Origin of the sequence: Ancylobacter polymorphus (assembly GCF_022836935.1) — a bacterium.
GTDB classification, from domain to species: domain Bacteria; phylum Pseudomonadota; class Alphaproteobacteria; order Rhizobiales; family Xanthobacteraceae; genus Ancylobacter; species Ancylobacter polymorphus_A.
In genome coordinates this window covers 840057-897727 of sequence record NZ_CP083239.1, presented here as the reverse complement: position 1 = coordinate 897727, position 57671 = coordinate 840057, and the positions used below count along the sequence as shown (strand labels likewise).

The 57671-nt window shown below is 68.5% G+C and carries 47 protein-coding genes (2 of these 47 cut by a window edge); 7 read left to right on the top strand and 40 right to left on the bottom strand.

Annotation, left to right across the window (positions count from 1 at the left end; all coding sequences use genetic code 11):
- The 13 genes from K9D25_RS04190 to K9D25_RS04125 form a co-directional block, all read right to left on the bottom strand.
- Positions 1-834, bottom strand: the 5' portion of a protein-coding gene (locus tag K9D25_RS04190; protein ID WP_244450792.1) for a substrate-binding protein. Its footprint begins 300 nt before the window's first position; 834 of the gene's 1134 nt are visible here — the first part of the coding sequence; its start codon is at positions 832-834; the stop codon falls past the left edge of the window.
- 75 nt (positions 835-909) lie between these two features.
- Positions 910-1740 (bottom strand): nitrilase family protein, encoded by an 831-nt coding sequence (locus K9D25_RS04185; protein WP_244450791.1) that lies wholly within the window; start codon positions 1738-1740, stop codon positions 910-912.
- A gap of 268 nt (positions 1741-2008) precedes the next feature.
- Positions 2009-2623, bottom strand: a complete 615-nt coding sequence (locus K9D25_RS04180; protein ID WP_244379531.1) for an ANTAR domain-containing response regulator — start codon at positions 2621-2623, stop codon at positions 2009-2011.
- Positions 2624-2653: 30 nt separating this feature from the next.
- A complete protein-coding gene (locus K9D25_RS04175) occupies positions 2654-3811 on the bottom strand; it encodes a transporter substrate-binding domain-containing protein (RefSeq protein ID WP_279613785.1) in 1158 nt (385 codons plus the stop codon).
- Between the two features lie 129 nt (positions 3812-3940).
- Positions 3941-5815 (bottom strand): response regulator, encoded by a 1875-nt coding sequence (locus K9D25_RS04170; protein ID WP_244379530.1) that lies wholly within the window; start codon positions 5813-5815, stop codon positions 3941-3943.
- Positions 5802-6668, bottom strand: a complete 867-nt coding sequence (locus K9D25_RS04165; RefSeq protein WP_244379529.1) for a CheR family methyltransferase — start codon at positions 6666-6668, stop codon at positions 5802-5804. Before K9D25_RS04165 ends, K9D25_RS04170 begins: the two co-directional genes overlap by 14 nt.
- Positions 6665-9790 carry a response regulator gene (locus tag K9D25_RS24895; protein ID WP_279613784.1) on the bottom strand — a complete coding sequence of 1042 codons (3126 nt, stop codon included), beginning with the start codon at positions 9788-9790 and terminating at the stop codon, positions 6665-6667. Before K9D25_RS24895 ends, K9D25_RS04165 begins: the two co-directional genes overlap by 4 nt.
- 141 nt (positions 9791-9931) lie before the next feature.
- Positions 9932-11671 (bottom strand): ABC transporter ATP-binding protein, encoded by a 1740-nt coding sequence (locus K9D25_RS04150; protein ID WP_244379526.1) that lies wholly within the window; start codon positions 11669-11671, stop codon positions 9932-9934.
- Positions 11672-11692: 21 nt separating this feature from the next.
- Positions 11693-12772, bottom strand: coding sequence for a siderophore-interacting protein (locus K9D25_RS04145; RefSeq protein WP_244379525.1), 1080 nt, complete (start codon positions 12770-12772; stop codon positions 11693-11695).
- The gene (gene fhuB, locus K9D25_RS04140; protein WP_244379524.1) at positions 12765-14747 is read right to left on the bottom strand and encodes a Fe(3+)-hydroxamate ABC transporter permease FhuB; all 1983 of its coding nucleotides are present in this window, start codon (positions 14745-14747) and stop codon (positions 12765-12767) included. The genes K9D25_RS04145 and fhuB overlap by 8 nt, the downstream gene beginning before the upstream one ends.
- Positions 14740-15651 carry an ABC transporter substrate-binding protein gene (locus K9D25_RS04135; protein WP_244379523.1) on the bottom strand — a complete coding sequence of 304 codons (912 nt, stop codon included), beginning with the start codon at positions 15649-15651 and terminating at the stop codon, positions 14740-14742. The genes fhuB and K9D25_RS04135 overlap by 8 nt, the downstream gene beginning before the upstream one ends.
- Positions 15648-16472 carry an ATP-binding cassette domain-containing protein gene (locus K9D25_RS04130; protein ID WP_244379522.1) on the bottom strand — a complete coding sequence of 275 codons (825 nt, stop codon included), beginning with the start codon at positions 16470-16472 and terminating at the stop codon, positions 15648-15650. The genes K9D25_RS04135 and K9D25_RS04130 overlap by 4 nt, the downstream gene beginning before the upstream one ends.
- Positions 16466-18601, bottom strand: coding sequence for a TonB-dependent siderophore receptor (locus K9D25_RS04125; RefSeq protein WP_244379521.1), 2136 nt, complete (start codon positions 18599-18601; stop codon positions 16466-16468). Before K9D25_RS04125 ends, K9D25_RS04130 begins: the two co-directional genes overlap by 7 nt.
- A 245-nt stretch (positions 18602-18846) precedes the next feature.
- On the opposite strand from K9D25_RS04125, the gene K9D25_RS04120 reads away from it, so the two are divergent.
- Positions 18847-19734 carry an AraC family transcriptional regulator gene (locus K9D25_RS04120; protein WP_244379520.1) on the top strand — a complete coding sequence of 296 codons (888 nt, stop codon included), beginning with the start codon at positions 18847-18849 and terminating at the stop codon, positions 19732-19734.
- Here K9D25_RS04120 and K9D25_RS04115 read toward each other — a convergent pair.
- From K9D25_RS04115 to K9D25_RS03985, 27 genes are all read right to left on the bottom strand, one after another.
- Entirely contained in the window at positions 19688-20488 is an 801-nt protein-coding gene (locus K9D25_RS04115) for a maleate cis-trans isomerase family protein (RefSeq protein ID WP_244379519.1), read from the bottom strand. The two genes, K9D25_RS04120 and K9D25_RS04115, sit on opposite strands and share 47 nt — an antisense overlap.
- 48 nt (positions 20489-20536) lie before the next feature.
- A complete protein-coding gene (locus K9D25_RS04110; RefSeq protein ID WP_244379518.1) occupies positions 20537-22141 on the bottom strand; it encodes a gamma-glutamyltransferase family protein in 1605 nt (534 codons plus the stop codon).
- Positions 22138-23022 carry an amidohydrolase family protein gene (locus K9D25_RS04105; protein ID WP_244379517.1) on the bottom strand — a complete coding sequence of 295 codons (885 nt, stop codon included), beginning with the start codon at positions 23020-23022 and terminating at the stop codon, positions 22138-22140. Before K9D25_RS04105 ends, K9D25_RS04110 begins: the two co-directional genes overlap by 4 nt.
- Positions 23019-24008, bottom strand: a complete 990-nt coding sequence (locus tag K9D25_RS04100; RefSeq protein WP_244379516.1) for an NAD(P)-dependent oxidoreductase — start codon at positions 24006-24008, stop codon at positions 23019-23021. Before K9D25_RS04100 ends, K9D25_RS04105 begins: the two co-directional genes overlap by 4 nt.
- Before the next feature lie 5 nt (positions 24009-24013).
- The gene (locus K9D25_RS04095) at positions 24014-25171 is read right to left on the bottom strand and encodes an aromatic ring-hydroxylating oxygenase subunit alpha (protein ID WP_244379515.1); all 1158 of its coding nucleotides are present in this window, start codon (positions 25169-25171) and stop codon (positions 24014-24016) included.
- Positions 25172-25187: 16 nt separating this feature from the next.
- Entirely contained in the window at positions 25188-26108 is a 921-nt protein-coding gene (locus tag K9D25_RS04090) for an arginase family protein (protein ID WP_244379507.1), read from the bottom strand.
- A gap of 23 nt (positions 26109-26131) precedes the next feature.
- Positions 26132-26791: an ABC transporter ATP-binding protein gene (locus K9D25_RS04085; RefSeq protein WP_347881472.1), complete on the bottom strand. Its 660-nt coding sequence runs from the start codon at positions 26789-26791 to the stop codon at positions 26132-26134.
- A 122-nt stretch (positions 26792-26913) separates the two neighbouring features.
- On the bottom strand, positions 26914-27708 hold the full coding sequence (locus K9D25_RS04080; RefSeq protein ID WP_244379498.1) for an ABC transporter ATP-binding protein: 795 nt from the start codon (positions 27706-27708) through the stop codon (positions 26914-26916).
- Positions 27705-29744 (bottom strand): ABC transporter permease, encoded by a 2040-nt coding sequence (locus tag K9D25_RS04075; protein WP_244379496.1) that lies wholly within the window; start codon positions 29742-29744, stop codon positions 27705-27707. The genes K9D25_RS04080 and K9D25_RS04075 overlap by 4 nt, the downstream gene beginning before the upstream one ends.
- A 278-nt stretch (positions 29745-30022) precedes the next feature.
- Positions 30023-31144: an ABC transporter substrate-binding protein gene (locus K9D25_RS04070; protein WP_244379494.1), complete on the bottom strand. Its 1122-nt coding sequence runs from the start codon at positions 31142-31144 to the stop codon at positions 30023-30025.
- Positions 31145-31235: 91 nt separating this feature from the next.
- Positions 31236-31745 carry a RidA family protein gene (locus K9D25_RS04065; RefSeq protein WP_244379492.1) on the bottom strand — a complete coding sequence of 170 codons (510 nt, stop codon included), beginning with the start codon at positions 31743-31745 and terminating at the stop codon, positions 31236-31238.
- 154 nt (positions 31746-31899) lie between these two features.
- A complete protein-coding gene (locus tag K9D25_RS04060; protein ID WP_244379490.1) occupies positions 31900-32796 on the bottom strand; it encodes a LysR family transcriptional regulator in 897 nt (298 codons plus the stop codon).
- Between the two features lie 32 nt (positions 32797-32828).
- Positions 32829-34013 (bottom strand): lytic transglycosylase domain-containing protein, encoded by a 1185-nt coding sequence (locus tag K9D25_RS25040; protein ID WP_244379488.1) that lies wholly within the window; start codon positions 34011-34013, stop codon positions 32829-32831.
- Positions 34014-34162: 149 nt separating this feature from the next.
- On the bottom strand, positions 34163-34801 hold the full coding sequence (locus K9D25_RS04050) for an aldolase (RefSeq protein WP_244379487.1): 639 nt from the start codon (positions 34799-34801) through the stop codon (positions 34163-34165).
- A 63-nt stretch (positions 34802-34864) separates the two neighbouring features.
- Positions 34865-36133, bottom strand: a complete 1269-nt coding sequence (locus tag K9D25_RS04045) for a TRAP transporter large permease (RefSeq protein ID WP_244379485.1) — start codon at positions 36131-36133, stop codon at positions 34865-34867.
- Positions 36130-36612: a TRAP transporter small permease gene (locus tag K9D25_RS04040; RefSeq protein WP_244379480.1), complete on the bottom strand. Its 483-nt coding sequence runs from the start codon at positions 36610-36612 to the stop codon at positions 36130-36132. The genes K9D25_RS04045 and K9D25_RS04040 overlap by 4 nt, the downstream gene beginning before the upstream one ends.
- 92 nt (positions 36613-36704) lie before the next feature.
- Complete coding sequence (locus K9D25_RS04035) at positions 36705-37709, bottom strand: TRAP transporter substrate-binding protein (protein WP_244379478.1); 1005 nt, start codon at positions 37707-37709, stop codon at positions 36705-36707.
- A gap of 62 nt (positions 37710-37771) precedes the next feature.
- The gene (gene otnK, locus K9D25_RS04030; protein ID WP_244379476.1) at positions 37772-39034 is read right to left on the bottom strand and encodes a 3-oxo-tetronate kinase; all 1263 of its coding nucleotides are present in this window, start codon (positions 39032-39034) and stop codon (positions 37772-37774) included.
- 43 nt (positions 39035-39077) lie between these two features.
- On the bottom strand, positions 39078-39812 hold the full coding sequence (locus tag K9D25_RS04025) for an FCD domain-containing protein (RefSeq protein WP_244379474.1): 735 nt from the start codon (positions 39810-39812) through the stop codon (positions 39078-39080).
- Positions 39809-40711: a 3-hydroxyacyl-CoA dehydrogenase gene (locus tag K9D25_RS04020; RefSeq protein WP_244379473.1), complete on the bottom strand. Its 903-nt coding sequence runs from the start codon at positions 40709-40711 to the stop codon at positions 39809-39811. The genes K9D25_RS04025 and K9D25_RS04020 overlap by 4 nt, the downstream gene beginning before the upstream one ends.
- A 282-nt stretch (positions 40712-40993) precedes the next feature.
- Positions 40994-42118: an ABC transporter ATP-binding protein gene (locus K9D25_RS04015; protein WP_244379464.1), complete on the bottom strand. Its 1125-nt coding sequence runs from the start codon at positions 42116-42118 to the stop codon at positions 40994-40996.
- Positions 42115-43833 (bottom strand): ABC transporter permease, encoded by a 1719-nt coding sequence (locus K9D25_RS04010; RefSeq protein WP_244379459.1) that lies wholly within the window; start codon positions 43831-43833, stop codon positions 42115-42117. Before K9D25_RS04010 ends, K9D25_RS04015 begins: the two co-directional genes overlap by 4 nt.
- 160 nt (positions 43834-43993) lie before the next feature.
- A complete protein-coding gene (locus K9D25_RS04005) occupies positions 43994-45319 on the bottom strand; it encodes an ABC transporter substrate-binding protein (protein WP_244379458.1) in 1326 nt (441 codons plus the stop codon).
- A 229-nt stretch (positions 45320-45548) separates the two neighbouring features.
- On the bottom strand, positions 45549-46925 hold the full coding sequence (locus tag K9D25_RS04000) for a sigma-54-dependent transcriptional regulator (protein ID WP_244379456.1): 1377 nt from the start codon (positions 46923-46925) through the stop codon (positions 45549-45551).
- Positions 46922-48847, bottom strand: a complete 1926-nt coding sequence (locus K9D25_RS03995; RefSeq protein ID WP_244379454.1) for an ATP-binding protein — start codon at positions 48845-48847, stop codon at positions 46922-46924. Before K9D25_RS03995 ends, K9D25_RS04000 begins: the two co-directional genes overlap by 4 nt.
- Positions 48844-50217, bottom strand: coding sequence for an ABC transporter substrate-binding protein (locus K9D25_RS03990; RefSeq protein ID WP_244379453.1), 1374 nt, complete (start codon positions 50215-50217; stop codon positions 48844-48846). Before K9D25_RS03990 ends, K9D25_RS03995 begins: the two co-directional genes overlap by 4 nt.
- 84 nt (positions 50218-50301) lie before the next feature.
- Positions 50302-50943 (bottom strand): LysE/ArgO family amino acid transporter, encoded by a 642-nt coding sequence (locus tag K9D25_RS03985; protein WP_244379451.1) that lies wholly within the window; start codon positions 50941-50943, stop codon positions 50302-50304.
- 73 nt (positions 50944-51016) lie between these two features.
- Here K9D25_RS03985 and K9D25_RS03980 point away from each other — a divergent pair, with 73 nt between their 5' ends.
- The 6 genes from K9D25_RS03980 to K9D25_RS03955 all read left to right on the top strand — a co-directional run.
- Entirely contained in the window at positions 51017-51907 is an 891-nt protein-coding gene (locus K9D25_RS03980) for a LysR family transcriptional regulator ArgP (RefSeq protein WP_244450788.1), read from the top strand.
- Between the two features lie 84 nt (positions 51908-51991).
- The gene (locus K9D25_RS03975) at positions 51992-53692 is read left to right on the top strand and encodes a methyl-accepting chemotaxis protein (protein WP_244379450.1); all 1701 of its coding nucleotides are present in this window, start codon (positions 51992-51994) and stop codon (positions 53690-53692) included.
- 190 nt (positions 53693-53882) lie between these two features.
- On the top strand, positions 53883-54317 hold the full coding sequence (locus tag K9D25_RS03970; RefSeq protein WP_244379448.1) for a hypothetical protein: 435 nt from the start codon (positions 53883-53885) through the stop codon (positions 54315-54317).
- Positions 54318-54816: 499 nt separating this feature from the next.
- Complete coding sequence (locus K9D25_RS03965) at positions 54817-56574, top strand: hypothetical protein (protein ID WP_244379446.1); 1758 nt, start codon at positions 54817-54819, stop codon at positions 56572-56574.
- 82 nt (positions 56575-56656) lie between these two features.
- Positions 56657-57088: a hypothetical protein gene (locus tag K9D25_RS03960; protein WP_244379444.1), complete on the top strand. Its 432-nt coding sequence runs from the start codon at positions 56657-56659 to the stop codon at positions 57086-57088.
- 509 nt (positions 57089-57597) lie between these two features.
- On the top strand, positions 57598-57671 hold the beginning of the coding sequence (locus K9D25_RS03955) for a site-specific DNA-methyltransferase (protein WP_244379443.1). Its footprint extends 1291 nt past the window's final position; the window shows 74 of its 1365 coding nt (coding positions 1-74); it begins with the start codon at positions 57598-57600; its stop codon lies beyond the right edge, outside the window.

Below are 57671 nucleotides of genomic sequence, written 5' to 3'. Positions count from 1 at the left end.
CGCGGCGAGGAACGCCTTGTTGGCAGGGGTGTCGATATTGGTGAAGTAGGAGCCGGCGATGTAGATGCCTTCGGCATCCGGGCCCATGGCCTTGGCGGTGCCCTCATCCACGGCGAGGTTGCCATAGAGCGACTTGATGCCCGCCGCGCGCAGCTGCTTGGTCAGCGTCACATTCGGCGCGCCGCCGGCGGTGGAGGTGATGATGGCGTCGGGATTCGCCGCCTTCACCTTGGAGAGGATGGCCGTCCAGTCGGTGGCGTCCATCGGGGCGTATTCGTCGCCCACCACCTTGCCGCCGGTCTTTTCAATATAGGCCTTGGTGAAGGCCAGCATGCCGCGGCCGAAGGCGTAGTCCGAACCGATGAGGAAATAGGTCTTGGCGCCTTCCTTGTTGAAGAAGTCGACAATCGGGGCGACCTGCTGGTCCGGCACCCAGGCGTTCACATACATATAGGGGCTGCAGGAGCGGCCCTCATAGAACGAGGTGTAGATGTAGGGCACCTTGCCGCGATTGACGATCGGCAGGCCGGCATTGCGCGCCGCCGAGGTCTCCATCGAGATCAGCACGTCGACCTTCTTCTGGAAAATCAGCGAATCGAAGGCCTTCTGCGCGCCGGCCGCGCCGGAGGCGTCGTCGGCGACCTCAAGCACCACCTTCTTGCCGAGGATGCCGCCCTTGGCGTTGATCTCCTCCACCGCCAGCTCGGCGGACTGGACGACGGAGGGCGCGACCACGGAATTGGCGCCGGACAGGCCGACGGGAATGCCGATGGTGATGGTGTCGGCGGCGAGCGCCGGCCCAGTGAGAAGGCCGGCGGCAAACACGCCGGCCATCAGCAGCGAGAGACGGGACATAGGCTTTCTCCGGAAGGTTATGGGTTTTTGGCAGCGGTGGAGAGAAGAGGGGCTCTAATACCAGCCCCGGGAAATCGGCGCGCCGAGCATCTCGGCATAGACATCGGTGCGGCGGTCGCGCAGCACCTGGTTGAAGTCGTTCCAGTTGCGGGCGCGGCGGGCGGCGCCGAGGTCGATCTCGGCGGAGACGATCTCCTCGCCGTCGCGGCTCGCCGGGCCGGCGGCGGGCCAGCCGGTGTAGCTGAGGATGAGGCTCTGGCCCTCGAAGGGCTGGCCGCGCTCGGTGCCGATGCGGTCGGCGCAGGCGATGTAGAGCGAGTTGGAATGGGCGGCGGCCATGGCGAGGATGTTGGCCATCGCCTCGCGCCCCTCGGCCTGGCCGGGGATCGGCACCCAGTTGGTGGGCACGCAGACGATGTCCGCGCCCTGCAGCGCCTGCAGCCGGTAGGTCTCCGGGAACCAGCCATCGTAGCAGATGGCGACGCCGATGCGGCCCAGCGCGGTGTGGAACACCGGGAAGCCGTTATTGCCGGGCTCGAAGAACAGGTTCTCGTTGCCCCACAAATGCATCTTGCGATAGGTGCCGATATGGCCCTCCGGCCCGATCACGACCGCGCTGTTGTAGAGCGCCGTGCCCTCGCGCTCGGTGATGCCGGCGACGATGTGCAGGCCGCGCTCCTTGGCGATTTTCGCCCAGGCCTGGCAGCTCGGCCCGTCGGGAATGGTTTCGGCGAGGCCGAAGGCTTCCTCGCGGGTCTCGAACACGTAGCCGGTATTGGCGAGTTCCGGCAGCACGATCAGCTTGGCGCCGCCGTCGGCCGCGCGGGCGATGAGGCCGAGCGAATGCGCGACATTGGCGCTGGTGTCGCCGAAGCGCGGCTCCATCTGGATGCAGGCGACGCGGACAAGGCTTGAGACCGGCATGAAGGCGCACCTCTGCGATCGCCGCGGGGCGCCGCGGCGTGAAAACAAAAAGCCCCCGGCAGTGCCTTCCGGCACCATCGAGGGCTGCATAGCCTGGATGTAGGGCGGCAACGCTGCCGCCACGCTCACGAAGCGATGGGGTTAGCAAAGCGCAGGCGGCGGGGCCTGTCAAGCGCAAATGCCGAGGATAGAGGCAAGGAGAACAATGCCTAGGAGTTAGGCAGTTGGCTTATTTCTCGCTGTCGCCCTCGCGGTCGAGCTCGGCCAGCATGGCATGGGCGTTGATGATCGAGCCGGCGATGGTGCCGATCGGCACGCGCTTGGCCGTCGCCTGCTTGCGCAGGAACTGGTAGGCGTCGTCCTCGGAGAGGTTGCGCAGGCTCATCAGGAGCCGCGTCGCCTTCTCCACGTCGCGGCGGGTGCGCAGCGTGTCTTCCAGCTTGGCTATCTTGGCCAGCAGCCGCCCCTCATAGCCGCGCTGCGACAGGGCGAGCACGAGGCTGGACAATACGCCGGAGGCACGGATGGGGCGCACCAGCACGCCATGGGCGCTGGAATCCAGCAGCGCCTTCAGCACGGTGGGATTTTCGTAATCGACGATGGCGATATGGGCGATGGCGAGGTCGGCCATCCGCCAGGGCATCGAGCTTTTCGTGTCGCGATCGAGCAGGAAGAACACCGCATCGAGCGGCAGCGGCAATTGCGCCGGCGGCGGCCACACCACCTGCACCTGGCAGCCGATGCGCTGCAGCTGGCGCACGAGGTCCTCGCCGTCCTGGTCGCGCGGATGCACCACGGCGACGCGCATGTTGCGCAGGTTCTGGATCAGCTGCGAGGCGCTCATGCGTTGCGCCTCTTCGCCTTCGACCCCGCCTCACGCATGGTCGTAAATATGGTCGACGAGATAGGGGTCGGGCTTCACCGGCGCCTTCGCCTCCCACACCACATCGAAATCGCCATGCTCGTTCACCATGCCGATGCGCGGCAGCAGATAGGTGTGGTTGTTGTCGGGGTCGATGCGGATGCGGCCCTGCGGCGCGTCGAACTCGGTGCCGAGGGCGGCATCGACCAGGCGCTGGGTGTCGAGCGACTTCGCCCGCCGGAGCGCGTCGGCGAAGAGGTGGATTTGGAAATAGGCGGCTTCCGCATACATCGTCACCGCCGCGTCGCGGCCGAAGCGGGCGCGGTAGGCGGCGACGAAGCGGCGATTGGCCGGGGTGTCGACCGTGGAGAAATAGGGCGCCGAGGTGATGTGGCCGATGCACAGCTCCGGCCCGATGGCGCGTATTTCGCCTTCCGACATGGTGAGGCTGGCGATGGGCATGCGGCGCGGATCGAGCCCCGCCTCGCGGAAGACGCGGTAGAGCAGATGCGCGCCTTCGCCGACCACGGTGGAGAACACCACCGAGGGCGCGCGGCGGCGGATATCTTCCACCACGCGGCGGATCTGGTCGGCGTGCGGCTGCTCCGCCACATAGGTTTCCGCCACCACCTCGCCGCCCTCGCGCGAGACGAGATCGCGCATGATGCGGTTGGATTCGTGCGGGTAGATGTAGTCCGAGCCGACGAGATAGAAGCGCGGCCCGAAGCGGGAGAGCAGATGGCGGGCGAGCTGCAGGCTGTTCTGGTTCGGCGCCGCGCCGGTATAGATGACGTTGGGCGAATATTCGAAGCCCTCATAGAGCGAGGGATACCAGAGCAGGGCGTTGCGCCGTTCCACCGTGGCGAGGATCGCCTTGCGGCAGGAGGAGGTGCAGCAGCCGAAAATGGTGCTGATGCCGTCCTCGGTCAGCAGCCGCTCGGCGTAGCGGCGGTAGAGTTCCGGGCTGGATTCGGGATCGTAGCATACCGGCTCGATCGGGCGGCCGAGCACGCCGCCCGCGAGGTTGATCTCCTCGATGGCGAGGGCCGTTCCCCGGAAATGCTCGGTTTCCGGCTCGCGCATGTGCCCCTTGCGGGAGAACAGCACGCCAACTCGCCAGACGGCCCCCGCCGTGCCCGAGCCCTGTTCCGCGCTGCCGAAATTCGCCACCGGCGCCTGCCTGTCTTACCTGTTGCCGCACCCGACGACCGCCGTGCGGCCGGGCCCCGTTGAGCCCGCCTGCCGTTTTGGCGCGCCCGCGCCCGGCTGGTCAAGTCGCGCCCGCCGCCCGCCGGGCGGTCAGCGCGCCGTGCCGGTCGCGGCGGGGAAGGGCAGGACATTGCCGTCGCGCCGCGCCAGCCGTCCCGCCACCTCGACCAGTTGCTGCGGGATGAAGGGCTTGCTCACGACAGGCGCCTGGGCGAAGGCGGCGGGCAGGTTCTCGCGGCCATAGCCGCTGACGAAGGCGAAGGGAATGCCGCGCCGGGTCAGCGCCGCGGCGACGGCATCCACCGGCTTGCCGTGCAGATTGCCGTCGAGCAGGGCGGCGTCGAACGCGCCGGTCTCAATGGCTTCCAGCGCCTCCTCCACGGTGCGCGCCGGGCCATGGACGCTGGCGCCGGCATCCTCCAGTACCGCGATGAGTTCGAGCGCCACCAGCGCCTCGTCCTCCACCACGAGCAGGTGGCGGCCGTCGAGCGCCGGCATCTCGCGCGCCGGCTCCGGCGGCGCCGGGGCGACGGGGCGGGCAGCGATGTCGGCCATCGGGTCGGGGGTGCGGTCGAGCTGCATCACCAGCTCCCACACCACGCCGTCATTGCGGTAGGAGACGGAGGCGGTGCCGCCATCCGACTTCATGCTGCTGTCGATGAGGGTGGAACCGAAGCCGCGCTTGACCGGCGTCTGCACCGGCGGGCCGCCGCTTTCCTGCCAGCGCAGCTGAAGCTGGTCGCCCTCCACCGACCATTCCAGCACGACGCGGCCGGTAGGGCGGGAGAACGCGCCATATTTCAAAGCATTGGTCGCCAATTCGTGCAGGATCAGCGCGAGGCGCAGCGCCGGCTGCGGCAGCAGCTGCACGCGCGGGCCGCGGGCGTCGAGCCGCGCGGGGTCGATGGCGCCGAGCCGCAGCTGGTCATGGACGAGGTCCATCAGGTCCGCGCCCTGCCAGGTGCGGTCGCTGAGCATGCCATGGGCGCGCGCCAGCGCCTGGATGCGGCCGGAGAAGGTGGCGGAGAACTGGTCGGGGTTGCGGGAGTAGCGCAGCGTCTGGGTGGCGATGGCTTGCACGCTGGCCAGCGTGTTCTTCACCCGGTGGTTCAGCTCGCCGATGAGCAGGGTCTGGGTTTCCTCGGCGCGGCGGCGGTCGGTGATGTCGAGAATCTGCACGCTGAGCGACACTGGCTGCCCGTTGGGCCGGCGCAGCACGGAGCTGTACCATTCGCAGTCCAGCACGGCGCCCGCGCGGGTGCGGCAGCGCACCGTGTGGTGCCCGCGCTGGTGCGCCGCATCCGCCAGCGAACCGGAGAGCATCTCCGCGAGTTCGCCGATGCTGCTGTCGCAGAGCCAGCCGAGATCGGACAGCGACTGGCCGGTCATCTCCGCCGCTGTCCAGCCGAACATGCGCTCGGCGCCCTTGGACCAGCCGAGCAGGCGCATGTCCGGGTCGAACTCGACAATGGCGAGCGGGGAATTGTCGGTGTGCGCCTGCAGCCGGTCGAGCGCGCCCTTCAGCTCGGCGGCGGCGGTGGCGAGCGCGTCCTTCTGCCGGGCCAGCTGCTCGTGCTGGCGGGCGATGGAGAAGAACACCTCCGCCTTGCTCTTGAGGATCAGCGGGTCGATCGGCTTGTAGATGAAATCCACCGCGCCGGCCTCATAGCCCTTGAAGCGGCGACCCTCATCGGTGGAAGCGGCGGTGACGAAGATGATGGGCACGCGCCGCGTGCGCTCGGTGCCGCGCATCATCTCGGCGAGTTCGAACCCGTCCATGTCGGGCATCTGCACGTCGAGCAAAGCGAGGGCGAAATCATGCTCCAGCAGCATTTCCAGCGCCTCGACGCCGGAGCGGGCCTTGTAGAGGGTGAGCCCGTCGCGGCGCAGCAGCGCTTCCAGCGCGCGCAGATTTTCCTCGATGTCGTCGACCAGCAGGAACTTGACCGGCTCAGGCGACATCATGGCGGGCCTCCCTCAGCGGTGCCGTCGCCAGCCGGCGGAAGATGCGCTCCTGCGGCGCGAAGGCGGCGAAGGCGTCGGCATGGGCGGAAAAGCGCAGGCTCTCATTCATGCCGAGGCCGAGGAATCCGCCGCGCGTCAGCGATTCCCGGAACAGCCGCAACGCGCGGTCCTGCAGGTTCGAGTCAAAATAGATCAGTACGTTGCGGCAGGAGATCAGGTGCATTTCGGAGAACACCTCATCGGAGGCGAGGCTGTGTTCGGCGAAGACGGTGCGCGCGCGCAGCGACTTGTCGAACACCGCCCCGCCATAGGCGGCGGTGTAATAGTCCGACAGCGAGGAGCGCCCGCCGGACTTGCGGTGGTTCTCGGTGAACAGAGGGATGCGGTCGAGGTCGTAAATGCCGAGTTCCGCCCGCGCCAGCGCCACCGGGTTGATCTCGGTGGCGTAGAACATGGTGCGCGATTCCAGCCCCTCCTCGCGGAACAGGATGGCGAGCGAATAGAGTTCCTCGCCCGCGCTGCACCCGGCCACCCACACTTTGAGCGAGGGGAAGGTGCGCAGATGCGGGATCACCTCCTCGCGCAGGGTGCGGAAGTACTCGGGGTCCCGGAACATCTCGCTCACCTGCACGGTGAGGCACTCGATCATCAGCGGCAGCAGCTCCGGCTCGCGCAGCAGCCGCGCCTGCACATGCGAGAGCGTCTCACAGTGCAGCCGCTGGCGCAAAAGGTCCGCCCGGCGGGCCAGCGAGGCACGGGAATAGGAGCGGAAATCATAGTGGTAGCGGCGGTGGATCGCCTCGACCAGCAAATCGAGCTCGATCTTCTCGCTGACGCTGGCGGCACCGGTCATCGCGACATCCACACCCGGGCGAGGGAGAGCAGCTTGTCGACATCGAGCGGCTTGGCCAGGTAGTCGTTGGCGCCGGCCGCCAGGCACTGTTCCTGGTCGTCCGCCATCGCCTTAGCGGTGAGCATGATGATGGGCAGGCCGTGCCATTCCTCGCGGCGGCGGATTTCGCGCGTGGCGGTGAGGCCGTCCATTTCCGGCATCATCACGTCCATCAGCACGAGGTCCACCGGCTGCGCTCTGTGCGTCTTTTCCAGCAGCTCCAGCGCCTCGCGGCCATTGCGGGCGATCTGCACCTTGGCGCCGTGCGGCTCGAAGATGCTGGTGAGGGCGAAGACGTTGCGCACATCGTCCTCCACCACGAGGATCTGCCGGCCTTCCAGCCGCGCATCGCGGTTGAGCGAGGTGGCGAGCAGCTTCTGCTGCTGCGCCGGCAAATCCGACACGACCTGGTGCAGGAACAGCGTCACCTCGTCGATCAGCCGCTCCGGCGACTTCGCGCCCTTGATGATGATCGACTTGGAGTAGCGCCGCAGCCGCAGCTCCTCGGCCTCGGTGAGTTCGCGCGCGGTGTAGACGATGACCGGCGGGAAGGCGGCAGCCTCGTTGTCGTCGAGCCGGCTCAGCAGATCGAAGCCGGTGGCGTCCGGCAGCGTCATGTCGAGCACCATGCAGTCGAAGGTCTCGGCTTCCAGCCGCTTGAGGGCGTCGGCGGCGGTGGCGCAGCCGACCGTCTCCACCTCCTTGGCGGCGAGAAGTTCGCTCAGGCCCCGCAGCTGGGCGGGGTCGTCCTCGACGATGAGGATGCGGCGCAGTTGGCGCGCCATGCGGAATTCCAGCCGCTCCAGCGTCTGCACCAGCTCGTCGCGCCGGATCGGCTTCATCATGTAACCGGCGGCGCCATAGGCGAGCGCGGTCTGCTCGTAATCGCTGGCGGAGACGACATGCACCGCGATGTGGCGGGTGCGGGGGTCGTGCTTCAGCCGGTCCAGCACGGTGAGGCCGGAATGGTCCGGCAGCCCCATGTCGAGGATCACCGCATGCGGCAGATATTGCCGCGCCGCCAGCACCCCGTCATCGGCGGTCGTGGTGATGATGCACTGGAAGCCCAACTCATGGGCGAGATCGAGCAGGATGCGGGCGAAGGCAAGGTCGTCCTCCACCACCAGGATCAGCCGCGAACCGGCGGTGAGGCGGGAGCGGTCGTCATCGATGCCGGCCGGCGCGGGCCGCGCGGGCGCGTCCGCCGCCGCCGGCGCCGGTGCGACCGGACGCGGCGTCGGGCTGCGGCGCGGGGCGCGCAGGGGCTGGGCGGCGGCCGCGCCGGCGCTGTCGACCACCACGCCGCTGAAGCGCGTCGGCACGATGAGGCTGAAGGTGCTGCCTTCGCCGAGCCGGCTCTCCAGCCCAATCTCGCCGCCGAGAAGGTTGGTCAGCTCGCGCGAGATCGACAGACCGAGGCCGGTGCCGCCATAGCGGCGGTCGATGGTGCCGTCGGCCTGGCGGAAGGCCTCGAAGATCGCCTCCTGCTGTTCCTCGGCGATGCCGATGCCGGAATCCGACACGGCGAAGACCAGCCGGCCATCGGGCTGGGTGCGAATGTCCAGCACCACCTCGCCCTGCGAGGTGAACTTGACGGCGTTGGACAGGAAGTTCTTCAGCACCTGTTCCAGCCGCTGCGGGTCGCTCTCCAGCACCGGCGACACGTCCGGCGCGATCTGCGCCCGCAGGGTAATGCCCTTCTCCTCCGCCTGCGGGGCGAAGCTGCGCACCAGCTTTTCCGCCAGCGCGGCGACTTCCACCTGCTGCGGCCGCAGTTCCAGCTTGCCGGCCTCGATCTTGGACAGGTCGAGAATGTCGTTGATGAGGGTGAGCAGGTCGTTGCCCGAGGTCTCGATCATCTGGGCGTAGCTGATCTGGTCCTCGGTCAGATTGCCGAAGCGGTTCTCGCCGAGCAGGCGCGCCATGATGAGCAGCGCGTTCAACGGCGTGCGCAGCTCATGCGACATGTTGGCGAGGAATTCCGACTTGTAGCGGCTGGCGGCGGCGAGGTCGTTGGCCTGCTGCTTCAGCGCGCCCTGGGTGCGGGCGAGATCGTCGCGCTGGGCTTCCAGCAGCTGGGTCTGCTCCTCAAGCTGGGCATTGGATTCCTCCAGCTCCGCCTGCTGCCGCTCCAGCCGGTGCTGCGAATCCTGCAGCGCCTGGCTCTGCTCCTGCAGTTCCTCGTTCGCCGCCGTCAGTTCCTCGCCATGGGTGCGCAGCTCCTCGGCCTGCCGGCGGGTTTCCTCCAGCAACTCTTCCAGCCGGGTGCGGTACTGCGCCGAGCGCAGGGCGACGCCGACCGCGCTCGCGGTGCGCTCCAGGAATTCCAGCGCCTCGGGGCGCGGCTTGCGGGCGAAGCCGAGCTCGATGACGCCGTTGACCTCGTCATCCTCGAAGGTCGGGGTGAGCAGCAGCCAGTCCGGCTTGCCCTTGCCGAGGCCGGAGCCGAAATAGAGATAGTTCTCCGGCACGGAATCGACGGCGAAGCTGCGCTTGTCGGCGATCACCTGCCCCACCAGCCCATCGCCACGGCGAATGCGGGCCGGCACCGGCGCATCGGCCGGCACGCCATAGCCGGCGGCGCGGGCGAAGGCATCCTGATCGCGGACATAGAACAGGGCGGCGCGGGCACCGAGACGCTCGGCGAGGAAGGTGAGCACCCGCTCGCCGAGTTCCGTGCTGGAGAGATCGCCCATCATCCGGCGGGAGAGATCGACCTGCGCGGTGCGGATCCATTCCTCGCGCCGCACCGCCAGCTTGTTGCGGATGAAGAAGAAGCCGGTGGCCGCCAGCACCCACACCGTCACCGTGCCCATGGAGCGGTTGAGCAGGGCGAGGCTAGGGTCGATGCCCGGCCGGTCCACCAGGAAACCGGCGGCGATCACCACGGTGACGGCGGCGGCGGTGGCGAGCGGGACGGCGGTGTTCCAGGCGAGATAAGCCAGCACCAGCGGGATGAGATAGGTGACCCAGACGGCGACGCCGAGCGGCACCGACAGATCCGCGAGGAACACCAGCGCGGTGAACACCGCGAGGATGACATAGAGAAGGGCTGGCTTCTCCTCGAACGCCTTGAGCTGCACGCCGCCGCCACTCCCGCCAGGATGGAAAGCCGGGGCGTGCTGACGCCTGTCTGGCGCGCATCGCAATCCCCGGCGCTCCTAAACCGCCGAGGGGACGGAAGGTTCCGTGCGTTGCGGAAAAAAAACGGCGCCGCGCTTTTTCTAGGCGGGAATGCGCTCGGGCTCGCTGAACTGAGTGCGCACCATGCGGGCATAGATGCCGCCGCGCGCCACCAATTCGGCATGGTTGCCCTGCTCGGCGATGCCCTCGCGAGTGACGACGACAATGCGGTCGGCGGTGCGGATGGTGGAGAGCCGGTGGGCGATGATCAGCGTGGTGCGCCCCACCGAGAGCGCCGCCAGCGCGCGCTGGATTTCCCACTCGGTCTCGCTGTCCAGCGCCGAGGTCGCCTCGTCGAGGATGAGGATCGGCGGGTCCTTCAGGAACATGCGGGCGATGGCGAGCCGCTGCTTCTGCCCGCCCGAGAGTTTCACCCCGCGCTCGCCGATCACCGTGTCGAGCCCGAGCGGCAGGCCGGCCAGGAGATCGTCGAGCTGCGCCCGGCGCGCCGCCTCGCGGATCGCCTCCTCGCTGGCGTCAAGCCGGCCATAGGCGATGTTCTCGCGGATGGTGCCGCCGAACAGGAACACGTCCTGCTGCACAATGCCGATGTTCCGCCGCAGCGAGGCGAGCTGCACGTCGCGAATGTCGTGCCCGTCAATGCTGATGCGCCCGCCCGCGACATCGTAGAAGCGCGGCAGCAGCGAGCACAGCGTGGTCTTGCCCGCGCCCGAGGGGCCGACAAAGGCGACGCTTTCGCCGGCTCGTATGTCGAGGTCGATGCCGTTCAGCACTGGCGCCGCCGTGCCATAGGCGAAGCGCACGCCCTCATAGCGGATGGCGCCCTTCACCTCGGCGAGCGCCACCGCGCCCGGCTTGTCCGCCACATCCGGGCGGGTGGCGAGGAAATCGAGATAGGAGCGCAGCCCGGCAATGCCCTTGGGGTAGACTTCCATGACCGCCGCGATCTTCTCCAGCGGTCGGAAGAACACGCCGACCAGCAGCAGGAAGCCGACAAAGCCGCCATTGCTGAGTTCGCCGCGCAGCACGAACCAGGTGCCGGCCAGCATGATGATCACCTGGGTCAGGCGCATGCCGAGATAGGACAGCGAGGCATTGGCCGCCAGCAGCCGGTAGGCTTCCAGCTTGGTGGTGCGGTAATGCGCATTCTCCACCGCGAACAGCCGGGTCTCGTGCTCCTCATTGGCGAAGGACTGCACCACGCGGATGCCGCCAATATTCTCCTCGATACGGGCGTTGAAGGCGCCGACCCTGCCGAACAGAGCGCGGAAATTCTCCGTCATCCGCCGCCCGTAGCGGGTGGTGATGAGCGCGCTGGCGGGCACGATCACGGCAGTGAGCAGCGCGAGCGGGACATTGACGCTCAGCATCACCAGGAAGGCGCCGACAAAGGTCATGAGCGCGATGAACACGTCTTCCGGGCCGTGATGGGCGACCTCGCCGATCTCTTCGAGGTCCTTGGTCAGCCGGGCGACGAGATGGCCGGTCTTGTGGTTGTCGAAATAGGAGAAGGACAGTTTCTGCACATGGTCGAAGGCGCGGCGGCGCATCTCGGTCTCGATATTGATGCCGAGCATGTGCCCCCAATAGGTGACGACCGCCATCAGCGCCGCATTGAGCAGATAGACTACGAGCAGCCCCACTGCTGCCCAGACGATGAGGTGCCAGTCCTGCCCCGGCAGCAGATGGTCGATGAACAGCTTCACCGCGACGGGGAAGCCGAGTTCCAGCAGGCCGGAGACGACCGCGCAGGAAAAATCGAGCATGAACAGCCCCTTATAGGGGGCGTAATAGGACAGGAAGGGCCGGATGAGCTGCATGATGGATCGCTTATAGCGGCCTCAATCGGCCAGATCGACTCCCGCGTGGCCACGCCGCCAATAGGCGGCGATGGCGCAGCGGGACTTGGGGAGGCCGCGTTCCTGGGTGAGGTGGCGGCGCAGGGCCCGCGCGGTCTGCTGCTCGCAGCCGGCAAACACATACATGTCCTCAGGGTCGGCGGGCAGGTCGAGCGCGCGGACCGCCCGCTCCAGAAGGTCGCCGGTGCCGGCGGGGGCGCCGTCGCGAAGGAGCCATTCGACATCGAGCCGGGCGGGCGAGGGCAGGGGCTGGCGTTCGCCCGCATCCGCCACTTCCAGCCGCACCACCGCCTGCGCCTCAGCCGGCAGTTCCGCCAGCAGGCGGGCGATGACGGGCAGCGCGGTCTCGTCGCCGGCGAGCACATACAAGCGGGCCGGCGGCAGGCCGGCGCCACCGGGACCGAGCAGCCCCGCCGGGTCGCCGGGACGGGCGTCACGGGCGAAATCCGACCCCGGCGTGGCGGCGCCGGGGTGCAGCACCATGTCGAGCGCCAGCGTGCCTGCCGCCGCATCGACCTCCCGCACGGTGTAGACGCGGGGGATGACCGCGTCCGCCCCCGCCGGCCAGACGATGCGCCCGTCGGGAGCCGCGTGCGGCCAGACCGGCGTGCGGCCGGCCGGCGGAATGAGCAGCCGCACATGCAGCCCGCCGCTGGCGAAATGCGCGGCGTCGCCTTGCAGCACCACGCGGCGCATGCGCGGCGTGACCGGGTAGGCGGCGGCGACACGCATGGCGCGGAAATAGGGTAGGTCTGGCTTGCCGGCGCCATGGCCTTCCCAGGCGAAGACGGGGGCGGCCCCTTCCATGGCGGCGTGGAGATGCTCGGCCAATTGCATGCGCAGCACGGAAAGCCGGTCCTCGCGGTCGCTGCGGGCGTCAAGCACCAGCCGGCCGGCGGCGTCGATGGACAGCGCCGCCTCGCCGCACCAGTTCTCCAGCCGCGCCGCATGCGGCGTGCGCTCGCGCAGCGTCTCCGGCTCCAGCCGGGCGCAGAGGCGGGCGAGGAGGTCCGCCGCGCCGGTGCAGGCGATGCGCGCCTGCGCGGTGAAGGGTTCACCCATGCCGGTCTCCCCGTTGCAGCAGCCAGATCAGGTACGGCCCGCCAACCAGCGCCGCGAGCAGGCCGGTGGGCAGCTGGTAGGGGAAGGCGACCATGCGGGCCAGCCAGTCCGCCAGCAGCAGCACCAGCGCGCCGATGAGTGCCGAGGCGAAGACGAAGAGGGCGCCGCGATTCAGGCCGAGCTGGCGGGCGAGGTGCGGGCCGATCAGCCCGACGAGGCTGAGCGGGCCGACGAAGAACGCCGCCACCCCGGTCATCGCCGCCGCGAGCAGCGTGAGCAGCAGCTGGCTTGCCGCCACCCTCAGGCCGAGCGAGCCGGCGACCCCCGCGCCGAGCGGCAGCAGGGCCAGCCAGCGGCCGGCGAGGGCGACGGGAAGGAGCAGGACAAGCGCGCAGGCGGCGAGAATGCCGGCCTGCATCAGGTCGACCCGGTCGGTGGTGCCGGCCAACCAGGCCAGCAGCAAAAAGCTGCCCGGCCCGCCGGCGGCGAAGACGGCGGAGAGAATCGCGAGCGCCATGCAGCCGAGCGCGATGCCGGCGAGCAGCAGCTTTTCCGCCCCGAAGCCGGTCGCCGCCGCGATGGCCAGCACCAGCAGCAGTGCGCCCAACGCGCCGCCGGCACTGGCGGCGAGCAGCAGGCCCGGGCCGGCCTCCGGTACGAGCATCAGCGCGGCGGCGAGGCCGACCCCGGCGCCAGCGCTGACACCCAGCACTTCCGGGCCGGCGAGCGGATTGCCGGTGAGCTTCTGCATGATCGCCCCGGCCGCGCCGAGCAGCCCGCCGGCGGCCGCCGCCGCGACGACGCGCGGGGCGCGGAACGCCAGAAGCTCCGTCAGCAGCGGCCCGGTGGCGAGGGCCCAGCCCTCGAGATCGCGCCCGGCGACCAGCGCGAAAAGTCCGACCAGAAGGGCCGCGACGGCCAGCCCGGCGAGAACGCGGCGCGGGTGGCGCCAGCGGCGGCGGGGCGTGGCAGGGGCGGTGAGCGGCGGGGCGGTGGCGCGCAGGCGCGGCAGCAGCCACAGCAAGAGCGGCCCGCCGAGCAGGCCGACCGCCGCGCCGGTCGGGATGAGGTCGCCGCCACTGCCGGCGGTGAGCTGCACCAGGCTGTCGGTGATCCACAGCAGCAGCGCGCCGATCAGCGGCGCGGCGAGCAGCACGGCGTCCGGCCGCCTTGCCCCGGCGACGCGCGCCAAGGCCGGGGCGGCGAGGCCGACAAAGCCGATCACCCCGACCTCGGACACCACGCTCGCCGCCAGCGCTACCGCCACCGCGATGACGGCGAGCCGCATTCCCTGCACCGCCATGCCGAGGCTGCGCGCGCCGGCATCGTCCAGCGCCATGAGGCCGAGCGGGCGGCGCAGCAGGAAGGTGGCGCCAGCCGCCAGCGCCAGCCGCGTGCCGATGACAAGCGCCGGTTCCCAGTTCTGCTGGTGCAGCGAGCCGGCGCCCCAGATGAACAGGGCGAACACATAATCCCCGCGCGCGAGGATGAGCGCCGCGCTCAGCGCGCCGGCCATCAGCGACAGCGTCATGCCGGCGACCACCAGCGTCACCGGCTCGAAGCCGCGCCGGGCGCTCAGCGCCAGCACCAATGCCACCGCCACCACGCCGCCGGCAAAGGCGGTGCCCTCGCGCGAGAAGGCGAGCAGCGCCGGGGCGAAGGCTAGGGCCAGCGTCAGGGCCAGCTGCGCGCCGGCGGCGATGCCGAGCGTGGAGGGATCCGCGATCGGGTTGCGCAGCACCCGTTGCAGCAGCGCGCCGGAAAGCCCCAGCGCCGCGCCGGCCAGCAGCGCGGTCGCCGCGCGCGGCAGCAGGCTGTGCCAGAGCAGCAGCGCGTCGAGATCGAACGACGCGCCCGGCATGTCCGGCCGGCGCAGCAGCACCAGCGCGAACAGGCCGAGGCCGAGCGCGGCGAGCGCGAGCCCGAAAGGCAGCGGCCGCAGGCTGGCGGGGCGGGGCAAGGCGAGCTCAGCCAAGGCCGCCTCCGCTCGTCGGTCCGTCGTCCAGCAGCGCCGCCGTGAGCAGGCGGGCGAAGCGCGCGGCGGTGGGCAGACCGCCGAAGGGATCGACGCTGTCGAGCACGGCGAAGCGGTGGGCACGGATATTGGGCAGGGCGTTCCACAGCGCGCTGGTGGCGAGCACCCGCGCCGCATCCGGCGGCACGGGGCGCAGGATGACGAGGAAGGCCTCGGGAAAGCGCGCCAGCGCCTCCAGCCCGAGCGGGGCGGAGGCGGCGTAGAAGGTGCGCTTGCTCCAGGCATTGGTCAGGCCGAGGCGGGAAATCACCTCGCCGAACAGGCTGTCGGCACCGAAGACGCGGAAATGCCTGGAATCGCCGAGATTGAGCACCAGCAGCGGCCGGCCCGCCTGCGCGGTGAGGCGCTGCCGGCTGGCGTCGATCTGCCCGGCGACGGTGTCGATCAGCGCTCGGGCCGCGTCCTCGCGCCCGGTCAGGCCACCGATCGCCCTTGCCGCCGCCTCGGCTTCGCCATAGGGCGGGCGGCCGGTGCGGTAGATGGACAGCGTCTCGACCGGGGCGATGAGGCGCAGCTTCGGCTCCATCCAGCCATAGAAGTTGGAACTAAGGATGAGGCTTGGGCGGGTCAGCCGCAGCGCCTCGAAATTCACCGCGCCGCGCAGGCCGATATCGACCACCGAGGCCGGCACGGGCGGCTCGACCGCCACCTCGCGAAACAGCACCAGTTCGGCCGCCGCCACCGGGGTGAGGCCCATGCCGAGCAGGGTTTCCAGCAGTGCCCAATCGACCGTGGCGAGGCGAAGATCCGGAGCGTGCGCCCGCGCCGGTGCGCCGCGCAGCGCCAGCGTCGCCAGACCGGCGGCGAGCAGGGCACGGCGGTGGAGGTGCGGGGCGGGGCTCACAGCACGTAGCTCATCGGCGCGCCGCTGACGGGATGCGCCATCACGCCCATGTCGAGCCCGTAAATGGCGCGCAGCTGCTCCGGCTGCATGATCGCGCCGCACGGGCCCTGGGCGATGAGCCGCCCGCCGCGCAGGGCGAGCAGGCCGTCGCAGGTTCGGGCGGCGAGGTTGATGTCGTGCAGGATGACGATCACCGTCATCGCGCCGGCGTCCGCGCCTGTCCCGGCCTCGTCGCCCAGCTCGCGCAGAATGGCGAGCACCTCCATCTGGTGGGCGATGTCGAGCGCCGAGGTCGGCTCGTCCAGCAGCAGGCAGCGCGCACCCTGCGCCAGCATCAGCGCCAGCCAGGCGCGCTGGCGTTCGCCGCCGGAAAGGCTGTCCACCGCCCGGTCGCGAAAGGCGGAAAGGCCGGTGCGCTGGATCGCCGCCTCCACCCGTGCCTCGTCCTCGGCGGTGAAGCGGCCGAGCGCGCCGTGCCAGGGATAGCGGCCGAGGCCGACCAGTTCGCGCACATTCATGCCGTCGGAGGCGGGCATGAATTGCGGCATATAGGCGACCTCGCGGGCGAAGGCGCGCCCCGTCCAGCCCGTGAGCGGGCGGCCGTCGAAGCTGATCGCGCCGCCGGTCGGGGCGATCTGGCGGGCGAGCATCTTCAGCAGCGTGCTCTTGCCGGAGCCGTTGGGGCCGATCAGCCCATAGACCCGCCCCGCCGCCAGATCGAGCGTCAGCGGGCTGAGGATCGCCCGGTCGCCGGCCGAAAACGCCGCCTCGCGCAGCGACCAGAGCGCGCCCGCCGGCGCCGGAGGAGCAGGCTCTACCATTTGTAGGACAGGGTTCCGAGCACGGTGCGGCCATTGCCATAGAAGCAGCCGAAGAAGCCGCAGCCGGCGACATAGGTCTCGTCGGCGATGTTGTTGACGTTCAGCTGGGCCTTGAACGGGCCCTTCTCGTAATGCAGGGCGGCATCGAACAGCGTGTTGGATGACAGGAAGATGCTGTTGTCGTCGAGCGCGTAGCGATCACCGACGAAGCGCACGCCGCCGCCAACCCCGAAGCCCGCCCACGCCCCCGAGTGCACGGTGTAGTCGAGCCAGAGATTGGCCATGTTCTCCGGCACATTGGCCGGGCGGTTGCCGGCATATTGGCCCTGGGTGATCTCGGCGTTCATATAGGTATAGTTGGCGATCAGGTTGAGCCCGTCCGCGAGCCCGGCCACGGCGGTGAACTCGAAGCCCTTCACCCGCACCTCGCCGATCTGGGTCTGGTAGCTCACCCCGTCGATAAGCTGCGAGGACAGCACATTGGACTGGGTGAGGTCGTAGACGGCGGCGGTGAAGAAGCCGTTCCAGCCCACCGGCTGGTACTTCACGCCGAGTTCGACCTGCTCGCCCTCCATCGGCTGGAAAGCGCCGCCGCCGAGCTGGGTCGGCATGTTGCCGATCACCGGCTCGAAGGAGGTGGAATAGTTGAAATAGGGGGCGATGCCGTTGTCGAAGAGATAGGTGAGGCCGACGCGGCCGGTGAAGGCGCTGTCGTCCTGGTTCTGCGTGGTGTCGCCGAAATTGGTCAGGTTGGTGGAATCGGTGGTCGCCCAGTCATGGCGCAGGCCGACGGTCAGCAGCCAGTTCTGCAGCTTCACCTGGTCCTGCGCATAGACGCCCGTCTGCGAGATCGTGCCGTTCACATCCGACGTGTACCAGGGCGTGCCGCCGACCGGCTGGTTGTAGATCGGGAACAGGATGTTGATCGGCGAGGCGGTGCCGAAGGCGGTGGTGTTGGATTCGCTGTAGCGGCGATAATCGACGCCGACCAGCACCTCATGGCTCAGCGCCCCGGTATCGAATTTGCCGAGCATCTGGCTGTCGAGATTGAAGGTCTGCTGCGATTCGGAATTTTCCGACGAGCCGCGATTGGCGACGAGCGGATTGGTCGGGCTCAGCGCGCTGTAATAGAGGCTGTTATAGTCCCAGGCGAGCACGGCATAACGGGCGTTCTGGCGGAACTCCCAGGTGTCGTTGAAGCGGTGCTTGAACTCGTAGCCGACGCTGCCGAAGGTGCGGTTGGAATTGTCGTAGTCAGGATCGCCGAGGAACAGGTTGCGCGGCAGGCGCAGGCCGCCATCGGCATTCACGGTATACTGCACCGGCAGGCCGACCGGGGTGCCAGACTGATCGTACTGGATATTGGCCAGCACGGTGAGCTCGGTGTCGGTCGAAGGCCGCCAGGTCAGCGCCGGGGCGAAGAACAGCCGGTTGTCGTCGATATAGTCGGTCTGGGTGTCGCTCTCGCGGGCAAGGCCGGTGAGGCGGTAGGAGATGTCGGCATTGTCCGGCAGCACGCCGCCAATGTCGAAACGGCCGACATAGCGGTCGTAGCTGCCGGCCTCCACCTGCACCTCGCCGAAATTGGTGAAGGTCGGGCGCTTGGAGATGAAGTCGAGCAGGCCGCCGGGATTGCCCTGGCCATAGAGCACCGAGGCGGGGCCGCGCACCACGTCGATGCGCTCCAGCCCATAGGGGTCGATGGCATTGGTGCCGGCCTCGCGCATCAGCTTCAGGCCGTTGAGATACATGCTGTTGTCGGCGGCGAAGCCGCGGATGATCGGGTAGTCGAAGCGCGGATCGGCGCCGAAAGGCTGGGAGACGACGCCGGCGGTGTAGTCGAGCGCCTGCCCGACGCTCTGCACGCCGCGCGCGTCCATCTGGTCGCGGGTGACGACGGAGATGGACTGCGGCACCTCGATCAGCGGCGTGTCGGTCTTGGTGCCGGCGGTGCTGGTGCGGGCGACATAGCCCTGCGTGTCGTCCGTGCGCTGGCCCTGAATGTCGATCTGCTCAAGCTCGATGGCCGCCGCACCCTGCTGCTGCGCCCGTGCCGCCGGGGCCGAGACAAGGATCGCCGTGCTGCCCATCAGCAGCGACATCGTTGAGAGGGCCAGCCCTTTGCGCATCACGGTACCCGTTTTCAGCAGTTGAGATGAATTATAAAGAAGCGTTCCCCTCCGGCCCTGGGAAACACCGCTTCATATCAATCAACATTCCGCCGTTCTTGTCGCATCCTCTTGTGTTTTGAACGATCGTGTTCTCTAGTGCCCCCTGATCCAACGGATTTGGCGCGAGATCAAGGCGAGAGTGTTACTTCATATTGATTCTAATCTATGAAGTGCCGCGTTGATCTTGACGAATGGCACGCTGAATGAGCTTTCAACCGCGCATGACCTCCACCGTGGAGGGCATCACCCTTCTGGACGAGCTGCACTGGCGCAGCTGGAACGGCATCATCGCCGATGTCTGGCATGTCGCCTGCGCGGCGGGGGCGGGCGGGCATTATGTCTCGCGCGATGCCCGGCTGTTCGTGGTGCTGGAGCGCGAGGGCGGGCGCTCGGATGTGCAGCTCTCGGTGGATGGTCGCCCGCGCCGGGTGCAGCGTGCCCCGCACCGCATGAGCTTCGTGCCCGCCGACCTGCCGATCTGGTCGCATGTCGACGAGCCGGTGCGGGTGCGCCACCTCGACCTGCATTTCCACGCGCCGACGCTCAGCGAGCGCCTCGGCGAGGATCTCGACGATGAGCGGCTGGCGACGCCGCGGCTCGATTTTCTCGATCCGCGCCTGTTCACCCTGGCGCAGCTGATCGCGGAGGAATGCACCGGCCCCGAGCGTCGCCACGACCTCTATGGCGATGGGCTGACCCTCGCTCTGTTCATCGACCTCTTGAAGCTCGGCCGCGCGCCGAGCGCGGCGGCGCGGGGCCCCGCGCTCTCCCCGCGCCAGCTGCGGCGGGTGACGGATTTCATCGAGGCCCATTGCGCCCGCAACATCCGCCTGCAGGAACTGGCGGAGCTGACCGGCCTGTCGCAATCCTATTTCAGCCATGCCTTCAAGGCCGCGACCGGGGTGCCGCCCTATCAGTGGCACCTCAAGGCGCGGCTGCGGCGGGTGCAGGCGCTGCTGACCGATACCGAGCTGCCGCTCACCGAAATCGCTTCCGCCACCGGCTTCACCGATCAGGCGCACCTGACCCGCAGCTTCCGCCGGCTTATCGGCGCGACCCCGGCGGCGTGGCGGCGGGCGCAGGGGCGCTGAGGCCGGCAAAGGCCGGTGTAGCGAAGAGCGAGCCGAAGCCGGCGAGCGGCGCGATGGGAAGGTCGAGCGCGCGCAGGCAGCCCCACAGCGTGGCGGCGACGGAATCGATGATGGGAATCCCGAGCGCGCGCTCGATCTCCGCGCCAACCCGTGCGCCGCGCATATTGGTGCAGACAATGGCGATGGCGTCGGGCTTTGCCGCCGCAACCTTCGCGCACATATGGCCGACCTGGTCGTCGGCGATGTCGGCGAAGGAGAAGTTGTCGGACAGGCCGGCATGGAGTCCGGCCACCACCTCCACGCCATGCGCGGCGTAATTGGCGGCGATGCGGGCGCCGACATCGGCGGTGTAGGGGGTGACGAGGCCGAGCCGCCGCACCCCGCCCTCCGCGAGCAGCCGGTTGAGGCCGAGAATGCAGCTGGTGGCCTTCACGCCCGTTCGCGCCTCGATCGCCGCGCAGAGCCGCGCATCGGTGTCGAAGCCGAGCCAGCTCGCCGAGGTGCCGTTCCAGGCGATGATGTCGGTGCGGGCGTCGGCGAGCAGCTCCGCCGCCGCCAGGATCGGCTCCTGGCGGAACTGGTTGGAGGCGCTGTCGTCGAGCGCGATACGCGTCACCCGGAAACGGGCGAAATGCGCCGTCACCTCGGGGAAAAGCGGCTCCAGCATCCGCGCCGTATAGGGCTCCAGCACCGTGTTGGAAGACGGCGTCAGCATGCCGATCCGATGCCGGCGGGGGAGGGGTTCATCGTGCATGGCGCTGATCCGACGGGGGGAGGGGGAGGGCGGACCTGCCGCAAAGGTTCAGAAACCCATGGCGCAGCCATCCTTGCGCGGGTCCGAGCCGGCCAGAAGGAAGCCGCTCGCGGGATCGCGCAGGATGATCTGCGCCCCGCCGAGCGGTTCGACGGCGGTGGTGACGGTGTGGCCGCGCGCTTCCAGCTCGGCGCGCAGGCTTTCGGGCCAGGTCGGCTCGATTTCCAGCACGCCGTCATGGGCGAAGGCGCGCGGCGCGTCCACCGCCATCTGCACGTCGAGATGGCGGTCGAACAGCCCGGAGAGCAGCGCCGCCTGACCGGAGGCCTGGTATTGCCCGCCCATGACGCCGAACACGCCCAACGCCTCGCCGTCCTTGCGCAGCAGGCCGGGGATGATGGTGTGCATCGGCCGCTTGCCGCCGGCGATGGCGTTGGGGTGGCCCTCGATCAGCCGGAAGGACGCGCCGCGCGAATGCAGCAGCACGCCGGTTTCCGGGTCGATGCGGGTGGAGCCATAGCCGTGGAACAGCGAGTTGATGAACGACACCATGTTGCCGTCGCGGTCGACGACGCTGATGTAAACGGTGTCCTTGTGCTCCGGCTCATCCCACAGCGCGGGCGGCAGCGCGCGGCCCATGTCGATGCGGGCGGCGAGGCGGCGGGCGGTGTCGCGGGAGAGCAGCGTCTCCACCGGCACCGTCATCGCGGCGGGGTCGGCCAGCAGGGCGTCGCGGTTGTAGTAAGCGAGCTTGCCGGCCTCGGCGTGGAGATGCACCCGGTCGGCCAGCGACATTCCCTCGCCGAGGTCGAATTCGCGCAGGATGTTGAGCAGCATCAGCGCCGCGAGGCCCTGCCCGTTGGGCGGGCATTCCTCCACGGTATAGCCGCGATACTCGGTGGCGATCGGCGTGGTGTAGAAGGCGCCGTCCTTCATCGCGGCGAAGTCTTCCTCGGTGTGCAGGCCGCCGAGGCTATTGAGATAGCGCACCAGCGATTGCGCCGTCGCGCCCTCATAGAAGGCGGCCGCGCCATGGGCGGCGATGTCGCGCAGGCGCTGGCCGAGCAGCGGCTGGGCGTGGCGATCACCCGCCACCAGCGGCTTGCCGTCCTTGAGGAAGAAGGCGCTGGCATTGGCATCCTGCACCAGCAGCGGCGCGTCGTCGGCCCAGTCGAAGGCGACGCGCTGGGCGATGGGGTAGCCGTTCTCGGCATAGTCGATGGCGCGGGCGAACAGCCGGTCGAGCGGCAGCGTCGCATAGTCGGCGTGAAGGCGTGTCCAGGCGGAAATCGCCCCCGGTACAGTGACCGCATGCGGGCTGGTGCGGGGAATCTCGGTGGTGAGGCCGGCGGCCTTCAGCGCCGCGACGCTGGCGGCCATGGGCGCCCGCCCGCTGCCGTTCAGCGCCACGGTGGGCTTGCCCTTGGGCGCGTAGAGCACGAAGCAGTCGCCGCCAATCCCGGTCATTGCCGGCTCGACCACGCATTGCGCCGCCACCGCCGCCAGGGCCGCGTCCATGGCGTTGCCGCCGGCCTGCAGCACCTCAAGCCCCGCCGCCGTGGCCAGCGGATGCGAGGTGGCGATCGCCGCGTCGCGGGCGAACAAAGTGGGGCGGGACGGGCCGAAAAAAGTGGAGCGGTGAGTGGTGATCACGGGAGGCGTTCCTGCTCGGGCGGTATTGCGGGGAAGCCATACAGCGCCGCCGCATTGTCTGTCATGATCTTGGCGGCAAGGGCGTCGCTGCCGCACCAGTCGCGGAACAGGTCGACCAGCGCCGCGTCGTCCGGCGGGTTGCCGGGCTTGGAAGGGTGCGGCCAGTTGGTGGCGAACAGGCAGCGCTCCGGCGCATGGGCGATCAGCGCGCGGGCGAGCGCGGCGACATCGCTGTAGAAGGGTGGGCCGAGGCGCGAGGTCTCATAGACGCCCGAGGCCTTCACATAGGTGCGCCCGCCGTCCAGCAGGCCTTGCAGCGCCTTGAAACCGGGATGATCGAGGCCGACGGGTTCCAGGAACTTGCCGTTGTGGTCGATGACCAACCGGCCCGGCAGGCGGGCGAGGCGGTCGGCTTGCTCGTGCAAAAGCCGCCCATCCACCTGCATCTGCACATGCCAGCCGAAAGCCGCGGTCTTCGCCGCCAGCGTTTCCAGATCGTCCCAGCCGAGCGCGCCGCCGCCGATCATGAAGAAGCGGATGCCGCATATGCCGAGGCCGGTGAGCCGCTCCAGCTCCGCGTCGCTCACATCGGGCGGCACCACGGCGACGCCGCGGGCGTCTTCCCCGAGGATCGCCATCGCGTCCAAGGTGGCGCGGTTGTCGAAGCCATAGACCGAGGGTTGCACGACGACAGCGCGCGAGAGGCCGAGCGTGGCGCGCACCTTGAGATAGGCGGCGATATCGCCCCCCGCGACCGGCGGAAACGGCGAGGCGGGAGCGGGCGGATAGGTCTCCGCCGGGCCATAGATGTGCATGTGGCAGTCGCACGCGCCCGGCGGCGGCGTGAAGGCCGGCGCCCGCGTGGGCAGAAGCGCGCTCATCGCGACCGCCAGTTGGACAGGCGGTGCGGGTTCTTGGCGTGGATCGGCAGCCGGCCCTCCAGCATCGCCTTCACCTGCTCCACCGTCTCCATCGCCTGGAATTCGGAAGGCTCGATCATCAGCGCCGCCGAATGCGGCGTGGCGACGACATTGGGCAGGCGGGCGAGGCGCAGCGAGGGCTGCTGGTCGCGCCCGTCGCCGACATCGAGCCCGGCGCCGGCGATGGTGCCCGAGGTGAGCGCCGCCTCCAGCGCGTCCTCATCCACCAGAATGCCGCGCGAGATGTTGATGAAGAAGGCGTCGCGCCGCATCTTGGCGAAGGCGTCCGCGTTCATCATCCGCTCCGTCTCCGGCGTCGCATAGGCGGCGCAGACGACGAAATCCGGCTGGGAGAGCACCTCATCGAGCCCGACCGGGATGACCGCGCCATTGTCGAAGCGCGCATAGGGGTCGTAGACCGTCACCTTCATCTTGAAGGCCAGCGCCAGTTCGACGATGCGCCGGCCGATCGAGCCATAGCCGATGACGCCGACATGCGCGCCGGCCATCTGCCGTCCGAATACCATGGGATGCGAGGCGTCGCCCGCATGGTAGCGCTCGGCATCCCGCGTGATGTTGCGGGCGAGATCGAGCATGAGGGCCAGCGTGTGCTCGGCCACCGCGTCGGCATAGCCGGAGGAGCAGTTGCAGACGAGGATGCCGGCCTCGGACGCCGCGTCCACGTCGATATTGCGCATGTCGACGGCGCAGCGGGTGAACAGCTTCACATCCTTCAGCCGCTGCATCACCTCGCGCGGGCCGGCTGCGAGGCGGTCTGAAATGACCACCTCGCAGCCCTCCGCCGCCTTCACGAGGGTGTCTCCCGACAGGGGCTCATGACTGTCGTTCATCACCAGCTCGATCGGCAGTGCCTTCAGGGCGTCGACGGCCCTGTAGCCGTAGAAATGTTTGAGCAGGTCGCGGTTATGGGTGAGAAGCACACGCATAGGTTTCACTCGGTACCCTCGGCCATGCCGGCGACGATGTCGGCCGGCAGCTGCGCCATCACCCAGCGGTTCATCGCCAACACCATGTCGTCGCGCCAGGAGAGCGGGCCGGGGCGGGCGAGGCAGGAGGACAGGCCGATCTGCTGCTTCTGCAGGATGTCGACATCCTCCATCGCCACCGCTTCCCAGCGCTTGTAATAGGGCGCCGCGCGCTCCTCGAAATCGGGCAGCTCAGTATAGGCCCTGGGGAAGCAGCCGCCGACGGAAAGCACGGAGCGGTCAACGGAAATCGGCCGCACCGCCAGCCACCAGGCGCAGTCCTGGGCGTAGACGAACTGCACGGTCGGCTCGATCACGGTGAAGAAGGTGCCCTTGCGCGCCTGCTCGGACAGGCCCTCGATGGGGGGGAAGGGCGGCTCCTGCCCGAGCACGGCGATGGAGCGGTTCGCCTGCACCTGGATGACGTGCCAGTTGCCCTGGGTGGGGAAACTCACCGAACGCTGGGCGCCGACGGTGGCGGCGTGGACGATGCCGGTGTGGTAGGTCTCCATGGCGTTTTCGAGCAGGAGCTTCCAGTTGCACCGCGTCTCGATCTCCATGTGCCAGGTCTTGACCATGTCGCCGAGCCGATGGCTGCCGACCAGCTCCGGCATGTTGCCGAGATGGGTCATCAGGCCGGGGGCGCTGTCGTCGTAATTGAGGAACACCGAGCCTTCCCACACCTCCATGCGGATCGGGATGAGGCCATGCGGCGGTTTCTCGAATTTCGGCACTTCGCGCATGCCCGGCGCGCCGGCCAGCGTGCCGTCCAGCCGGTAGTTCCAGGCGTGGTAGGGACAGGTGAGGTTCTTCGCGTTGCCGCAGCCTTCCATAATGATGGAGGCGCGGTGGCGGCAGACATTGGCGAAGGCGCGCAGCACCTCGTCCTCGCCGCGTACCAGCAGCACCGGCCCGCCGACGCTGTCGAGGGCCTTGAAATCACCGGGCTTTGCCACCTCTTCCACCCGGCCGGCGAAGAACCAGCTCTTCATGTGGATGTGGTCCACCTCGGCCTTGAACACGGCGGGGTCGGTGTAGAAGCGGGTCGGCGCGCTCTTGGCGTCGCCGAGCGGCGGCTCGGACCAGACATAGGGTTCGGGAACCAGCGTCGTTTCCAGGCTCATGACCGGGGCCTTTCGTTCAGCGATGCCCGGCATTCAGGCGGTGTTCCGCCTGGCCGAGCTGGACGAGATGAAGGGCGATGACGGCGACATGGCCGGCCAGCATGGCCGACATGCCCTGCACGTCATGCGGCGGGCTCAGCGTGTTGATGTCGACGCCGACAAGGTCCAACCCCTTGAGTCCGTGCAGAAGATCGAACACTTCCGCCACGGGCGGGCCGCCCCAGGTGGGGGTGGCGACGCCCGGCGCGGCGGAGGGGTCGAAATAATCCATGTCGAAGGACAGGTGCACGGGGCGGGTGCCGACCACTTCGCGGACCTCGGCGGCAATGGCCTCCGGGCCGCGCCGGCGCACCTCGTCACCCGGGATCAGCCGGTAGCCGAGGCCGCGCGTGTGGTCATAGGCGCCGCCGACCAGCATGGTGCCGCGCGCGCCGATGTGGAAGGAGCGCTTGGTGTCGATCAGCCCTTCCTGCGCCGCCAGGGTGAAAGTGGTGCCGGTGTTCAGCTCCTCGCCGGGATAGGCGTCGGTATGGGCGTCGATATGGATCAGCACCAGCTCGGGGTAACGCTTTGCCAGAGCTCGCAAAACCGGAAGCGTGACGGTGCCGTCGCCGCCGACGCAGAGCGGCACCGCGTCCGCCGTCACCACCTGCTGCACCACGGATTCCATCGCCGCCATGGACGGGCCGATATCGGAGGCGACGACATCGACATCGCCGAGATCCACGACCCGCCCGCCGTCGCGCGGATCGGTATCCGCCAGCGGGGGATAGAACGGGCGCACCTCGCTCGACATGGCGCGGAACGCGGCCGGCCCCTGGCGCGAGCCGATGCGGGTGGCGTGGGTGCCGCAGTCGAAGGGCAGGCCGATGACGGCGATCTGCCCGGCACGGACGGATGTTGCCGGGGGCACACCGAGGAAGGTTCCGAGCCGCATGCGCGGAGCTCCTGAAGTATCGGTCATGCATCGGCTCCAAGATAGAAAGACTTCACGCGCTCCGGGTCGATATTGGCGCCGCTGTCCTCATGGACGATGCGGCCGAGGCGCATGATGTAGACGTGATCGGAGAGGCGCATGGCCTCCACGGCGTTCTGTTCGACGAGCAGGATGGTGGTGCCCTGCTTGCGGATCTCCAGCACGGTGTCGAGAATGAGGTCGATCATCTGCGGGGCGAGGCCCATGGTGGGCTCGTCCATGATCAGCAGGGAGGGGCGCGACATGAGGCCCCGCGCGATGGCGAGCATCTGCTGCTCGCCGCCGGACATGGTGCCGGCCTGCTGCGCCATGCGCTCGCCGAGGCGCGGGAACAGCGCCACCATGCGCTCAAGATCGCTTGCGATATCAACGGTATCGCCGCGCGCATAGGCGCCGAGCATAAGGTTTTCGCGCACGGTCATGCCGGCGAAGACGCGGCGGCGTTCCGGCACATGGGCGATGCCGCGCGCCACCCGCAGCTCCGGCGCCAGCGCGGTAATGTCTTCTCCGGCAAAGCGAATTCGCCCGGAGGCGAGGGGGAGCAGGCCGGAGAGCGCCATCAGCGTCGTGGTCTTGCCGGCGCCGTTGGAGCCGACCAGCGAGACGATGCGGCCGGGCTCGACATGGAGATTGACGCCATCCACGGCGCGGATGCGGCCATAGGAGACGGCCAGGTTTTCAACCTGGAGTAGCGGCGGCGTGGCCGTATCGGCGTGACCGGTCGGTGCGGTGTGGTGGACGATGTGTCCAGTCTGGCTCATCGCGCTCACCTCGCCCGGCCGAGATAGGCGGCCTGCACCGCCGGGTCGGCCAGCACCTGTTCCGGGGCGCCGTCCGCCAGCTTGCGGCCGTATTCCAGTACGGTGAGGTGGTCGCACAGCCGGCGCACCACCTGCATGTCGTGCTCGATCAGCAGCACGGCGATGCCCTGCGCCCGCACCTGCCGCACGAGATCGGCGATCTCGGCCTTCTCCACCGCGTTCATGCCGGCGAGCGGCTCGTCGAGCAGCAGCAGCTTGGGCGCGGAGATGAGCGCGCGGGCGATCTCGACCCGGCGCTGATGGCCATAGGAGAGGGTGGTGGCGACGCGGTCGGCCACCTCCGGCCCCAGCCCGACAAAGGCGAGCAGCTCATAGGCGCGGGCGATCATCGCCGCTTCCGCCGCGCGCGCGGCGCGCCGGCCGAAGACGAGCGACAGCGCATTGGCGGAAAAACGCTGATGCGCGCCGACCAGCACGCTCTCCAGCACCGTCATGGCGCCGAACAGCCGGATGTTCTGGAAGGTGCGGGCAAGGCCGCGCCGGGCGAAGCCGTTGACGCCCAGCCCGCTGATCTCCGCGCCGTCGAACACGAGTTGGCCCTCGGTCGGCCGGACGAAGCCGGTGAGCACGTTCAGCACCGTGGTCTTGCCGGCGCCATTGGGGCCGATCAGCCCGTGAATGGCGTTGGGCGCGACCGCCATGTCGAGGTCGCCGACGGCCTGCAGCCCGCCGAAGCGCACGGTGATGGCGCGGGCTTCCAGCAGCGGCGTGGGGGTGGGCGCTCCGGTCAGAGGTTTCATGCCACCTCCTCCGCGCGCCGGGCGCCGGGCCGCGTTCCGGGCATGGTCAGGGCGACGCGGGCGCTGGCGGCGAGGCCCTGCGGGCGGAACACCATCAGCACGATCAGCACGATGCCGAGCAAAGCGAAGCGGGTTTCCGGGTAGGCCTGCACGAAGGGCAGGTCGAGCGCCAGCTGCAGGAACACGATCCAGATCAGCGCGCCGACGAACGGCCCGATGAAGGTGCCGAGCCCGCCGAGCACCACCAGCATCAAGAGCAGGATGTTCTCGAACAGGGAGAAGTTCAGCGGGCTGATATATTGCTGGGTGTGGGCGTAGAACACGCCGACAAAGCCGCCGACGAAGCCGCTCGCGGCATAGGCATAGAGCTTGTAGCGCGCGGTGGGCACGCCCATCGCCTCCGCCGCCTCCTCATCCTCGCGGATCGCCACCCAGGCGCGCCCGACATAGGAACGCACCAGACGGGCGATGGCGAAGACGACGACGACCGCCAGCGCCAGGGCGAAGAAGAACTGCGCCCGCGGCGAGCCGAGCGCGATGCCGAACAGGTTCGGCGCGGGAATGCCGCGAATGCCCATCGGCCCGTTGGTGAGGTCCATCCAGTTGATGGCGACGATGCGCACGATCTCGCCGAAGCCGAGCGTCATGATGGCGAGATAATCGCCGCGCAGCCGCAGCGTCGGTGTGCCGAGCATCACCGCGAAGCCGGCCGCGAGCAGGCCCGCCAGCGGCAGGTTGAGATAGAGCAGCCACCAGATCGTCGCCGGCTCGACGCCGAACTGGTCTTTGAGCACCAGCACGAACAGGATCGAGGTGAGATAGGCGCCCACCGCCCAGAAGGCGACGAAGCCGAGATCCAGCAGGCCGGCAAAGCCGACAATGACGTTGAGCCCGCTCGCCAGCATGCCGTAGATCACCACGAGGGTGAGGATGCGCAGCCAGTAATCGGACGGCACCAGCGCGCCGACGAGGAGCGCCAGCGCCAGCAGGCCGAGCGCGGCAGGCGTGCCGGCGGAAGCGGCGCGGGCGAGCCATCCGTCGAGCCGGGCGAAGGCGGCGCGCAGCCAGACGGCACCGAATTCCGAGGCGCCGCCGAGCAGGCTGCCGCGCCCGGCGGAATTCAGCTCCGGCTTGCCGAGCAGGCCCTGCGGGCGCAGATAAAGCAGCCCGACCAGCAGCACGAAGCTGATCGCGTCCTTCCAGGCGGTGCCGTTGGGCAGATAGCCCGCCCCCAGCGCCTCGACGAGGCCGAGAATGAGCCCGCCCAACGCCGCGCCGGGAATGGAGCCGATGCCGCCGAGCACGGCGGCGGTGAGCGCCTTCAGTCCGGGCAGGAAGCCCATGCTGGAATGGGCGAAGCCATAGGTCTGCGCATAGAGCAGCCCGGCCAGAGCGGCAAAGCCCGAGCCGATGGCGAAGGCGGCGGCCACCACCCGGTTGACCGGAATGCCGACCAGCGTCGCCGCCATCTGGTCTTCCGCGCTCGCCCGCATCGCCCGGCCGAGCGAGGAGCGGGCGATGAAGGCGGAAAGCCCGAGCATGGCGGCCAGCGCGGTGGCCATCACCACCAGGTCCATCACCGAGAGATAGATCGAATCGAACAGCACCACCGGCGGCAGTGTGGCGAGGTGGAATTCGGGAAAGCGCAGTTCCTCGGCGCCCCAGACGGTCTGGGCGAGGCTCTGCAGCACCACGGAGACGGCGATGGAGGTGATGAGCGGGGCAAGGCGCGGGGCGTTGCGCAGCGGGCGATAGGCGATGCGGTCCACCAGCACGCCGAGCGCGGCGGTGAGCAGGATCGCGCCGGCCGCCGCGACGGGCAGCGAGAAGCCCGGCATCGGCACGATGGCGCCGAGCAGGCGCACCTCGGGCAGCATCAGCGACGCGGTGAGGAAGGCGCCGAGCATGAACAGTTCGCCAAAGGCGAAGTTCACCAGGCGCACGACGCCGTACACCAGGGTGAAGGCGACGGCGGCGAGGGCGTAGATCGCCCCGAGCACCAATCCGTTCGCCAGCAACTGTCCGAGATAATCCATTGCCTGCCTGCGTTGCCTTTAGGGACGCGCCGGCCCGGGCGAGCCGGGACGGGTGGGGTGTGCGCGGAGCGCCGGCCGGTGAGGGGGGAGCGGTCCCGCTTCCCCTTCTCCCTCTCCCCGACGGGGAGAGGTGGCCCGCGTCAGCGGGTCGGTGAGGGGGCCGGTCGCGGCGGGGATTACCCCTCACCCCAACCCTCTCCCCCATGGGGAGAGGGCGCGCGGTGCGCCTGCTCCTATCTTCCCTCTCCCCGTCGGGGAGAGGGCGCGCGGCGCGCGGCCTACGGCTGCTTGGGGGCGAGGCCGAACTTGCCGTCCTTCACTTCAAGGAAGTACAGCGCGCCGGCGCGGTCGCCCGAGGGGTCGAAGGTGGTGGGGCCGGTAACGCCGGGCACGTCCTTCAGCTTGCCGAAGGCGGCGTTCAGGCTCTCGCGGGTGACCGGGCCATCCTTGGCGGCGAGATCGACCGCCGCGCCGAGCGCCATGCCGGCGTCATAGCCCAGCGCCGCCCAGGCGCTCGGGTCTTCCTTGTAGGCGGCCTTGTAGGCGGAGAGGAAGCTCTCGGTCGCCGGGGTGGCGACCGCCGGATCGAACATGCCGTAGACGATCATGCCTTCCACGGCGTTGCGGCCGAGCTTCATCAGCTCGACATTGAGCGCGCCATCGGTGGAGAGAAGCTGCGCCTTGATGCCGAGCGCACGGGCCTGCTCGGCGATCTTCGCCGCCTCGGTGTAGAAGCCGCCGATGAAGATGGCGTCCGGCTTGGCGGCGCGCACCTTGGTCAAGAGGGTGCGGAAATCCTTGGCGCCGAGCAGATAGGATTCGGTGCCGAGGATCTTGGCGCCGTCCTTCTCGGCGGCGGCGGAGAACGCCTTGGCGACGCCGATGCCGTAATCATCCTGCTGGTTCAGCACATAGATCGACTTGAGGCCGAGCGTCTTGGCCGCGTAGTCGCCCATCATCGTGCCCTGCACCGCGTCGGTGAGCACGTTGCGGCGGAAATAGGGGCTGACATTGGTCAGCGCCGGGCTGGTGACGGCGGAGGCCAGCACCGGGAGCTTGCACTCATTGAACACCGGCACGGCGGCAAGGGCGATGGAGGAGAAGGAATAGCCCATCACCACATCGACCTTCTTGTCGGAGCAGAAGCGCTGGGCGATGAGCACGCCCTCGCGCGCCTCGCCGCGATCATCCACCGCGTCGATCGTGTAGGTGTTGCCGCCCTTCTTGTTCAGCGCCGCCACCGCGAGGTCGAGGCCCTTGCGCATGTTAAGGCCGAAGGCGGCGAAGTCGCCGGAAAGCGCGGCGGTGAAGCCGATGGTGATCTCCTCGGCCCGGGCGAGGCCGGGGGAGGCGAGAAGGCCGATGCCGAGCACGGCAGCGGCAAGGCGATGGGTCGTCATGCGAAGTCTCCTCTGGAAGAGATGAGCCGTGCGGCCTGCTGCGGAAGGTTCCGGCCTTGTGGCCGTGTGGTTGATTGGGTCGGCGTCGGGTTCAGTGCAGTTCCACCGTCACCCAGGTTTCGAAACAGTAATCATCGGCCAGCGACATCACCCCGATGGAGGCGCGCCCGCCGACCCCGATCTCCGGGCCGAACACCTGCTCGAACAGGTCGGTGAGCCCGCTCGCCACCAAATGCGGCTGGGTGAAAGAGGGGTCGCAGGCGATGAAATTGAGCGAGCGCACCAGCCCTTTCACCCGGTCGAGATCGCCGACCGCGTCCTTGATGCAGGACAGGCAGTTGAGCCCAGTGAGGCGGGCGGCCTCATAGCCCTGTTCCACGGTCACGTCGCGCCCCAGCCGGCCGGGGAACAGCGCCTTGCCCTCGGCATCGACGCCGGCCGTCTGGCCGGAGAGAAAGAGCAGCTTGTCGCTGAGATAATGCGGCTTCATCTTGCCGTAGCGCGTGCCGTAATAGCCCGCCCCGCCGCCGGCGCCGGGAAGCACGAGGCCGAGTTCCTCCACCCGCTTCGTCGCCGAGAGGCTCATTGCCGCTGTGCTCATATGCGTCTTCCCCGCGCAGGCTGTTCCTGCCCTGATTTCCCGTCGATTTCGCGTCGGCGTCAAACAGGAATTAGCGGGAAGTCCATAAGGCAAAGTTATACACTCCGCTGCGCCTGCTACCGTTGCCCGAAGTTTGAGCGCGGGGCGGGGGCTTTCAGCGCGGGGCGGCGAGGTCCGGCGCGACAGTACGGCGGAACCGCTCCATGAAGGCGACCGAGATGCGCGAGGGCGGCCTTGTGCTGGGGCGGAACATGCCGAAGCGGTAGGGCACGAGCGGGCGGAACGGGATCGCCACCAGCCCCATCGCGGCGAAGAAGCGGGCGGTGGCGGGATCGACCAGCGTCACCGCGCCGAGCTGCTGCACCAGCACGCAGGCGGTGCCGAAAAATTCCACCTCCGCCACCACGTTCCAGTGCGCCTGCGCCTCGAAGAAGGCCTCCGCCGCGGCGATATGGGTGATGTGCTCGGGAAACAGCGTGACGAAGGGCACGGCGTCGAGCTGTTCCGGCCCGATGCAGCGCTCGCCCGCCAGCTTATGGTCGGCGCGCATCACGCACATGCACGCCACCTCGAACAGTTCGAGCGAGGCGACATGGATGTCGATCGGCAGTTCCGCGAACCCCACGTCGAAGGCGCCGATGGTGCCGAGATCGCGCACCGCATAGGAGGAGCGGGTGATGAAGCGGGCGGTGGCGCCCGCATTCTCCTTCAGCACATCGGCGATGATCGGCGGCAGCAGATAGGTGGCGAGGCCGGGCGGGCTGGCGATGAGCAGCGTCGCCGAGGACAGGCTTTTCAGGTTGCGCGAGATGGCCAGCGTGCGGTCCATCGCGTCGAGCGTGCGCACGATGGCGGCGAAGAAGGTCTCCGCCTCCGGGGTCGGCTCCAGCCGCCCATGGGCGCGGTGGAACAGCCGCACCCCGATCTCGTCCTCCAGCCGGGCGATGAGATTGCTGATCGCCGGCTGCGACTTGCCCAGCAGCACGGCGGCGGCGCTCATCGAGCCGTTCTCATAGACGGCGCGGAAGGCTTCGAGATGGCGGGTGTCCATGGCGTCGCTTCAGCTCCGGGCCGCCGCGGCGTTCAGGGCGCGGCAGCGGCGTCGGAAGCGGCGGCGTCGCCGGTCTGGGCGGGCGTGGCGCTGGCGGTGCGGATCAGCGAATCCAGCATCTTCTTGCGCTTGGCCTCGTAATAATAGCCGCGCGCATAGAGCATCACCGCCCGCTTCTCGTCGCGCCCGGCCACCCGGTAGGCATTGGCGAGATAGGCGACGGCGTAGGTGAGGTTGGTGTCGGCGTCGAGCAGGTCCTTCGGCGCGCCACGGAAGCCGAGGGCACGGGCGGTGTCGACGCGAATCTGCATCAGCCCCCAATAGGGGCCGTTGCGGCGGCTCGGCTCGAACTTGCTCTCGCGCCAGGCGACGCGGCGCACCAGCCACACCGGCACGTCGAAGCGCTGGGCGTGGCGCTCCAGCAGCGCCTCGATGGCCTCGGGCGCGCGGTCGGCGGTGGCGCGGGTCGCCACCGGCTCGGGCGCGTCGTCAATGGGGCGCGCGGCGTCCTCCCCCTCCGGCAGCGGCTCCACCTCCGCCTCGGCCACCGCTTCGGCCGGCACCTTGGCGGACGCGGCCGTCTTGGCCTCGGCGGCCGGGAAGGCGGGAGCGTCGGCCGATGGCGGCGCGGCGAAGGCGAGCGCGTCGCTCGGTCGGCTCGGCGGCAGCGGCACCAGCGAGGCAAGCACGATGGCGCGCTTTTCCGCCAGGCGCTTGGGCGGCACGGGAATGACGGGGGGCGCGGCAGCGGGCGCGACGGGTTCAGCCGGGGCGGTGGCCGACGCGGGTTCGCTGGGCGCGGCGGCCGACGCCGGAGGCGCGGCGGCCGACGCCAGAGGCGCGGCGGGTTCGCTGGGCGCGGTCGTGGCCGGCGCGGTTTCGCTCGGCGTCACGGAGACAAGGGCCACCGCCTCCGTGTGCACCACCAGCCGCTCGCCGGTGAGCGCGCCGCGCGCGGGGTCGGTGATCCACGCACTGTAGGAAGGGGCGACGAGATCGGCCGGGCAGCGCGGCACCGGCGCCAGAACCGGCGGCGGCACGACGCGGGCGAGCGTGGCCGCCACCACGCGCACGGTGCGCAAGGGGGCGTTCTTCTTGGTCGCGCCCGGATTGGTCGCGGCTGAGGCCGGGACCGCCGCCACGAGCATGCCGCCCGCCAGCAGCGCGAGGCTGGCGACGGTGAGCGGCGTCGAGGCCGGGGCGGGTCGTGTTTTCACTCGTTTCACGCCCAATGGCCTAGCATATTTATTAACGGGCTGAAAATCCCGCCCTGCCGTGGCGGCCGAGCCGCGCCTTTGCGGACGCGGCGGGCGGGAGCTTTGCCGGCTCAGTTCGTGCCACGAGCGCCCATGTCAGGCGTCCTGCCTCAGCGTCCCATGGCGCGCAGTTCGGCGATCTCGGCTTCGCTGAGGTAGCGGATCTTCTCGCCGCGCAGGAGGAAGGCGAGCCGCGCGGTCTCTTCCAGCTCCTCGGCATTGTTGACCGCGTCTTCCAGATCCTTGCCCAGCACCACCACACCATGGGAGGCGAGCAGGAAGGCGTTGACCGGGTGCGCCTTCGCCGCCACCGCGAGGTCGCGGGCGATTTCCGGCGCGCCGGGGGGGTAATAGGGAATGACCGGCATATAGCCGGCGCGCATCACATAATAGGGCGTGAAGGGGCGCAGGGCGTTGTCGGTCGGCAGGTCTTCGAGGCAGGACAGGGCGGTCAGATAGGTGGAGTGCAGATGCACGATCGCCCCCACCTCCGGCCGCGTCTCGAACAGAGCGAGATGGAAGGCGAATTCCTTTGACGGCTTCGGTCCCGGCACCGGCCGGCCCTCGCCATCGATCCGCGCCAGCGCGTCCGGCGAGAGCCGCCCCAGGCTGCCGCCGGTGGGGGTGACGAGGAAGCCGCCTTGCTCCAGCCGCACCGACACATTGCCGGCGCCGCCGACGCTGTAGCCCCGGTCGAACAGGCTCTTGCACAGGGTGCACAGAAGCTCGGCCCGCTCATTCAAGCTCATCGTTCCGTCTCCATGTAGCGGGATCGGAGAGACCGGCACCGCAGGGGCGCCGGCCGCCGCAACTTACTTGGTCAGCGCCCAGCTGGTGAAGCCGGGCACATAGGTGACGAGCGCCAGTACCGCCAGCATGATGCCGATGAAGGGCAGCATGGCGCGCGAGAGCTTCATGACCGGCACGCCGGAAATGCTGCTGGCGAGGTAGAGCGCCGTGCCCACCGGGGGCGTCAGCAGGCCGATGGTGAGGTTGATCACCATGATCAGGCCGAACTGCACCGGGTCCACCCCCATATGCGCCGCCACCGGGCCGAGGATCGGCGTCATCAACAGGATCGCCGGGCCGCTGTCGAGGAACATGCCGACCACGAGCAGCATGAGGTTGATCAGCAGCAGCAGCAGGATCTTGTTCTCGGTGAGCCCGAGAATGGCGCCGGCAATGGTCTGCGGCAGGCGGGCATTGGTGAGCAGCCAGCCGAACAGCGAGGTGGCGGCGATGATGGCGGCGATCACCGCCGTGGCGATGGCCGCTTCCATGCAGATCTTCGGAATGTCGGCGAGGGTGAATTCCTTGTAGACGAACAGCCCGACCAGGAAGGCATAGACCGCCACCACCGCGCCGCCCTCGGTGGGCGTGAACACGCCCATGCGGATGCCGCCGATGATGATGACCGGCATCATCAGCGCCCAGCTTGCCTCCTTGAAGCGCTGCCACTTCTCCGCGCCGCTCACCCGGCCTTCCGTGGGATAGCCGTGCCGCACCGCATAGACATAGGAATAGAGCGCGAAGCCGAGCCCGATAAGGATGCCGGGCGCGATGGCGGCGAGGAACAGGTCGCCGATTGAGGCCTGGTTGGACACGCCATAGATGATGATGGCGATGCTCGGCGGCAGGATCAGCGCCAGGCTGCCGGAGGAGGCGACGAGCGCGGCGGAGAAGCCGGCGTCGTAATTGCGCTTCTTCATCTCCGGGATCATCACCGAGCCCAGCGCGGCGACATCCGCCACGCCGGAGCCGGAGACGCCGCCCATGATGACGCCGCTTGTCGTGACGACATGGGCGAGGCTGCCCCGGATATTGCCGACCAGCGCCAGCGCCAGATTGATGATGCGCCGTGTGATGCCGCCATGGCCCATGAGCGAGCCGGCCAGCATGAACAGCGGGATCGCCATCAGCGGGAAGGAATCCACCGAGGTGAACAGCCGCTGGCCGAACAGCGCCATCGGGTAGCCCTGGTAGAGGATGGCCCCCAGCGAGGTGAGGGCGATGCCGAAGGCGACCGGCACGCCGAGAATGAGGAACAGCGCGAAGCCGCCGAAGAGGAGGAAGGCGATCATGGCGTGACCTCACGCGCGGTGGCGCGCTGCCAGGCGGCGCGCAGGGCGAAATAGAACAGGGCGGCGCCGCTGAACGGGATCACCGAGTAGACGTAGTACATGGGCAGGCCGAGGGCGGCGCTGCGCTGGTTCAGCCCGAACTTGATGAGCGAGCCGCCGCCCACCATCAGCGCTACGCCGACCAGCGCGACGAGGAAGGCGTTGAACACGTTGAGCGCGCGCGAGGGCTTGGCCGGCAGCAGCGTCAGCAGGAAGTCGAGCGCGATATGCGCCTTCGACTGGAACGCCGCGGCCATGCCGAGGAAGGTGATCCAGACGAAGATGTAGCGGCCGAGTTCCTCGGACCAGCTGAGCGAATTTGCCAGGGCGTAGCGCGAGACCACCTGGGCGAAGGTGACGCCCATCATGGCGAACATCAGCGCGGCGATGGCCCAGAGAAGGAAGTGGTGTATCAGCCGATCCAGCTTGTCCAAGCTCATGTCTCCCTCAGGCGGCGCGCCTGTCGCCACGCCCCGGAACAGCGTCGATCGCCGTTCCGGGGCGGGCGGGCGCGGGCCGCGCAGGCGGTGTGCTACCGCCCGAGTTCCTGCTTGATGCGGTTGTAGAGGTCCGGGTTGACCTTCGCGCCGAAGGCGTCGTGCGCGGACTGCGCGGCGGCGGCGATGGGCGCGGTGTCGGGATGGGTGACCTTGAGGCCGGCGGCCTCCATCTTCTTCAGCATCTCGTCGGTCTTGGTGCGGACCAGCTCGTTCTCATAAGCCGTGGCCGCATCGGCCGCCTCGGCGACGATCTTCTGCTGCTCGGGGGTGAGCTGGTTCCAGCGCATGTCGCTGATGACCAGCGTCACATATTCATATTTGTGGTTGGTGAAGGCGAGGTTCGACTGCACCTCGTTGATGCGCCCGCCATAGATGAAGGGGATCGGGTTTTCCTGCGCCTCGATGACGCGCTGTTCGAGGCCGGTATAGACCTCGCTCCACGCCATGGGGGTCGGGTTGGCGCCGATGGCGCGCCAGGTGGTGACCATGGCGGGAATTTCCGGCACGCGGATCTTCAGGCCCTTGAGGTCGTCAAGCCCGTTGATCGGCTTGTTCGCCGTCACCTGCCGCGAGCCGCGCTCCCACCAGTCGAGGATGCGGACATTGGCGCTGGAGAGCACATTGCCGGCGATCTCCTCGCCGATCTTGCCCTTCACCACCTTGTTGAACTCGTCCTGCGACTTGAACAGATAGGGCAGTTCCAGCAGCTGGATCGACGGCGCGAAATTGCCGAGCACGCCGGCGATGAGGCCGAAATCGACCGTGCCCATCTGCATGCCCTCGACGAGGTCGCGGTCGCCGCCGAGCGTCGAGTTCGGGTAGATGGTGAGGGTGATGGTGCCGTTGGAGCGCTTTTCCAGCTCTTCCTTGAACTTCTGCGCGCCGAGATGCCACAGATCCTGCTCGGACTGGATGTGGCCGAGCTTGAGGTTCAGCACGTCCTGGGCGAGGGCGGGCGCCGGCGCGGCCGCAAGGGCGAGGGCGGAAGCGGCGGAGAAGACCGCCAGCTTCAGCATCTTCACGGTGGTGTTCAACAAGTCACGTCCTCCTTTTGATCTTATGATTGTGCCGCCCGCGCCCTTCTGCGCCGGCGGCGGCGTCAATGGCCGCGCAGAACGGCGTCGGCCTCGGCGAAGAAATCCACGCCGCCGAAATTTCCTGATTTGAGCGCCAGCGCCAGCGGCTGGCCGCCGGCGGGAACCGTGCGCAAGGCGGGCGCGCCGGGGGCGATTTCCGGCCCGATCTCCAGCGAGGTCAGGTCCAGCCCTTCGACCACGGCGCCCGAGGTCTCGCCCCCGGCCACGACGAGACGCCCCACGCCGCCCGCGACCAGGGCTCGGGCGATGGCGGCGAAGAGCGTCTCGATGGCCGCCGCGACAGTTTCGCGGCCATGGGTGTTCTGGGCGCGCCGCACCTCGTCCGGATCGGCCGAGGAGAAGACGAGCGGGCGTGCGTCCTGCGCCAGCGCCCAGGCGGCGATCTCCTGGGCGTCGAGCCGCCCGGCCACGGCGTCGTCGGCATTGATCTCGAACAGCGGCAGGCCGGCCTCGCGGTGGCGGGCGACCTGGCCGCGCGTGGCGGTGGAGCAGGAGCCGGAGAGCACGACGCACGGGCCTTCCACCCCCTGCCAGCTGCCGGCCGCACCGGAGAGCAGGCCCTTGCGGCGGAAATTCGCCGGCAGGCCCATGGCGATGCCGGACCCGCCGGTGACGAGCGGGGCGCCGTCCAGCGCGGCGCCGATCTCCATCAGATCGGCATCGGACAGCGCATCGACCACGATCAGCCGCGCGCCTTCCGCATCTGCGCGGGTGAGCGCTTGCGCGATGGCGTCCGCCCCCTGGCGCACGGCGGCGAAGCCGACATGGCCGACCTTCATCTCGGTCTGCCGCGCCAGAAAGCGGCGGATATCGGCATCCGTCATCGGGTTGAGCGGGTGATGCTCCATGCCGCTCTCATTGAGCAGCCGGTCCTGCACGAAGAGATGGCCCTGATAGAGGGTACGGCCGGCGCCGGGAAACACCGGGCAGACCACGACTTTGCGGGCCTCCAGCGCCTCAGCCAGCGCCGCCGCCACCGGGCCGATATTGCCTTCGGGCGTGCTGTCGAAGGTCGAGCAATATTTGAACAGGAACTGCGTGCAGCCCTGCGCCTTCAGCCAGTCCAGCGCCGCCAGCGACTGGGCGATGGCGTCCTTGGCCGGGATGCTGCGGGACTTCAGCGCCACCACGCCGGCCTCGACGCCGGCGTCGGCCGGGCCCGTCGGCACGCCGGAATATTGCGTCACCCGCATGCCCTGCTTGGACAGGGTGTTGGCGAGATCGCTGGAGCCGGTGAAGTCGTCGCCAATGCAGCCGAGAAGCATGGTCGGAGCCTTTGCAAAAAGACGGAGCGGACGGGTGTGCCGCTCAGGCGGGGTCGGGTGTCTGGGCGCGCATGTCCCAATAGGTCTTGATCACCGTTTCGAGGTGTTCGCGCATCGCCGCTTCCGCCCGGTCGGCATCGCGGTCGCGTATGGCCTCGAAAATGTGCCGGTGCGCCGCCATCGCCTTGCCAAGGCCGTCGGGATGGCTCAGCGAGAAGCGGCGCTGTTCTTCCAGCAGTTCGAGAACGACATGGTAGAGCGCGTCGAGCAGCGGGTCGTCGGCGATGCGGGCGATGCGGTGGTGGAAGGCATCGTCGCTGGCGGAAAACGCCGGAATGTCGCCGGCACTGGCTTCATTGACGCGCAGCAGCGCGTCGAGCTCGGCGATGTCCTGCTCGGTCGCCAGCCGCACCGCCTCGCGCGCCAGCGCCACCTCGACGAAGATGCGGGTGTGCTGGAACTGGCGGATGCCCTCGGGCCGGGCAACGAGCATGCGCGCCGCGCCGGTGAGAAGCTGCAGCATGTCGCGCGGGTCGGGCTCGGTGACGCGGGTGCGGTCTCCGTTGGAGACGGACAGCATCCCGGTCTTGCTGAGCCACAGCAGCGCCTCGCGCACGGCGGGGCGGCCGACGCCGTAATGCGCCATCAGCTCCCGCTCGGAGGGCAGCGTGTCGCCGACGCTCAATTCGCCCGACAGCACCCGCGCCTCGATGTCCTTGGCGATCTTGTCGGACAGCCGGTCGCGGCGCAGATGGGCCGGGGTGCCAAAACCGCTCATGCGCCGAGCTTGCCCGCGATCTCGCGCTTGGCGGCGACGATGCCGGCGAGGAAGCTGTCGCGCCATTTGCGGCGGGCCGGCAGGCCTTCCGCCGGCACCTGCGCGCGCATCTTCGCCTCGATGGCGGCGACGAGTTCCGGCGTCCATTCGCGCGGGTCGGCCTGCTCCTTGGCGAGGCCGTAATACATCGGCCCGAGATTGGCGCAGTATTCCGACACGCCCTTGGCGGCGTTGAGATCGATGGTGGCGAAGGGGCCCATGAAGCACCAGCGCAGGCCGAGCCCGTCCGCCACCGCCGCATCGACCTCGGCCGGGGTGCAGATGCCGTCCTCGACCAGCCGGAAGGCCTCGCCCAGCAGCGCGCTCTGCAGGCGGTTGACGACGAAGCCGTTGATCTCGCGGGTGAGGGTGATCGGGCTCTGGCCGACCTCGGCCATCAGGTTGCGGGTGAAATCGAGCGTTTCCGTCGCGGTCCAGGGGGCGGGGATCAGCTCCACCAGCGGGATGAGGTGCGGCGGGTTGATCGGGTGCGCCACCAGGCAGCGCGCCGCATTGGCGAGGCCTTCGGTGAAGACGGAGGCCGGGAAGCCGGAGGTGGAGCTGCCGATGATGGTGGTGGGCGCCACCAGCACGTCCATCTCGCGATAGAGCTCCTGCTTGATCGGCAGCCGCTCCGGCGCGCTTTCCTGCACATAGTCGGCGCCGGCGAGCGCGTCGGCGAGGCTGTCGGCGATGCGGCAGCGGGCGGTGAGGGCGGGGTCGGCCGCGCGCACGAAGTCCAGCGCCGCCGCGGCGGCGGCCGGGGTGCGGTCGTAAATGGCGAGTTCATGCCCGGCGCGGGCGAACACCAGGGACCAGGACGAGCCCACCACGCCGCAGCCGACGATCGCAATCTTCATGTTCACTGCCCTCTCAACACACGCGGCGGCGGCCCGGCCTATGTCGCTTCCTCCCGGCCCAGGGCTCCGGGTGCGAACATTCGTTCCGCCGTCTGATCACTTGGTCTGGTATGACAGGTTGATAGACTGATCGTCAACCTGTTGTCGGACTCAAATTTTCGGGTCCGCGATTCCGCCGTTTGGTGGGGGAAAGGGAGCGGCGAGGCCGCCCCAAAAGAAACCGCCGCCCGGCGGGTGCGGGGCGGCGGGGAAGCGGTCGGCGATAAGGGTGAGGCGCAGGGCTCAGGCCGTGCCGGGCCCGAGCCAGAGGGCGGAAGCCACGGGTATGTCGACCCACACCCGATCACCGATTTCGTAGGGCGCGCGCAGGCCGGGCTGGAACACCTCGTCGACGGTGATCTCCTGCCCGCCGACCTCGATGCCGAAGCGGATCACGCTGCCGAGGAATTCGCGCCGGGTTATCGCGCCCTCGAAGGCGCAGGCGCCGGCCGGCTTTTCCCTCGCCAGACGGGCGACCTGCGGACGGAACACCAGCCGCGCATCCGCCGGCACCTCGGCGTCGGGAGCGATCGGCAGGCGCAGGCCGCCGAGGGTCTCGAAATGGCGGTCCGCGCCGGTGCCCACCACCTTGCCTTCCAGCACATTCGCCGTGCCGAGAAAGGTGGCGACGAACAGATTGGCCGGGCGCTCATACAGCTCCACCGGCGTGCCGACCTGCTGCACCACGCCCTCATTCATCACGGCGATGCGGTCGCAGACCGTGTTGGCCTCTTCCTGGTCATGGGTGACGAAGATGGTGGTGAGGCCGAGCCGCTGCTGCAGGTCGCGCAATTCGCGGCGCACCTGCACCCGCATCTTGGCGTCGAGATTGGACAGCGGCTCGTCGAGCAGCAGCACCTTGGGCTCGATGACCACGGTGCGCGCCAGCGCGACGCGCTGCTGCTGGCCGCCGGAGAGCTGGGAGGGCCGGCGCTCGGCGAGATGGCCGAGCCCGACGATCTCAAGCGCCGCCGCCACCCGGCGCTGGATCTCGGCGCGCTTCACGCCGCGCTCCTCCAGCCCGAAGGCGACGTTCTTCGCCACCGTCATGTGCGGCCACAGCGCGTAGCTCTGGAACACCAGCCCGACATCGCGCTTCCACGGCGGCAGGGTGCTGATGTCGCGCCCGCCCACCACCACGCGCCCGGTATCGGCGGTGTTGAAGCCGGCGATGAGGCGCAGAAGCGTGGTCTTGCCGCAGCCCGAAGGGCCGAGAAAGGCGAAGAACTCGCCCGGCTTGATGTCGAGAGTGACGTTCTTCAGCACATGGTTGCTGCCATAGGAGAGGTTCACCCCCTCAATGTGCAGGTCGAGCGCCGCCGTGTTGAGGACGGCCGCGGCGCTGGCGTCGATGGCGTGAGCGTTCATCGGGCGGCCCCCGTGGTCTTCTGGTTGCGATCAATGATGTAGTGGGAGATCAGCGTGCAGGCGGCGACCAGCAGCACGGCGATGACGCCGAGCGCCGCGCCGGGCCCGCGGCCGGCGGCGGACTGCATGAACACATACAGGCCATAGGCCAGCGGGGCGTCGGCGTTGGACTGCACCAGCATCAGCGTGGCGGAGAGTTCCACCGCCGCCGTGGCGAAGCTGGTGACGAAGCCGGCGAGAATGCCGCCGGTCATCAGCGGCACCACGACGCGCCGCACGGTGCGCGACTTGGTGGCGCCGAGATTTTCCGCCGCCTCTTCCAGCGAGACGGAAATCTGCTGCAGAGCGGCGTAGCAGGCGCGCAGCGCATAGGGCAGGCGGCGGATCGCCAGCGCGATGACCAGCACGATCCACATGGTCGCCAGCGGCGTGCCGTCGGGCAGGCGGATATCGTAGAAGGTGCGGAGATAACCGATGCCGAGCACCACGCCCGGCACGGCGAGCGCGGCGGTGGCCGCCCAGTCCAGCCAGTGGCGGCCGATCAGCTTGGTGCGCAGCACCAGATAGGCGATGGCGGTGCCGACCACCACGTCGATGCCGCCGGCGATGGAGGCGTAGATCAGCGTGTTCTTGATATAGACCGAGCTTTCCCCGAACACCCGGGAGTAATGGGCGAGGGTGAAGCCGTCCGGCAGCGGGCTGAACGACCAGATGGTGGCGAAGGACAAGAGCAGCAGGCCGAGATGCGGCGCCAGAACCAGCGCCAGGATGAGGCCGACGACGCCATAGGCGACCACCTGCTCCCACGGGCGCATGCGGCGCTTGGCGAGCCCGCCGCCGCCGCGCTGGGTGGTGGCGTAGTCGCGGCCGCGCAGCGCCAGTGCCGACACCCACATGGCGAAGACCGACACCACGATCAGCACCACCGCGATGACATAGCCCATCGGGTCGGTGATGCCGATGGAGGTGACGCGCAGATAGGCCTGCGGCGCCAGCATGTCCTTCACATTCAGCAGCAGCGGCGTGGCGAGGTCGTCGAACACCTTGACGAAGACCAGCGAGGCGCCGGCGACATAGCCCGGCATGGCGAGCGGCAGCACGATGCGCCGGAACATCCGCATGCCGGAGGAGCCAAGATTCTGCGCCGCCTCTTCCATCGAGCGGTCGATGTTGCGCAGCGCCGCCGAGAGGTTGATCAGGATGAAGGGGAAATAGTGGATGGCCTGGACGAAGATGACGCCGTTCAGCCCTTCCATGAAGGGGATGCGGAAGCCAAAATACTCGTTCAGCAGCAGGTTGACCGAGCCATTGCGGCCGAATAGCAGCTGCATCGCCACCGCGCCGACAAAGGGCGGCATGATCAGCGGCACGAAGCCGAGCGTCTGGATGATCAGCGCGCCGCGAAATTCGAAGCGGGTGGTGATGTAGGCCAGCGGCAGGGCGAACAGCGAGGCCAGCCCCACTGTCATCGCCGAGACGTAGAACGAGTTCCAGAACGACCGCATGAACAGGTCGGTGCGGAAGAAGTCGACGAAATTGATCAGGGTGAAGCCGCCGCTGCCCTTCTCGGTGAAGGCGACATAGATGACGGACCCGACCGGCACCAGAAGGAAGGCCAGCAGGAAGGCCGTCAGCCCCAGCGCCAGGGCGATCTGGCCGGGGGTTCCGGGCAGCCGCCAGCGGCGCGCCGGGGCCTGGGTGAAGGCGAGCGACATGCAACACGCTCCAGCTATGGCGTGGGAGGAGGACGCGGCATCGCCGCGTCCTATGGGCGTGGGAGGAGCGGACGCGGCGTCGCCGCGTCCTATGGGCGTGGGAGGAGGGGCCGCGGCGTCGCCGCCGCGTCCTATGCGGGGAAGCTCAGTCGGGCGCGGCTCAGTTGGCGAGCGTGGCGGCTTCCGCGACCTTGGCCTTCGCCTTGGCGTAGTGCTCCTTGGCGAAGCCGGCCCATTGCTGCTCGATCTCGGCCTGGCGGGCGCCCTTCTCCTTGCCGCCGCTGAACGCCGCCAGCACTTCCTTGCTCGACGCCTGCTCCTCATTGACCGGCATGGCGCCGATCAGCGCGCGCGCTTCCTTGATCAGGGCGCGGGCCTGCGGGTTGTCCTTGGCCGCGAGCTTGGCCTCGACCTCATGGATCGACTTGGTGACGGCCTTCAGATCGTTCAGCTGGAAGGAGATGAGCTGGTCGAACAGCGTGTCGACCACGGCGGTGCGCTGGCCGGACTTGTCGACATCGAACATCGTCATCGACTTGAAGCGCGGGTCGGTGAACGGGTTGGGGTAGCCCTCCGGCGCCTTGGCATAGACGGCCGGGTTCACCGGCAGGCGGCGGATGCTGGGTTCCAGCAGCACTTCCTGGCCGGCGGGCGAAAGCAGGAAGTTGACGAATTTCTGCGCGTTGGCGGCGTTCGGCGCATTGGCGACGATGCCGACATTGGCCGGCACCACGGTGGTGACGGTGGGATAGACGAACTTCACCGGGAAGCCCGAACCCTGGGCGGAGAAGGCGAAGAAATCGATGACGATGCCATAGCCGACCTGGCCGGAATTCACCGCCTCCGGCACGCCGAAGGAGCGCTCGGTGATGGTCTGGAAGTTGCCGGCCATGTCCTTGATGGTCTGCCAGCCCTTATCCCAGCCTTCGCCCTGCAGGATCGTCTCGATCGTCAGATGCGTGGTGCCGGAGCGTGCGGGCGAAGCAATGGCGACATGGTCGTAATAGGGCGCGGCGGCGAGGTCGTTCCACTCCTTCGGCTCGGGCAGCTCATTGGCCCCGACATAGCGGGTGTTCCACATGATGCCGTAGCCCGAGGCCGCAAAGCCGAAATAATAGCCCTCGGGATCGTTGATGGGATAGGCGCCGATCTTCTCGGGGATGCCTTCGGCGGAAGGCGTGAACTTCTGCAGCAGCTGCTTGGATTTGAGCACCTCGAAGGCGTCCGGCGCCGAGGCCCAGAACAGGTCCGCCTGCGGGTTGGAACGGGTTTCGTCGAGATATTTCACGCCCGCATTGGTGTTGCGGTTCTGCACGTCGAGCGAAATGCCGGGATTGGCCTTCTCGAACGCGGCCTTGATCGGGTCGGTGACATCCTTGGAGAAGGAGGTGACGACGGTGACCTTGCCGGACTGCGCCAGCGCCGCCGGGGCGGCAGCGAAGGAGGCGAGCGCAAGGGTGGCCGCGAAGGCGGCGGAACGGATCATGGCGTATCTCCCAAAAGTCTGTTTGGCAGCCCGAAGGCAGCGCGGGGCTCTCCGCAACCCGCGTGCCACAACGTCGTCTTTTGGTTAAGTTGTTGATCTACATAGATCTTGTGGGCGCGGCCACCGCTCTGCCGCGCCCGGATGGGTCATCGCGGTAACGCCGCCGGCCGGGCGGATGGGTCAGGAAGGTAACATCGCCGCGCGCCGTCTGCGCCGCGCCGCCGGCGCGTCAGTCCTCGACCGCGTCGCGCTCCAGCCCGTGCTTGCGCATTTTGAGATAGAGCGTCTTGCGCGAGATGCCGAGGGCTTCCGCGCACTGGCCGACCCGCCCGCCATGGCGGGCCAGCGCCTCCGCGAGGAGCTGGCGCTCGGCGGCGTCCATCATCGCTTCGAGGCTCGTCCCGCCCGCCGGCATCGGGGCGGGCGGCGGGGGGAAGGCCTCCGGCGCGCCCGCGTCCTCCAGTCCCAGCACATGGCGCTCGGCGGCGTTGCGCAATTCGCGCACATTGCCCGGCCAGGGCCGGCGCATCAGCGCAGCAAGCGCGGCCGGCTCCACCGGGCGGGCCGGCACGCCGTCGCGCGCGGCCACGGCCTCGACGAAATGGCGGAACAGCGCCGGAATGTCCTCGCGCCGGTCGCGCAGCGGCGGCAGGCGGACGGTGACCGTGTTGAGCCGGTAGACCAGATCCTCGCGGAAGCGTCCTTCGCCCGCCAGCGCCAGCAGGTCCACCTTGGTGGCGGCGATCACGCGGATATCGACCTTGATCTCCACATTCGAGCCCAGCCGTTCCAGGCTGCGCTCCTGCAGCGCGCGCAGCAGCCGCGTCTGCGCCGCCAGCGGCATGGATTCGATCTCGTCGAGGAACAGCGTGCCCTTGTGCGCGTGCTCGATCTTGCCGATGCGGCGCTCGCGCGCGCCGGTGAAGGCGCCGGCCTCATGGCCGAAAAGCTCGCTCTCGATCATGTTCTCGGGGATGGCGGCGCAGTTCACCGCGACGAAGCGCCCGGCGCGGCGGCGGCCGAAATCGTGCAGGGCGCGCGCGGCCATCTCCTTGCCGGTGCCGGTCTCGCCGAAGATCAGCACATCGGTGCGGGTGTCGGCGAGCACGGCGAGGGTGCGGCGCAGGCGCTGCATCGCCTCGGAACGGCCGATGAGCCGGGCCGCCCATGCGTCCTGCGCCAGCGCGTCGTCGCGGGCGGCCTCCTCGCGCAGCGCGCGGTTTTCCAGCACCAGCCGGCGCTGTTCCAGCGCGCGGCGGACGGTTTCCACCAGCAGCACCGGGTCCGCCGGCTTCTCGATGAAATCCCACGCCCCGGCCCGCAGGGCGCGCAGCGCCATCGGCACATCGCCATGGCCGGTGATCAGCAGCACGGGAATATCGGCGTCGAGCCGGCGCACCGCGTCGAGAAAGGCGAAGCCGTCCATGCCGGGCATGCGTACATCGGAGACCACGACGCCCTCGAAGCCGGGCGACAGCGCCTTGAGCGCCGCCGCCGCGCCGGCGGCCGGCAGCACGGCGAGGCCGTCGAGTTCCAGCGTCTGGCCATAGGCGTGGCGGACCTCGGCGTCGTCGTCCACCAGCACGATGTCGGGCGCCCCGCTCATGCCGCCTCGCTCAGTTCGATGGCGAAGATGCTCCCGGCGGGCGAGCTCTGCTTCAGCAGCAGCCGGCCGCCGAAATCGCGGATGATGTTGAAGGACAGCGACAGGCCGAGGCCAAGGCCGGAGCCGGGCGGCTTGGTGGTGAAGAACGGATCGAAAATGTCCGAGCGCTGTGCGTCCCCGATTCCCGTACCGCTGTCGACGATCTCGATGCTCACATGCTCTCCCTCGCGGCGGGCGCGGACCTCGATCCGGCGCGCGGCCGCGTCGTGAACCGCGTCCATCGCATTGGCGATGAGATTGACCAGCACCTGTTCGAGCCGCACCTCCTCGGCGCGGACCCGCAGCCCCGGCGGCACCGCCCGTAGCACCTCGATGCGCTCATCGGCAATGCGCTGGGCGAACAGCGACAGCGCGCCCTCGACCACATGGTCCAGATCGACCGCACTGAGGGTAGGCTCCGGCCGGCGGGCGAAGCGCTTGAGATGGGCGATGCTCTGCGCCATGCGGACGGTGAGCCCTTCGATGCGGGCGAGGCTTTCCGCCGCGTCCTCACCGCGCCCGCGCTTCAGCAGCACGGCGCCGTTATGCGCGTGCGAGCGGATGGCGGCGAGCGGCTGGTTCAGCTCGTGCCCGATGCCCGCCGCCATCTGGCCGAGCGCGGCGAGCTTGGCGGACTGCACCAGCTCGTCGCGCGTCTGGCGGAAGATGACGAGGGCGCGGGCGAGTTCGTCCAGCTCGTCGGCGCCGAAATAGCCCTGCGCCTTGGCCGCCGGCAGTTCCACCGCGCCGCCGGCGGCGATGGCCCCGGCGGCGAGGGTGAGCCGCTCCAGCCGGGCGATGAGGCTGCGCCGGACATAGAACCAGCCCACCAGCACCGCGACGCCGAGCGAAAGCCCGGCAATGGCGAGCAGCAGGCCGCGCCCGATGACGATGGCTTCCGCCGCGCGGGCGGCGGCGGCGCGGGCCTCGGTCTCGATCTGCCGCGCCACGGAGCCGATGCTGCCGCCAAGTTCGGCGGCGAGATCGCGGCTGGTGGCGAGCCGCGCCTGGCCTTCCTCCGACGCGGCGATCTCGGCCATGCGCAGCCCCGGCAGGCCGCTTTCCGCTTCCGACAGTGCGGCGAGGCGGCCGACGATCTGGCGCACGGTGATGGCGTCCGCCCAGCCCTGCAGCCGCTTGGCCTCGACCACGAGTTCGTCCACCGCCTCGCCGAGGAAATGCCCGGTCTGGCGCAGGTCCTCGGTCACCCGCACGCTCGCCACCTGGCCGAGAAGGCCGATGGCGAGATGCGCCTGCGCGCTCAAAGCGAGGATGGCCTCGGTCTTGGAGGTCTCGTCGCGCAGGATGCGCTGCGCCGCCTGCCCGGCCTCGCCCGCCTGCCCCGCCTGGGCGAGGGCGGCGTGGATGTTGAAGCGCGCGTCTTCCACCAGCGGCTCGACCTCGTCGACGAGATCGGCCTGCAGCCAGCGCAGTTCCTCGACAATGGCGCGGGTGCGGGCCTCGATGTCGAAGCGGCGGCGGGCGGCGGCGTCCACCGCGTCGAGCGTGGTGCCGAGCGCTTCCACCAGCCGGCGCAGCGCGGCGAAGCCCTGCGCGCCTTCGCGCGACGGCGCGGTTTCCAGCAATTGGCCGAGCGCGCCGAGCCGCTCGCTCGCCCGCTCCATGGCGCGGTCATGGTCGTCGCGGCGCTCGGCGGTGGCGAGTTCGGTGGCGGCGGCGGTGAGGCGCCCGCCCGCCTGCGAGAGCTGGGCGGCGAAGACCAGCGCCGGCACATGGCCGCGCGCGGTGGAATCGAGCTCCGACGACAGCCGGGCATAGGACAGCCAGCCGACGAGGCAGGCGATGACCGCCAGCCCGCCCACGCCGATGAAGGCGAGCAGCAGCCGCCCGCCAATGCCGAAACGGGTACGCTCCCCGCTCATGGCGTGCCGCGTCCCGCGCGCAGCGCCGGCAGCCGCCCGTCCTCCACCAGCAGGCGCCGGGCCGTCTCGGCGGCGGCGCGCGCCTCGGCAAGATTGGCGGCGGCCCAGCGCTGGATGCGGGCGGTGAGCGCCGCCTGTTCCGGCGCGGCGGGCAGGCCGCGCGGCACGCGCGCCAGCTTCACCCCGGTGGCGAGGCGCGTGGCTTCCGCCTCATCGAACGGCATCTGCCGCAGCAGCGCCCGCGCCCGCGTCACCTCGCGCGCCGCCTCGGTGTGCGGCGTGGGGAGCAGGGCGGCTTCCACCTCATAGACGGTGCGCCAGATGTCGGTGGCGTCGCTGAGCGGGAAGGTGATCAGCTCGTCGAACAGGATGTTGACCAGCTCATAGCGCTGCGCCGAGCGGCCGGCATCGAAGCTCCAGGTCGCGGCCTCGTCGTTCTGCGCGAAGGGATTGGGCCCGACGGTCGCGCCCTCGGCATAGAACTCCGGGCGGATCGGCTGGCGGTCGATGCGGGGGTCGAGCAGCAGGCGCTGGCCGGGTACGGAGAGCAGGAAATCGACGAAGGCGTTCGCCGCCTCGCGGTTCACCGCGTCCTTCAGCAGGGCGATGCTGGCGGGGGTGAACACTTTCTGATCGGGAAAGCTGAAGCGCACCGGCCCGGCGTCGAGCTCGCCCGGCCGCGCCAGGAAATCGATGGTGATGCCGACCCCGAACCGCCCGCGCGACACCCCCGCCGCCACGCCGAAGCTGCGGGCGGTGACGGTGGCGAGATTGCCGCCGACCTGACGCCACACCGCCCAGCCCTCATCCCAGCCCTGCGACTGCAGCAGCGCCTCGACCATCAGATGCGTCGTGCCGGATCGCGAGGGCGAGGAGAGGCCGATATGGCCGTGATAGACCGGCGCGGTGAGATCGCGCCAGCGCTGCGGCACGCCGAGCCGGTGGCGCTCCAGATAGGCTTCGTTCCACACCACGCCATAGCCCGACAGCGCGAAGCCGAGATAAAGGCCGGAGGGATCGTTGACGGGATAGCCCGCCACCACCGGCGGGGTGCCGGTGTCGCGCGGGGCGAGCGGGGCGAGCCGTCCTTCCAGCTTCAGCAGCTCGAACGCATCCGGCGCCGAGGCCCAGAACAGATCGGCATCGAGCCGCTCGCCCCCGGTGATCAGCGCCACGGCGGCGGTGGTCTTGCGCTGCACGAATTCGACCTCGATGTCCGGCCGCGCCGCCCGGAACGCTGTGCGGTAAAGCTCGATCATCGAGGGAGGAAACGAGGTGACGATGCGCAGGGGGCGCGCCTGCGCCGCGGGTGCCGGCGCCAGCAGCAGGCACAGGGCGGTGACGACAAAGGCGGCGACGCGGAACCTCAACAGCTTCTCCGGCGAGGGGACGAACCGTGCCACCATCGCCGCAGCGCCGGCGCACCGCAACCTCGGGCATCGGCGGGCGGGCGATCAGCCGGGGGCGGAGAGGGCACGCGCCACCAGCGAGGCAGCCAGCGCCAGCATGATCACGCCCACCCCGGCGTCGAGCACCCGCCACGCCGCCGGGCGCGCGAAGAGCGGGCGCAGCAGCCTGGCGCCATAGCCGAGCGCCGCGAACCAGAGAAAGCTCGCCAGCGCCGCGCCGGCGACGAAGACCGGGCGCGCCGCCTCCGGCTGGGCGGCGCCGGCCGCGCCCATCAGCAGCACCGTGTCGAGATAGACATGCGGGTTGAGCAACGTGAAGCCGGCGGTGGCGAGCAGCGCGCGGGCCAGCGTGGTGCCGGCCGACGCATCAACCGCCATCGCGTCCGTCGCCGCCATGCGCCGCAGCGCCTGCACCCCATACCAGCCGAGAAAGCCGGCGCCGCCCAGCGCCAGCGCCGTGGCGAGCTGGGGCAGGGCGTTGAGAAAGGCGCCGAGCCCGGCGACGCCCGCGCCGATGAGCAGCGCGTCGGCGGTGCCGCAGAACAAGACGATCGGCCCCACATGTTCGCGCCGCAGCCCCTGGCGCAGCACGAACAGGTTCTGCGCGCCGATGGCGATGATCAGGGCGGCGGAGAGCAGAAAACCGGTGACGAAGGGGAGGAGGGCGGGCGCGAGCGGCTGTGTCATGCCGCCTTGATGACGCGTGGCGCCTGCCCAAGTAAAACTTGTTCTGCTAAGCCAGATGAAGCAAAACTTCATCATGCTGGATTACCCCTCGCTTGCCGCCGTCGCCGCCGTGGTGCGGGAAGGCACGTTCGAGCGCGCCGCCGCCGCGCTCGGCATCACGCCCTCGGCGGTGTCGCAGCGCGTGCGCGGGCTGGAGGAACGGCTCGGCGCCATCCTCATCGTCCGCGGCCAGCCGGCGACGCCGACCCCGCTCGGGCGCACGCTGTGCGCTCATCTCGACCGGGTGCGGCTGCTGGAGCATGACCTCGCCCCGGCGCTCGGCCCCGCAGCGGGGGCGGGCGAGCGCCTCACTGTGCCGGTGGCGGTGAATGCCGACAGTCTCGCCACCTGGTTTCCGACGGCTGCCGCCGCCTTCGCCCGCGCGACGCGGGCGACGCTCGACATCGCGCTCGACGACGAGGCGCACACCGCCGCGCGGCTGCGCAGCGGCGAGGTGCTGGCCGCTGTCACCGCCGAGCGCGAGCCCGTGCCGGGGTGCCGGACGCTCCCGCTCGGCGCGCTGGCCTATGCCGCCTGCGCCAGCCCGGACTTTTACGCGCGACATTTCCCCGACGGTGTCACCGCGACGGCGCTGGAGGCGGCGCCCTGCTTGCGCTTCGACCGGCGGGATTTCCTGCAGGCGCGCTGGGCCCAGGCCGCGCTGGGGGTGGAACGGCTCGGCCCGGTGCATTGGGTGCCCTCCACCCATGGCTTTCTCGACCTCACGCGGCTGGGGCTCGGCTGGGGCCTGCACCCCGTGGTGATGGTCGAGGCGGAGATCGACGCCGGCCGCCTCATCGAGCTGGTGCCGGGCCGGCGCAGCGCCGTGCCGCTGTACTGGACGGTGACCCGCCTGCACGCCGGGGCGCTGAGCCGGCTGACACGCGCGGTGCGGGCGGCGGCGGGCACCGTGCTGCGCCGCTGAGGGGCGGGTTTCGGGCGTGCCATCAGCCTCGCGCAAGCAAGCCTGCCTCTAGTGGTGGCCAACTTAACCTTACGAGATGCCGCCATGCGCTTCGCCAACTGGTCCATACTGGGGAAAATCTCCCTCGTCGTTGCTCTGCTCGGGCTTTGCTCGACCGGATGTACGCTGTTCGCCGGCCGCCGGATGGCGGACATGCAGGACGATTACACGGCGCTGCTGGAGGGCGATGCCCGGGCGGCGGTGGCGCTGGCGCGGATGAACCGGCAGGCGGTATGGTCGGAGCGCTCGATCTTCCAGGCGCTGGCCTCCACCAGCCCGGAGGAGGGCCGCGAGGCGCAGACGCAGCTTGCGCACGGGCTTGAGGAGCTGCATCGCTTTGCGGCCGAGGCGCAAAAGGCGTTGCCCGACCACGCTGCCGAGATCCAGGCGCTGGTGGACCGCTTCGATGCGCAGGTGAAGAACGCCTGCGCCGCCACCATCCAGAGGGCGCTCGCGGCGACGACCGCCGACGAGAAGCACCACGCGAGCCAGATGATGATGGCGGAGTGCGAGCCGGCGCTGGAGAAGGTGCGGGTGGAGCTGGCCAGTCTCGTCGCCACCCTGCAGGACCACATGCACCAGCGCGAGGAGGAACTGCACGCGCGGGCCGACGCCACCCAGCTTGAACTCTATGCCGGCACCGGCGCCGCGATCTTCTTCTGCCTCGTGCTCGCCTTCCTCATCGCCACGCGCGGCATTGTGCGCCCCATCGGCCGTATCGTCGGTGTGATGGAGGCGCTGACCTCCGGGCGCTTCGAGACCGAGGTCGGGGAGACCGAGCGCCGCGACGAGGTGGGGCGGCTGGCGCGGGGGCTGGCGCGCTTCCGGCAGGAGCTGATCGCCAATGCCGAACTGCGCGCGCAGGCGGCGATCGAGGAGCAGCGCTCGGCCGAGCGGCTGCGCCAGCAGAAGGAGGAGATCGCCGCCACCTTTGAAAGCCGCATGGGCAGGCTGGCGGAGTCGTTCACCAACTCGTCCACGGAAGTGGCGCAGGCCGCGACCATGCTCTCGGCCGCGGCGGAGCAGACCACCCGCCAGGCCCGCGCCGTGAGCGAGGCGGCGACGGAAGCCTCCGCGAGCGTGCAGACGGTTGCGGCCTCCACCGAGGAGATGTCCGCCTCGGTGCGCGAGATTGCCGATCAGGTGGTCCGCGCCGCGAGCATCGCCGATGGCGCCTCCAATGATTCGACCCGCATCCAGAGCGAGATCGCCGAACTGACCCAGGCGGCGAGCCAGATCGGCGCGGTCATCGACCTCATCACCACCATCGCCGGGCAGACCAATCTGCTGGCGCTCAACGCCACCATCGAGGCCGCCCGCGCCGGCGAGGCCGGCCGGGGCTTCGCCGTGGTGGCGCAGGAGGTGAAGGACCTCGCCAGCCAGACCGCGCAGGCGACCGAGGAGATTTCCGCCAAGGTGACGGAAATCCAGAGCGCGACGGACCGCTCCGTCGCGTCGATCGCGCGGATCGCCACCACCATCAACGAGATCCGCACCGCGTCGGCGGCGATCTCCGCCGCCATCGAGGAGCAGGGGGCGGCGACACGCGAAATCGCCTACAGCACCCAGCAGGCCGCCGAGGGCGCCCAGGTCGTCAATGGCAGCATCCACGGTGTCGGCGAGGCGGCGGAGACCACAGGCGCCGCTTCGGTGCAGCTCAAGGGCCTGTCCGAACAGCTCTCCGGCCAGGCGGTGCAGCTCAACACCGAGGTGCGCAGCTTCGTGACCACCCTGCGCGCGGCCTGAGCCGCCCCGCACCCGACGAGAAGAAGCGCCCGGCGGCAGCGACGCCGGGCGTCGCCTTTCAGGCGCCTTCCCCTCCACCGCGTCATGGCCTTCGGTTCCGCGGTTGATTGTCCGGCAACGAACCGCCAGAGTGAGCGTTATTCAACGGTGCCAACAGGGCACGTTGCTCCACTAGGGAAGGTTATCGCCGATGAAACTCTTGTCGGTACTACGGGTCGGGTTGCTCGCTCTGGCCGCGCTCATCGGCGGCATGTCGCTGGCCAGCGCCGCGGACGGCACCATCACCATCCGCATCGTGAAGGCCGGGTTCGTCGTCGGCGGTTCCGCCGGCGAGGGCGTGCTGACCTTCCAGGGCCGGAAATACCCGCTCTCGGTCGGCGGGCTGAGCTATGGCTTCACCTTCGGCGCTTCCGAGACGCGCCTGCACGGCAAGGTGCGCAATATCCAGCGTGCGTCCGATGTGTCGGGCGTCTATGCCCAGGGCGGCGCCGGCGCCGCCTTCGTGAAGGGGGCGCAGGTGGTCGTGCTGACCAACCAGAACGGCGCCGTGCTGGAACTCAGCGGCGAGCAGAAGGGCGTGATCGTCAGCCTCGATCTGAGCGGGCTGGCTCTTTCGCTGAAGTGAGACACGCGGCGGGGGCGGCCGCGACGCACGCCGCCCCCCGCCGTTCTCCGCCCGGCGCGGTGGCCGTGGGCTGGCGTCCCGGTATGTGCGGAGGATGCCTCGCCGTCGGCCCATGCTCTCAGCGTTCCTCTTTCCTTCTCGTGTCTTGCGATGGCGTGGCCTGCCGCGCTGGGTCCTCCGCGCGTCGCTCCGATATGGGGCGGCAGGGCGGAGAACGACATTCGCCCGGCCATGCCATCGCCCAAGCGAGGCGCCGGCGCGGGCCGCTCGAGTAGGGCTTCACGCAGCCGCCTATCCGGGCGACAGCGACATGACCCGCGCCTTCCGACATGTCCCGTCACGAGAGGCGGGGAAGCGGCGTCCTGTGCCTGAAAGGGGCCAGGGAATCCGCGGCTTCGCCGATGGCGACCGGTTTGTGTTGTAGGCGCGTGGGACGTTCCGGCGAACCAGTCTCATCGGCGTCATTGCAGGATCGACATTTTCTGAGGGTATATTTTAGATGAATATTGACCAATCAGATCATGGAACAGGAGATTCATTTCTGTCGAAGTCGCGGGCTGAAAAAAGTTTTATAGCTTTTAGCATTTCTGTATTCATTCTTTTATTGTGCTTTTATGCAATCTATACACGGAATGTATCTTACGATGCGTTTTATGAGGCGGATTTTTTGCACATCCCATTTATCGCCGGTATCATAGATGGAGGCATGAATGTACGAAGCTTTATGACGGCTTTCGATGAGCATTTGTTTCCGGGGTACAATTTAATATTGTTTTTTAATTATGTATTATTTAATATATCTGGTAATTTTACAGCTATTATATCTGCCTTTTCTGTAGTGATAAGTGCGATTATCGTTGTTGTGTTTGTCATCCGAAACTGGGAGTCCGATTTCGTAGGTTTATATTTCACTACGTTCGGATGTAACTTCGTTCTTTTGTCGCCGACGAATAATGTTTTCTGGGGTATGGCCCTTGCGGCGCAGGTCGGCACGCTCCTCGTGCTCCTGGTGATCTTCGCGATCTGCCATGCTGTGTGCGACAATCGAGGCTTCGTTTTTCCGCTCTTCCTTATACCTGTCGCTTTCATATTCTTCCTGGGCGGGTATTCCGCGGGGTTCATGGCGGTCGGTGTGGTGGGTTTCGTCTTGATGTTTCGGTCAAGGCCGCTGCGCTCATATGCGATTTATACTCTCGCGACTTTCCTATGCTCCGTTATTTTATACATTTTACTCGTGTATAAATACGGCGCGCTGTTTTCAAACGTCCCAAGCGAAGACTCGTTCAGTTTGCTCATTCTGATCAAGTTCGCCCTGGTCATGTCGGCTGCCAGCGTTCTCGGCAGTACGCTCATTGAGCAAATGGGGCGGCCAGACGTCTATTTTTACGTTGGCGCTCTCTTGCTCATGGTGGCGGCGTTGGCCGTGACCGATGTTTCGCGTCGCATCCTCCGCCGTGATACACGTAAATTGGACGTATTCGTTCTCCTTCTCATCACCTATTCCATTGTTACGATTCTTTTTGTCTCGTTCTTCCGCTTTGAAAATGGGGTGGATGGGGGCGTTGGACAGTGGTACGCCACCCATATCAAGTTCTTGCCGGTCGCACTCTTTGTCTGGCTGGGCCTAAAGATCGGCGATGGAACGGCGGGTTCCTGGCGGACGCGTGCGGCGGTGATCGCCTTCGTTGCGCTCACCGCGAGTGTTTTCATCGGTTTCAGGGGTGACTGGATAAAGTCCTATTATGTTCGCGGGTGGAAGGTCGAGATCGCTTCCCACGCGCTGGATATACTGGCGACGCGCGACGATCAGCTGCCGCCGAAAGGTCCTGCCACGCTTCTCTGGGACCCTGTTCAGGTAAAGCGCGGCCTCGAACTGTTCTATCGGAACAATCTTTGGGTCTTCCAATCGCGCGACATCAAAGTGAAAGGACTGCAGGAGGGGCGCTTTCTTTCCGCGACGCAGCCCGCCTTTGTCGCCTGCCCGGTGGGGACGACGTCGTTGACCTTTGCCGTCACGGGAGCGCCGGGAGACGGCGTATTGAAGGTTTCATCCGCCGCGGCCCTGCAAGAGATCCCGCTCGGTCAGAGCGTCGTGTTCGCCTTCCCCACCATCGATGCGGTTGCACGCCTGGCCCTTGAGCCCGCCGCAACGCCCGGGGAGGGCGCTGATGCCGCGGATGGCGGCCCGTCCGCCGCGATCGAGATCAAGGACCTGGAATGCCATCTCAGGGGGCCTGTGACGCCCTTTCCGCAATAACGCCCTGAATCGGATCGCATCCTCGTAACGAGGCCATGCGGCAGGGCTATGGCCCTATGTGGTGGACGCTTCCGGCGGACACATGGCGGAGAACGCCTTCTATGCGACCGGCTATGGCGGCCAGATCATCGCCGTCGTGCCGGCCAAATGGCTGGTTGCCGGGCAGGCCGTTGATCTCAAGCGGAATTCGAAGGGAGTCGTGGAAAGCGTTTCAAATCAACGTCTTAAGCTGAAAATCTGGCGGTGGAGGCAGTCACCTCCGAACCTGTCTCCGACCAATTCCCTGATAGTTTCAGAAAAACAGGCAAATTCGTTTGTCCGCCCTGCCGTTGCTTCTGATCCCGCGAACAAATGCCCTGTTCTCAGTCGTTTAGCGTGGAGACGCTTGCGCCGCCGCAGGCAGATTTCGTCCGGTAACAGGGAGCGTGTGACCCACAAACAGGGAAATCGACAGCTCTTACGCGGGATCCGATTGTCGTTATCCAGGATCGAATTGCTGTTTGCCGGGATCTGAGTGTCGTGTTGCGGGATCGCTTTGCCGGTTGTCGGGATGGCTTTGGCGTTGAGCGGTTACGGATTGCGGTTAGGCGGGGCGAGTGCGCCGATAGGTGGGACGCGATTGCGTTTTAGCGAACGGCGACCGGAACCTTGCAGTCCGCGTCGTTACATGAGACCCGCGCGCGTCGGATCGTGGTGGCTGGTGGTGATTGCGACGTCGGTGCGGTTTCTGATTCGTCCGCGCCGCCGGCGTTTGATCCGCGCGGTCACGATGCACCGAGCGTAATCCACAGGATTGTCGGCGGCGTGTTTTTTGAAGGCTTACCTTTCAAAACCCCTTCAAAGGATCTTCGAAGGCGCTTCGAAAACCCTTCGAAGAGATTTGTCCTATTTTTTGTCTTTTTTGTACGTACTTATGAAAATCTCGGCCCTTGGTGAACCCTTGTTCTGTCGTGGGATTTTCGCATCCTGTTCTGACGAGCGACCGCCGCGGCATGTGCGTCGGTCAAGAACAGCGAGATCCCGATGATCGAGACGGAACCCACAATCGAAATGACCCCGCTTGCAGGTTTGCGGTCCTATGCCGGCAACGCCCGCAC

Bases quoted from the DNA above. Each gene is read 5' to 3' on its own strand.
- K9D25_RS04045 (WP_244379485.1), bottom strand. From the start codon at position 36,133: ATGATCGCCTTCCTCCTCTTCGGCGGCTTCGCGCTGTTCCTCATTCTC.
- K9D25_RS04070 (WP_244379494.1), bottom strand. From the start codon at position 31,144: ATGACGACCCATCGCCTTGCCGCTGCCGTGCTCGGCATCGGCCTTCTC.
- K9D25_RS04170 (WP_244379530.1), bottom strand. From the start codon at position 5,815: ATGATGTCGCCTGAGCCGGTCAAGTTCCTGCTGGTCGACGACATCGAG.
- K9D25_RS04185 (WP_244450791.1), bottom strand. From the start codon at position 1,740: ATGGAGCCGCGCTTCGGCGACACCAGCGCCAATGTCGCGCATTCGCTC.
- K9D25_RS03985 (WP_244379451.1), bottom strand. From the start codon at position 50,943: ATGACACAGCCGCTCGCGCCCGCCCTCCTCCCCTTCGTCACCGGTTTT.
- K9D25_RS04100 (WP_244379516.1), bottom strand. From the start codon at position 24,008: ATGCGTGTGCTTCTCACCCATAACCGCGACCTGCTCAAACATTTCTAC.
- K9D25_RS04040 (WP_244379480.1), bottom strand. From the start codon at position 36,612: ATGAGCTTGGACAAGCTGGATCGGCTGATACACCACTTCCTTCTCTGG.
- K9D25_RS03970 (WP_244379448.1), top strand. From the start codon at position 53,883: ATGAAACTCTTGTCGGTACTACGGGTCGGGTTGCTCGCTCTGGCCGCG.
- K9D25_RS04010 (WP_244379459.1), bottom strand. From the start codon at position 43,833: ATGTCGCTCGCCTTCACCCAGGCCCCGGCGCGCCGCTGGCGGCTGCCC.
- K9D25_RS04165 (WP_244379529.1), bottom strand. From the start codon at position 6,668: ATGACCGGTGCCGCCAGCGTCAGCGAGAAGATCGAGCTCGATTTGCTG.
- K9D25_RS03975 (WP_244379450.1), top strand. From the start codon at position 51,992: ATGCGCTTCGCCAACTGGTCCATACTGGGGAAAATCTCCCTCGTCGTT.
- K9D25_RS04005 (WP_244379458.1), bottom strand. From the start codon at position 45,319: ATGATCCGTTCCGCCGCCTTCGCGGCCACCCTTGCGCTCGCCTCCTTC.
- K9D25_RS04115 (WP_244379519.1), bottom strand. From the start codon at position 20,488: ATGCACGATGAACCCCTCCCCCGCCGGCATCGGATCGGCATGCTGACG.
- K9D25_RS03980 (WP_244450788.1), top strand. From the start codon at position 51,017: ATGCTGGATTACCCCTCGCTTGCCGCCGTCGCCGCCGTGGTGCGGGAA.
- K9D25_RS04095 (WP_244379515.1), bottom strand. From the start codon at position 25,171: ATGAGCCTGGAAACGACGCTGGTTCCCGAACCCTATGTCTGGTCCGAG.
- K9D25_RS04090 (WP_244379507.1), bottom strand. From the start codon at position 26,108: ATGCGGCTCGGAACCTTCCTCGGTGTGCCCCCGGCAACATCCGTCCGT.
- K9D25_RS04025 (WP_244379474.1), bottom strand. From the start codon at position 39,812: ATGAGCGGTTTTGGCACCCCGGCCCATCTGCGCCGCGACCGGCTGTCC.
- K9D25_RS04145 (WP_244379525.1), bottom strand. From the start codon at position 12,772: ATGGGTGAACCCTTCACCGCGCAGGCGCGCATCGCCTGCACCGGCGCG.
- K9D25_RS04065 (WP_244379492.1), bottom strand. From the start codon at position 31,745: ATGAGCACAGCGGCAATGAGCCTCTCGGCGACGAAGCGGGTGGAGGAA.
- K9D25_RS04075 (WP_244379496.1), bottom strand. From the start codon at position 29,744: ATGGATTATCTCGGACAGTTGCTGGCGAACGGATTGGTGCTCGGGGCG.
- otnK (WP_244379476.1), bottom strand. From the start codon at position 39,034: ATGCTTCTCGGCTGCATTGGCGACGACTTCACCGGCTCCAGCGATCTC.
- K9D25_RS03995 (WP_244379454.1), bottom strand. From the start codon at position 48,847: ATGAGCGGGGAGCGTACCCGTTTCGGCATTGGCGGGCGGCTGCTGCTC.
- K9D25_RS04180 (WP_244379531.1), bottom strand. From the start codon at position 2,623: ATGAGCGCCTCGCAGCTGATCCAGAACCTGCGCAACATGCGCGTCGCC.
- K9D25_RS04015 (WP_244379464.1), bottom strand. From the start codon at position 42,118: ATGAACGCTCACGCCATCGACGCCAGCGCCGCGGCCGTCCTCAACACG.
- K9D25_RS03965 (WP_244379446.1), top strand. From the start codon at position 54,817: ATGAATATTGACCAATCAGATCATGGAACAGGAGATTCATTTCTGTCG.
- K9D25_RS04060 (WP_244379490.1), bottom strand. From the start codon at position 32,796: ATGGACACCCGCCATCTCGAAGCCTTCCGCGCCGTCTATGAGAACGGC.
- K9D25_RS04125 (WP_244379521.1), bottom strand. From the start codon at position 18,601: ATGCGCAAAGGGCTGGCCCTCTCAACGATGTCGCTGCTGATGGGCAGC.
- K9D25_RS04120 (WP_244379520.1), top strand. From the start codon at position 18,847: ATGAGCTTTCAACCGCGCATGACCTCCACCGTGGAGGGCATCACCCTT.
- K9D25_RS04080 (WP_244379498.1), bottom strand. From the start codon at position 27,708: ATGAAACCTCTGACCGGAGCGCCCACCCCCACGCCGCTGCTGGAAGCC.
- K9D25_RS04150 (WP_244379526.1), bottom strand. From the start codon at position 11,671: ATGCAGCTCATCCGGCCCTTCCTGTCCTATTACGCCCCCTATAAGGGG.
- K9D25_RS04130 (WP_244379522.1), bottom strand. From the start codon at position 16,472: ATGGTAGAGCCTGCTCCTCCGGCGCCGGCGGGCGCGCTCTGGTCGCTG.
- K9D25_RS04105 (WP_244379517.1), bottom strand. From the start codon at position 23,022: ATGAGCGCGCTTCTGCCCACGCGGGCGCCGGCCTTCACGCCGCCGCCG.
- K9D25_RS04020 (WP_244379473.1), bottom strand. From the start codon at position 40,711: ATGAAGATTGCGATCGTCGGCTGCGGCGTGGTGGGCTCGTCCTGGTCC.
- K9D25_RS03960 (WP_244379444.1), top strand. From the start codon at position 56,657: ATGGCGGAGAACGCCTTCTATGCGACCGGCTATGGCGGCCAGATCATC.
- K9D25_RS04000 (WP_244379456.1), bottom strand. From the start codon at position 46,925: ATGAGCGGGGCGCCCGACATCGTGCTGGTGGACGACGACGCCGAGGTC.
- K9D25_RS04050 (WP_244379487.1), bottom strand. From the start codon at position 34,801: ATGAGCTTGAATGAGCGGGCCGAGCTTCTGTGCACCCTGTGCAAGAGC.